This is a genomic window from Polyangium sp. y55x31, from assembly GCF_029946505.1.
Classification (GTDB): domain Bacteria; phylum Myxococcota_A; class Polyangia; order Polyangiales; family Polyangiaceae; genus Polyangium.
In genome coordinates this window covers 458,717-511,058 of sequence record NZ_JARZHG010000005.1, presented here as the reverse complement: position 1 = coordinate 511,058, position 52,342 = coordinate 458,717, and the positions used below count along the sequence as shown (strand labels likewise).

34 protein-coding genes and 1 tRNA gene (1 of these 35 only partly in view) are annotated in these 52,342 nt (G+C 69.4%); 14 read left to right on the top strand and 21 right to left on the bottom strand.

Annotation, left to right across the window (positions count from 1 at the left end):
• Window positions 1–2,715: hypothetical protein (locus QHF84_RS13655; protein ID WP_348652856.1), on the bottom strand; the 2,715-nt coding region annotated here is incomplete at its 3' end.
• Window positions 2,716–3,310: 595 nt separating this feature from the next.
• Here QHF84_RS13655 and QHF84_RS13650 point away from each other — a divergent pair.
• Entirely contained in the window at window positions 3,311–5,587 is a 2,277-nt protein-coding gene (locus tag QHF84_RS13650) for an FG-GAP-like repeat-containing protein (RefSeq protein WP_281313704.1), read from the top strand.
• Between the two features lie 107 nt (window positions 5,588–5,694).
• On the opposite strand, the gene QHF84_RS13645 is transcribed toward QHF84_RS13650, so the two are convergent.
• Together QHF84_RS13645 and QHF84_RS13640 are read right to left on the bottom strand one after the other, a co-directional pair.
• Window positions 5,695–6,201 (bottom strand): hypothetical protein, encoded by a 507-nt coding sequence (locus QHF84_RS13645; protein ID WP_281313703.1) that lies wholly within the window; start codon window positions 6,199–6,201, stop codon window positions 5,695–5,697.
• Between the two features lie 400 nt (window positions 6,202–6,601).
• Complete coding sequence (locus QHF84_RS13640; RefSeq protein ID WP_281313702.1) at window positions 6,602–8,038, bottom strand: MXAN_5187 C-terminal domain-containing protein; 1,437 nt, start codon at window positions 8,036–8,038, stop codon at window positions 6,602–6,604.
• An 85-nt stretch (window positions 8,039–8,123) separates the two neighbouring features.
• On the opposite strand from QHF84_RS13640, the gene QHF84_RS13635 reads away from it, so the two are divergent.
• Both QHF84_RS13635 and QHF84_RS13630 read left to right on the top strand, forming a co-directional pair.
• Window positions 8,124–9,203, top strand: a complete 1,080-nt coding sequence (locus tag QHF84_RS13635; RefSeq protein ID WP_281313701.1) for a histone deacetylase — start codon at window positions 8,124–8,126, stop codon at window positions 9,201–9,203.
• A 77-nt stretch (window positions 9,204–9,280) separates the two neighbouring features.
• A tRNA-His gene (locus tag QHF84_RS13630) sits at window positions 9,281–9,353 on the top strand.
• A gap of 4 nt (window positions 9,354–9,357) precedes the next feature.
• Here the strand turns inward: QHF84_RS13630 and QHF84_RS13625 are convergent.
• From QHF84_RS13625 to QHF84_RS13615, 3 genes are all read right to left on the bottom strand, one after another.
• Entirely contained in the window at window positions 9,358–9,876 is a 519-nt protein-coding gene (locus QHF84_RS13625) for an acyl-CoA thioesterase (RefSeq protein WP_281313700.1), read from the bottom strand.
• 32 nt (window positions 9,877–9,908) lie between these two features.
• A complete protein-coding gene (locus tag QHF84_RS13620; RefSeq protein ID WP_281313699.1) occupies window positions 9,909–12,578 on the bottom strand; it encodes a tetratricopeptide repeat protein in 2,670 nt (889 codons plus the stop codon).
• 111 nt (window positions 12,579–12,689) lie between these two features.
• Window positions 12,690–15,503, bottom strand: coding sequence for an HAD-IC family P-type ATPase (locus QHF84_RS13615; protein ID WP_281313698.1), 2,814 nt, complete (start codon window positions 15,501–15,503; stop codon window positions 12,690–12,692).
• Between the two features lie 214 nt (window positions 15,504–15,717).
• Here QHF84_RS13615 and QHF84_RS13610 point away from each other — a divergent pair, with 214 nt between their 5' ends.
• Window positions 15,718–16,899 (top strand): hypothetical protein, encoded by a 1,182-nt coding sequence (locus QHF84_RS13610; protein ID WP_281313697.1) that lies wholly within the window; start codon window positions 15,718–15,720, stop codon window positions 16,897–16,899.
• A 3-nt stretch (window positions 16,900–16,902) separates the two neighbouring features.
• Here the strand turns inward: QHF84_RS13610 and QHF84_RS13605 are convergent, their stop codons facing one another.
• Complete coding sequence (locus tag QHF84_RS13605) at window positions 16,903–17,298, bottom strand: VOC family protein (RefSeq protein ID WP_281313696.1); 396 nt, start codon at window positions 17,296–17,298, stop codon at window positions 16,903–16,905.
• 71 nt (window positions 17,299–17,369) lie between these two features.
• Complete coding sequence (locus QHF84_RS13600) at window positions 17,370–18,845, bottom strand: hypothetical protein (RefSeq protein WP_281313695.1); 1,476 nt, start codon at window positions 18,843–18,845, stop codon at window positions 17,370–17,372.
• 171 nt (window positions 18,846–19,016) lie between these two features.
• Between QHF84_RS13600 and QHF84_RS13595 the strand changes: the two genes are divergently transcribed.
• The gene (locus QHF84_RS13595; protein WP_281313694.1) at window positions 19,017–19,970 is read left to right on the top strand and encodes a formate/nitrite transporter family protein; all 954 of its coding nucleotides are present in this window, start codon (window positions 19,017–19,019) and stop codon (window positions 19,968–19,970) included.
• On the opposite strand, the gene QHF84_RS13590 is transcribed toward QHF84_RS13595, so the two are convergent.
• Window positions 19,954–20,508 carry a superoxide dismutase family protein gene (locus QHF84_RS13590; protein ID WP_281313693.1) on the bottom strand — a complete coding sequence of 185 codons (555 nt, stop codon included), beginning with the start codon at window positions 20,506–20,508 and terminating at the stop codon, window positions 19,954–19,956. The genes QHF84_RS13595 and QHF84_RS13590 overlap by 17 nt on opposite strands.
• Before the next feature lie 160 nt (window positions 20,509–20,668).
• Here QHF84_RS13590 and QHF84_RS13585 point away from each other — a divergent pair, with 160 nt between their 5' ends.
• Together QHF84_RS13585 and QHF84_RS13580 are read left to right on the top strand one after the other, a co-directional pair.
• A complete protein-coding gene (locus QHF84_RS13585; RefSeq protein WP_281313692.1) occupies window positions 20,669–22,135 on the top strand; it encodes a serine/threonine-protein kinase in 1,467 nt (488 codons plus the stop codon).
• The gene (locus QHF84_RS13580) at window positions 22,132–23,157 is read left to right on the top strand and encodes a hypothetical protein (RefSeq protein WP_281313691.1); all 1,026 of its coding nucleotides are present in this window, start codon (window positions 22,132–22,134) and stop codon (window positions 23,155–23,157) included. Before QHF84_RS13585 ends, QHF84_RS13580 begins: the two co-directional genes overlap by 4 nt.
• 3 nt (window positions 23,158–23,160) lie before the next feature.
• On the opposite strand, the gene QHF84_RS13575 is transcribed toward QHF84_RS13580, so the two are convergent.
• A complete protein-coding gene (locus QHF84_RS13575; RefSeq protein ID WP_281313690.1) occupies window positions 23,161–23,859 on the bottom strand; it encodes a hypothetical protein in 699 nt (232 codons plus the stop codon).
• A gap of 71 nt (window positions 23,860–23,930) precedes the next feature.
• Between QHF84_RS13575 and QHF84_RS13570 the strand changes: the two genes are divergently transcribed.
• Window positions 23,931–25,268, top strand: a complete 1,338-nt coding sequence (locus tag QHF84_RS13570; protein ID WP_281313689.1) for a sigma 54-interacting transcriptional regulator — start codon at window positions 23,931–23,933, stop codon at window positions 25,266–25,268.
• A 63-nt stretch (window positions 25,269–25,331) separates the two neighbouring features.
• Here the strand turns inward: QHF84_RS13570 and QHF84_RS13565 are convergent, their stop codons facing one another.
• The 4 genes from QHF84_RS13565 to mscL form a co-directional block, all read right to left on the bottom strand.
• On the bottom strand, window positions 25,332–26,351 hold the full coding sequence (locus QHF84_RS13565; RefSeq protein WP_281313688.1) for a deoxyhypusine synthase family protein: 1,020 nt from the start codon (window positions 26,349–26,351) through the stop codon (window positions 25,332–25,334).
• A gap of 118 nt (window positions 26,352–26,469) precedes the next feature.
• Entirely contained in the window at window positions 26,470–26,856 is a 387-nt protein-coding gene (locus tag QHF84_RS13560) for an NFACT RNA binding domain-containing protein (protein ID WP_281313687.1), read from the bottom strand.
• Between the two features lie 31 nt (window positions 26,857–26,887).
• On the bottom strand, window positions 26,888–28,339 hold the full coding sequence (locus QHF84_RS13555) for a ferritin-like domain-containing protein (RefSeq protein WP_281313686.1): 1,452 nt from the start codon (window positions 28,337–28,339) through the stop codon (window positions 26,888–26,890).
• A 46-nt stretch (window positions 28,340–28,385) separates the two neighbouring features.
• Entirely contained in the window at window positions 28,386–28,781 is a 396-nt protein-coding gene (gene mscL, locus QHF84_RS13550) for a large conductance mechanosensitive channel protein MscL (protein WP_281313685.1), read from the bottom strand.
• A 134-nt stretch (window positions 28,782–28,915) separates the two neighbouring features.
• On the opposite strand from mscL, the gene QHF84_RS13545 reads away from it, so the two are divergent.
• The gene (locus QHF84_RS13545; RefSeq protein WP_281313684.1) at window positions 28,916–30,154 is read left to right on the top strand and encodes a hypothetical protein; all 1,239 of its coding nucleotides are present in this window, start codon (window positions 28,916–28,918) and stop codon (window positions 30,152–30,154) included.
• An 88-nt stretch (window positions 30,155–30,242) separates the two neighbouring features.
• The gene (locus QHF84_RS13540; protein ID WP_281313683.1) at window positions 30,243–30,797 is read left to right on the top strand and encodes a YtfJ family protein; all 555 of its coding nucleotides are present in this window, start codon (window positions 30,243–30,245) and stop codon (window positions 30,795–30,797) included.
• Window positions 30,798–30,822: 25 nt separating this feature from the next.
• Here QHF84_RS13540 and QHF84_RS13535 read toward each other — a convergent pair whose 3' ends face one another.
• Window positions 30,823–31,710 carry a hypothetical protein gene (locus tag QHF84_RS13535; RefSeq protein ID WP_281313682.1) on the bottom strand — a complete coding sequence of 296 codons (888 nt, stop codon included), beginning with the start codon at window positions 31,708–31,710 and terminating at the stop codon, window positions 30,823–30,825.
• A gap of 100 nt (window positions 31,711–31,810) precedes the next feature.
• Between QHF84_RS13535 and QHF84_RS13530 the strand changes: the two genes are divergently transcribed.
• On the top strand, window positions 31,811–33,457 hold the full coding sequence (locus tag QHF84_RS13530; RefSeq protein WP_281313681.1) for a hypothetical protein: 1,647 nt from the start codon (window positions 31,811–31,813) through the stop codon (window positions 33,455–33,457).
• A 34-nt stretch (window positions 33,458–33,491) separates the two neighbouring features.
• A complete protein-coding gene (locus QHF84_RS13525; RefSeq protein ID WP_281313680.1) occupies window positions 33,492–34,715 on the top strand; it encodes an ATP-grasp domain-containing protein in 1,224 nt (407 codons plus the stop codon).
• Here QHF84_RS13525 and QHF84_RS13520 read toward each other — a convergent pair.
• From QHF84_RS13520 to QHF84_RS13500, 5 genes are all read right to left on the bottom strand, one after another.
• On the bottom strand, window positions 34,674–35,987 hold the full coding sequence (locus tag QHF84_RS13520) for a ferritin-like domain-containing protein (RefSeq protein WP_281313679.1): 1,314 nt from the start codon (window positions 35,985–35,987) through the stop codon (window positions 34,674–34,676). The two genes, QHF84_RS13525 and QHF84_RS13520, sit on opposite strands and share 42 nt — an antisense overlap.
• A gap of 116 nt (window positions 35,988–36,103) precedes the next feature.
• Window positions 36,104–36,592, bottom strand: coding sequence for an MGMT family protein (locus QHF84_RS13515; protein ID WP_281313678.1), 489 nt, complete (start codon window positions 36,590–36,592; stop codon window positions 36,104–36,106).
• Window positions 36,589–39,075: a DUF3536 domain-containing protein gene (locus QHF84_RS13510; protein ID WP_281313677.1), complete on the bottom strand. Its 2,487-nt coding sequence runs from the start codon at window positions 39,073–39,075 to the stop codon at window positions 36,589–36,591. Before QHF84_RS13510 ends, QHF84_RS13515 begins: the two co-directional genes overlap by 4 nt.
• Complete coding sequence (gene glgB, locus QHF84_RS13505; RefSeq protein ID WP_281313676.1) at window positions 39,072–42,827, bottom strand: 1,4-alpha-glucan branching protein GlgB; 3,756 nt, start codon at window positions 42,825–42,827, stop codon at window positions 39,072–39,074. The genes QHF84_RS13510 and glgB overlap by 4 nt, the downstream gene beginning before the upstream one ends.
• 51 nt (window positions 42,828–42,878) lie before the next feature.
• On the bottom strand, window positions 42,879–45,386 hold the full coding sequence (locus QHF84_RS13500) for a DUF4215 domain-containing protein (RefSeq protein WP_281313675.1): 2,508 nt from the start codon (window positions 45,384–45,386) through the stop codon (window positions 42,879–42,881).
• 247 nt (window positions 45,387–45,633) lie between these two features.
• On the opposite strand from QHF84_RS13500, the gene QHF84_RS13495 reads away from it, so the two are divergent.
• Window positions 45,634–47,229, top strand: a complete 1,596-nt coding sequence (locus tag QHF84_RS13495; RefSeq protein WP_281313674.1) for a serine/threonine protein kinase — start codon at window positions 45,634–45,636, stop codon at window positions 47,227–47,229.
• 200 nt (window positions 47,230–47,429) lie between these two features.
• Window positions 47,430–48,287 (top strand): heme NO-binding domain-containing protein, encoded by an 858-nt coding sequence (locus QHF84_RS13490; protein WP_281313673.1) that lies wholly within the window; start codon window positions 47,430–47,432, stop codon window positions 48,285–48,287.
• Window positions 48,288–48,290: 3 nt separating this feature from the next.
• Here the strand turns inward: QHF84_RS13490 and QHF84_RS13485 are convergent, their stop codons facing one another.
• On the bottom strand, window positions 48,291–52,342 hold the 3' portion of the coding sequence (locus QHF84_RS13485; RefSeq protein ID WP_281313672.1) for a cellulose synthase. 1,519 nt of this gene lie beyond the right edge of the window; 4,052 of the gene's 5,571 nt are visible here — the last part of the coding sequence; its start codon lies off the right edge, out of view — the gene reads right to left on this strand; it ends in the stop codon at window positions 48,291–48,293.

The following is a 52,342-nucleotide window of genomic DNA, read 5'->3' as shown; positions in this document are numbered from 1 at the left end:
CGCGCCGCCGCCACCGCCGGCGCCTCCGCTGCCGCCGGCGCCTCCGCTGCCGCCCGCGCCGCCGCTGCCGCCTGCGCCGCCGCTTCCGCCTGCGCCGCCGCTGCCGCCTGCGCCGCCGCTTCCGCAATTCGGATCGGTGGCGCCGGACTTACAAGCGCCGAGCTCGCACGAATCGCCCTCCGTGCACGCATCGCCGTCATCACACGCCGTCCCGTCCGGCACAGCCGCATCGGGAGGACAATTCACCGCCGCACCGTCGCAACTCTCCGCGGCGTCGCACGCCCCCGCAGACGCCCTGCATTCGGTGCCCGCCGCGACTTTCGTGTCCACCGGACAAGCATTCGCCGCACCGTCGCAACTCTCCGCAACGTCGCAAGCACCCGCAGACGCCCTGCATTCCGTGCCCGCCGCGACCTTCACGTCCACCGGACAAGCATTCGACGTCCCGTTGCAACTCTCCGCAACGTCGCAAGCACCCGCAGACGCCCTGCATTCGGTGCCCGCCGCGACCTTCACGTCCACCGGACAAGCATTCGACGTCCCGTTGCAACTCTCCGCAACGTCGCAAGCACCCGCAGACGCCCTGCATTCCGTGCCCGCCGCGACCTTCATGTCCACCGGACAAGCATTCGACGTCCCGTCGCAACTCTCCGCAACGTCGCACGTATCCACCGACCCGCGGCATTCGGTCCCCTGCGCGAGCTTCCCGTCCGCGGGGCACGCCGTCGCGATGCCGTCACAGCTCTCCGCCACGTCGCACGCACCGCCCGACGCGCGGCACGTGGTGCCCATCGCGAGCGGGCTGCACGTCCCGTCCATCGCAGCGCCCGCCGCCGCGCTGCAGGCCTGGCAATCGCTCCCGACGCCGCCGCCGCACGCGCTCTCGCAGCACACCCCGTCGACGCAGAAGCCGCTCGCGCACGCGGCGGCCGAGGCGCAGGGCGAGCCGTTGCCCTGCGCCAGGACGAACACATAGGCCGAGCCGGAGTCGCTCCCCTTGTCGTCGTCGAATTGCGCCCCCAGGAGCGCCGTGTCCCCCGACAACGCGACCGAATAACCAAGGTAGTCGCCCGCCGCCCCGTCACTCGCCAGGGCCTTCGTCTGCTGACTCCAGGCACCGCCGCTGCGCGCGAACACATAAGCAGAGCCCGCGTCGCTCCCCTTGTCGTCGTCCCGGTACGCCCCCACGAGCGCCGTGTCCCCCGACAGCGCGACCGAACGGCCGAACAGATCACTCGCCGCGCCGTCATTGGCCACGAGCTTCGCCTCCTGGGTCCAGGCGCTGCCGCTCCGCACGAACGCATAGGCCGAACCGGAATCGGTCCCCTTGTCGTCGTCCTGATTTGCCCCCACGAGCGCCGTGTCTCCCGACAACGCGACCGAATAGCCGAACCAGTCGTTCGCCGCGCCATCACTCGCCAGGAGTTTCGCCTCCTGGGTCCAGGCGCTGCCGCTGCGCACGAACACATAAGCAGAGCCGGCGTCGGTCCCCTTGTCGTCGTCCCCGTAGGTCCCCAGGAGCGCCGTGTCCCCCGACAACGCGACCGATACACCGAATTGGTCGTTCGCCACGCCATCATTCGCCAGGAGCTTCGCCTGCTGCGTCCAGGTGCTCCCGCTCCGCACGAACACATAGCCGGCGCCGGAGTTGATTCCCTTGTCGTCGTCGTACACGGCCCCCACGAGCGCCGTGTCCCCCGACAGCGCGACCGAAATGGCGAACCAGTCATCCGTCGCGCCATCACTCGCCAGGAGCTTCGCCTGCTGCGTCCAGGTGCTCCCGTTCCGCACGAACACATAAGCGGAACCGGCGTCGGTCCCCTTGTCGTCGTCGAGCCCGGCCCCCACGAGCGCCGTGTCCCCCGACAGCGCGACCGAGGTGCCCAATTGGTCGCCCGCCGCTCCATCGCTCGCCACGAGCTTCGCCTGCTGCGTCCACGCGCCGCCATTGCGAACGAATACATAGGCGGAGCCCGAGCTCAGCCCCTTGTCGTCGTCGAGCGGGGCGCCCACGAGCGCCGTGTTCCCGGACAGCGCGACCGAAAAGCCGAAGCGGTCCAGCGACGCCCCATCACTCGCCAAGAGCTTTGCCTGCTGGACCCCGATCAGCGGATCGATCTCCACTGGATACGCCGCCCCCTCGTCCTCGACGTGCAGCAGGATCCGCCCGGCCTCCACCGACATCCACGCCGGCAGCGTCTTGCCCTCCGCGTCCTTCGCGAAGAGATCCGTATACGAGAGCGCCACCCGGCCCTCGATGTCCAGGAGCCGGATCACCTCCCCGCGCCCGTCGCCGTCCGCGTCCTCGAGCTCCGCGCGCAGCTCGCCGCCGAGCTCCAGCGCCACCACCTTCGTCCCCGCACAACCGGGCGCGCGTTCGAGGACGAACCCTTGTTCGAGCCCGAGGGGGCCATTGAGGTACCACGCCGAGATCTCGGGGTGCTCGTACGCAATACGATTGCCCGTGGCCTTCGGCGAGGCCGCGGAGACCGGCATCGTCGCTCCCTCGCAGCCGAGCGCCGCCGTGCGCATTTCGAGCGACCAAGGCTCCTCCCTCGACGCGAGCACCACCCCCGCGCTGGAGAGTGTCGTCACGAAGCCCGAGGCATCGTTGTCCGCCTCGACGAGTTCCGGCCCGACCCACCTCGCGCCGTAGGCCTCCGGGGCGCCGGACTGCACGGCATGAATGTAGGCCGCGCGGAGATCCTTCGGCATCTCGGTCGACCTTGCATGCGCCGACGACGCCGAAGGCTCGGACGGCGGATCAGGAAAGGAATCGGAGCCACACGATGCGGCCACCGCCAGGAAGGCTCCGGCGGCCATGGGCCGGATCCAAGATTGCGATAACACTGCGAATTGCGACATTCGCGCACGATAGCGGCCGCTCGAAGAGCACGTCAAGCGGAGTCGACGGGAATGTTCGTGCAGGCGACATACGGGCTTTTCCGGCGCAAGCGATTCGACTGCAAGATTGGACCGCGCGTCCGTGCTGTGGTGGTGGCGGATCGACACTCCGTGTTCGTTCTCGACAGAGCAGTCGGGATGGTGATGCTCATTCTCCGCAGTTGAGGCGCTCAGGCAGCAGCAGCGGCAGATGGAGACCGGGTCCGAGGTCCGTCGTCCTCCGCGTCTCGGTCTCCGCGATACCGCGGCCTGCGCGCCGAAACACGGGCAGGGGCCTGCCTCGACATCACCTCCCGAAGCCGTAGTCCACGGTGGCATCGATCTTGAATTGACGCCCTGACGCATCGCCGTCGGCGTCGGCTCGATGCGCGTCACCCCACGCTTCTACAAGAACAGAAAACGAGACATGCGTTTCCTCAAGAGCTCTCTCTCCTATCTGACGATCCCGGCTCTCTCCGCCCTGCTCCTCGCGGGCTGCGCCAGCGCCGACCCCTCCGAGGCCGACAGCCACGAAGGCGACGAAGCCGTGGGCGAGGCCCATGACGCGCTCACCGCCGTGCAATGCAACTACTTCGATATCAACGGTACGGCCCAGCTCTGCCACAAGACCAGCTCGAAGACGCATCCCTACACGATCATCCGTGTCAGCGAGCAGGCGTGCATCAACGCGCACAGCGCCCACAACGGCGACTACGTCACCAGCCTCGACCCGACCTCGCCGCTCTTCGACCCGACATGCAGCGGCCTGGGCTGCCTGCCCGTGAACGCGCCGTGCGACGCCACGGTACCCTGCTGCGACGGCCTCACGTGCCAGAGCGGCACCTGCGTCGACGTCGACGAATGCGCCGCCGGCACCGACAACTGCGACGAAAACGCCACCTGCACCAACACCGCGGGCTCCTTCACCTGCGCCTGCAACGCGGGGTACGAGGGCGACGGCGTGAGCTGTACCAACATCGACGAATGCGCCGCAAGCCCGTGTCAGAACGGCGGCACATGCACTGACGGCGTGGGCAGCTACACCTGCGCGTGCGCTCCCGGCTTCACTGGCACCAACTGCGAGACCAACATCGACGAGTGCGCCGCTAGCCCGTGCCAGAACGGCGGCACATGCACCGACGGCATCAATAGCTACACCTGCGCGTGCGCTCCCGGCTTCACCGGCACCAATTGCGAGACCAACATCGACGAATGCGCCGCTAACCCGTGCCAAAACGGCGGCACATGCACCGACGGCATCAATAGCTACACCTGCGCATGCGCGCCCGGCTTCACCGGCACCAACTGCGAGACCAACATCGACGAATGCGCCGCAAGCCCGTGCCTGAACGACGGCACATGCACTGACGGCGTGGGCAGCTACACCTGCGCGTGCGCTCCCACCTACGAGGGAACCCACTGCGAGGCTTGCTCCGGCACCCTCGCGGATTGCAACGGGAACTCGTCCGACGGCTGCGAGGTGAACATCCAGAGCGACGCCGACAACTGCAACGGATGCAACATCGCCTGCGCGACGGGCGAAATCTGCTCGAATGGTGCCTGCCAGGCCGCGCCCTCCGGCCAGGTCCCCGGCACGCCGATCAGCGTCCCCGCAAACCACAACCCGCTGGCTCCGGCGGTCGCCGATGTGAATGGCGACGGTAAGCTCGACATTCTGGTGGCCAACGCCGAAGCCGGATCGATCGTGACCCCCTCCGGCTCGTTCTCGGCTTTCCTCGGCAACGGCGACACGACCGTCCAGTCGGAGGTCAACTACACGGGCGCCCCGCTCTCCAGCAATGCGGTCGTGGCCGCGGACGTGGACGGTGACGGGTGGCTCGACGCCGTCACTGTCAACGGCCAGACCAACCTGCTCCTCAGCAACGGGAGCATCAGCGTCTACCGAAACCTGGGCCCGAGCGCGCCCGGAAGCTTCGATGCGCCGACGAACTTCACCACCGGCAGCCCGGGCTCCGTCCACCTCTGCGCCGGCGACTTCGATAACGATGGGCGGGTCGACATCGCCACCACCAGCGTGACCCTGAGCCAGGTGAGCGTGCTCTTCGGCACCGGCGCGGGCAGCTTCGGCGCGCCCACGTTCATCACCATCCCGAACACCGGCGGCGTGCAGTCGACCATCGCCTGCCGTGACCTGAACGGCGATGGTTTCTCCGATATCGTGGTGACGAGCCCCGCCAGCGCACGCCTGTCGGTCCTCATCAACCAGGGCAATGGCTCGTTCGCCGCCCCCGTCGCCTACACCAACGCCGTCAATGGCCAGACGGCGGGTATCGCCTTCGGCGACGCCGACGGCGACGGCACGCTCGACATCCTCTCGAACGGCGCGGCCGGCCGGTACCTCTTCTTCTTCAAGGGGAACGGCAACGGCACCTTCGCGAACGGCGTTCAGTCCGCCGCCGCGCCCACCACGGTGGCCAACTCGGCGCTGGGGGTCGTGGCCAGTGACTTCAACGGCGACGGCAAGCTCGACGCCTACATCCTGGTCACCACATCCTCGGGCGGCGTCCGCCCGATGACCGGCAACGGCACCGGAGCCTTCACCTCGGGCGCCGTCGTCTCGACCGGCGCCTCGCCCGGCCTCAACGCCATCGCCACCGCGGACATGGACGCGGATGGGTACGACGATCTCATCCTGACCAACAGGGGATCCGGCACCCTCACCGTGGTCCCGAACGGACTCTGAGTCGAAGCGGTCGGGGACCTCGTGGTCATGGTCCGGGGACTTCGATTACGAGGTCCGGGAGCTTGTGATCACAGTCCGGGGACTTCGATCACGAGGTCCGAGGGGCGTCAGGGCAAGCGCGCCGTCGCCTTGGCTGCCAGGCGCTCGAGTGCGTCGAACGCACACTCCTGCCGCGCATGGAAGGTCACGACCATGGTGACGCGGCCCTTCGCCACCGCCACACGGCACAACGAGCCCTCCACAAAACGTTGTGCCACGTCGCCCAGGCCGGGCAGGAGTTTCTCCTGCGTCGCCTTCTCGTGAGGCCCTCGGACCAGCTCCGCGGCTTCCGTCGCAGTCCGGTGTGATCGAAGGTAAACGATCAAGAACTTCCCATCGTCCGTGTGGAAGTCTCGATTGCAGCTCTCCGGCGAGGGCGGGTCTTCGTCGTCGGACGGCCTCATCGACAGGCCGAGGTCCGCCTGGATATCCTCCGGCGTGAACAATCGATCGCAATCGAGGGGAACGCTCGCGACGCGGTGACTTTCGTCGCAGGCGAGGACGTCGTCGCCCGTCTTCGCGGCGAGGAAGCAGGCGGCACGGCCGGCCCAGCGCTCCTCGTCATCCGCCTGCATTGCCGACTCCTCCTCCAAACACCCTCGCGTGAATTCTTGCTCTTTGCCTTCGTTCATTGGGCGCCCTTTGGTCGAGAGCTCCCGAGAAACGAGGGCGCGCAGGTGCTCACATACCTCCCGTGGGCCTGCCGGTTGGGCTTGGGCTGTGGGAGCGACCGTCGCATTCGTGGCGTCCGTGGAGGGAGGAGGCGCGGAGCCGCCGCACGCGATGCCAGCCGCCGGGAGCGCGAGGGCCCACGCGAGAAGCCGAGGCCTGAAGAGCGTTCGCGGACGGACGGTGCCAATGCATCCGGAGGGGCTGGCCATCATGGGGGCGCGATGGGTAGCACGGCGCACGTGCGGTGCACACCGGTAAGCGTACGATGAAGCACTCGCCCGAGCGCTCGCCCTCCGCATTCCTTCACCCGAGCGGCACCGCGAGCAAAACGACCTCCTTGCCCCGCACCTCGACCTTGTACCGCACGGGTTTTCCGTGCTTCTGCGCCATCTGCTTCTCGCTCGCCACGATCCGCGCGATGAACGCGTCCCGCGTGATGTGATCGACCGGATCCCCGACGCTCTTCTTCGCGCGGATGTAATCGTCGAAAATGCGCGCGTGATACGCGGCCTCGTCCTCGGCGCCGAGCGCCGCCGCCTCGCCGCCGGGCGCCTGGTCTTTCGCGAGCGACTCGTCCACCGCGAGCGCGTCCTCGGCATCCTTGCCCCGAATCGCCATCGCCGGCGGCGGCGCGCCGGTCTCGTCCTCCGACACGCCGAGGAGCTGGCTCAGGAGGCTGTTCAATCGCGACACGAGCCCGCCGAGCTCCGGATGCTCGATCTGGAAGCGCAGGTCCGTCCGCCCATTCATGATCGCGAGCAGCCCCTCCTCGATTTCTTCCACGGGCCGCATGATCGATTGCCCGAGGATGTGACCCGCGATGGCCACGAGCACGATGCCGAGCGCAATCGCCCCGAGGAACGGAAACAACAAAGTCGTCGCCGCCGGCGCATTCGCCCGCGCCACCGCCACGAGCAGCGCCCGCTTGCCGTCGCCATACCCGCCGAGCGGACCCACCTTCACGCCGAAATCGGGCGGGAGCGCCGCCACGTCGACGGCCTGGCCCGTCGAGAGCGCCGACGCCGCGCCCGCTTCGAGCTGCTTCGGGTCGATCGCCGAGGCGAGGTCCGGCGCGCCGCCCTTCGATTGCGCGACGATTCGATATCCGTCCTTGTCCTTGACCTCGAACCACAACGTGGCCCCGCTCGTCTGGTTCGCCACGTCCGTCAAACGGCCGTCGCCGAGCGCCGTCCCGAGCAAGAGCCCGCCGAGCACCTGCCCGTTTTCGCCCCGGATGGGCGCCCAGGACACGAGCAATTGCTCGTTTCGCGCCGGCGTCACCCACACATCCGAGCCCGCCCGCCCCTCGGTGAGCCCCGCCCGGAGCGCTGGGTAAATCCCGCCCAGATCATCCCCGCGCAGGAAGGGCGAGCCGTCCCGGCCGAGCGCCGTCCCCTTCGCGTCGACGATCGCCACGAGCGAGGGCCCGAGCCCAGCGATCGCAGGCGTTTTGCTGGTGGCGCTCTTGATACCGTTCGCCACACTGGTGGCCCCGTCGCTCCTGGCCTGGCCCGTGCCTGCGCTGAACGGTTCACGCACCTTCGGATCCGCGGCCTGGGCCTCGAGCCACCGCTCGACCTCCCCGGCCTGGACCCGAAGGACCGCCTCGGCGGCGACCAGCGCCCGGGCCGCGTCGGCCCGCGGCGACCCCGGGTTCAAGGAGGCCCGGGTCAAGGCAAACGCGAGCACCCCCACCACCAGCACGACCACCGTGAAAACGGCAATGATTTTTGCACGCATGAAAGGCCGCCCTCCTTTGCGGGCAGCGGGGTAAGGACGTTACCATCCGCCCGGGCGAGTCCTCAACCGTCCCTGCCGGAGTGCCATGATCGCAACGAACCCCGCCTCGCAGATCCTCGTCGTCGGTGACGCGCTCTTCGACGACCACCGCTCGCGCGGCTACCACCCCGAGCGCCCCGAGCGCCTGCACGCGGCGCGCGCGGCCCTCGATCGTTGTGCTCACGAAGGCCTCGGCATCGTGCCCGTCGAAGCACGTGACGCAACGGAAGAGGAACTCGCGCGCGTGCACGACGAGGCCTACCTCGCGGACCTCGCGAAGCTCGCCGGCCATCACGCCTCGCTCGATCCGGACACGTACCTCGCGCCCTCGTCCGTCGCCGCAGCGCGGCGCGCGGCAGGCGCCGGCATCACGCTCGTCGACGCGCTGCTCGACCCGTCGAGCCAGAAGCCCGGCGAGGCGCGCGCGCCGGGTCTCGCGCTCTTGCGCCCGCCCGGCCATCACGCGACGCGCAGCCGCGGCATGGGCTTCTGCCTCTTGAACAACGTCGCGGTCGCGGCCGCGAGCGCGCTCGCGAAGGGGCTCGAGCGCGTGGCGATCCTCGACTGGGACGTGCACCACGGCAACGGCACGCAGGACATCTTCTGGACCGATCCGCGCGTGCTCTACATCTCGCTGCACCAGTACCCGTACTACCCGGGCACGGGCGGGGTGCACGAGAAGGGCGGCGGCGACGCGGAGGGCTACACGGTGAACGTGCCGCTCTCGCAGGGCGCGGGCGATCGGGTGTACGCGAACGCGTTCCGGCAGATCGTCGATCCGGTGCTCGAGGCGTTCGAGCCGGAGCTCATCCTCGTGTCGGCGGGCTTCGACGCGCACCAGCGGGATCCGCTGGCGGACATGTGCGTGTCGGATCAGGGCTACGCGACGATGGCGACGCTGATCGCGCGCGCGGCGCTGCGGAGCGCCGAGGGTCGGCTCGCGTTTTTCCTGGAGGGCGGCTACGACCTCTCGGCGCTGTCGAGCTCGCTCGCGGAGACGCTGCTCAGCGCGGCCTCCGCGGCCTCGGCCGAGCCGAGGTCGAGCGGCGCGCCTGCCTCCTTCCGGCACGAGGGCGAGGTCACGCAAGCCCGGAAGACGGCCGCGGAGCGGTGGAAGGGAATCTGAGCCCTCCGAACCCGTTGCACATCGGACCGATCCGTGTATGATGCGCGCCCGGTGTTGCCCGCAAGGGCGAAACCACGGTGGGTATAGCTCAGTTGGTAGAGCACTGGATTGTGGCTCCAGTTGTCGCGGGTTCGAGCCCCGTTACTCACCCTGATCAGCGTTCGTCGTCACGGCGCGCGCGCTTTCGCCGCGCCAGACGTTGATTCCTTCGATCGTTCGCTTCCAAAGCGAGCGCCCGGTCCTCTTCGGTCTCGCAGACGAGCGCGGGGACGGGCGCGGGCTTGAGCGCTCCGTCGACCTCCTGCATCGCCACGAAGGTCACGAACGCGTGCGCGCACCGCCAGCGCTTGCCCGACGGCGCGTCCTCGCCCTCGACGTCCACGAGGATCTCGACGGAGGTCCGAAACGCCGCGGTCACGCGCGCGCGGAGCAACACGACTTGCCCGACCTTGATGGGCGCCTCGAACGAGACGTCGTCGAACTCCGCGGTCACGGCGAGGCGGCCTGCGTGACGTTGCGCGCAGATGGCGGCGCAGAGATCGATCCACGCGAGGATCTGACCGCCGAACACGTTCCCGAGCGCGTTCGCGTGCGTCGGGAGCACGTACTCGGTCATCGTGGTGATCGAGTCGCTGACGTTACGAGGCGGAGGCGAAGCGGCGAGGGTCGACATGAAAGCCGGGTAGCACGGAGGCCCGGCTCCCGTCACCCCACCTCGATCTCCGCCTCCGGCGACGGCGGCAGCTCCGACTTGCTCGCGCTCGTCATTTGCAGCCGCCCGAAGATCGCGTCGGCGCGCCCATCCATCGTGCTCGCCTCCTTCTGCACGTCTTCGTTCCCGGCGAGCTCGGGGTTCTTCCGCAGGAAACGCGCGTAGGTCTTGAACGTCCGCGCGAGCTCCACCTCGTTGCCGCTCTGCTCGAAGATCGCGACGGCGCGGTCGAAGTACTCGCGCGCGCTCGTCGTATGCGCGTGCCCCCAGCCGCCGGCCGCCGTGATCTCGCCGAGCGTCCGCAGCGCGGCCGCGAGGTGCACCTTGCTGCGCACCGAGGCGAAGAGGTCCACCGCGCGGCCGATGCAGTCGCGCGCCTTCCCGAGGTCGCCTTGCATCAGGTACGCCTTGCCGAGCGCGCGCAAAGTCTCCGCGAGCTTCAGCCGATCGCCGAGCTCGTCGCACAGGCCCTCGGCGCGCACGAGCACGCCGATCGCCATCGAAGGCTCGCCGCTCCGGTAGTACGTCGTCCCGATGTTCGTCAGCACGAGCGCGATCTTGTTCCGATCGCCGATCTGCTGCGCAACCTCGAGCGCCTCCTCGAACATCACGAGCGCCTTCTGGAAGTTCCTGCGCTCCTCGGCGATCGTCCCGAGGTTGTTCAGCGTCGTCACCACGCCGACGAGGTCGCCGACCTCCCGGCGTATCGCGAGCGACTGCTCGAACGCTTCCAGCGCCTCCTTGAACTGCCCCGAGTCCTGCAGCGCGAGGCCCACGTTGTTGAGCGACAGCGCGATCGATCGCCGGTCGCCGAGCTTCTGCCGCCGCGTGAGGCCGTCGCGGAAGCTCGTGAGCGCCGACTCGTACTCGCCTTTCAGCCAGGCGATCTTGCCAAGATCGTCGATCGTCGAGGCCACGCCGCGCTCGTCACCCGAGGCTTCGAAGAGCGACATCGCCGTCGAGAGGTGCCGCTCGCCCTCGTCGAGCGAGCCCATGTCGCGGAAGAGCCGGCCGATGCGGTTGTGCGCGGCGCCGCCCTTCTTCTTCATGTCGAGCCGGTACGCGAGCGTCAGCATCCCGCGGAACGCGGCCATCGCGTCGTCGATGTAACCCATCGACTGGAGCACGTCGCCGTACGCGTGCAGCGCGTCGATCCGCGCGCCGTCGTGCGAGTCGCCGAGCAGCTCCAGGCCCCGCTGGTAGTACTCGCACGACTTGCCGTTCGCGTACCTTCGCCGCGCCACGGCCGCCGCCTCCAGGTACGCGATGCCCGCCTGGATCGACTCGCCCGCTTGCTCACGATGCCGCGCGAGCGACGCGATCCGCTCCTCGCTCGTGCGCACGCCCGGCTGATGCTCCATCCAGTCGGCGATGACGCGGTTGTAGAGGTCCTTCGCCTCGACGCTCGTCCGCGCCGCGATCGCCTCGCGCTCCTCGCTCCGCGCCCAGGCGTACTCCACCGAGCCCGGAAAAATCGTCCCGGCGCGGCGCACGATCCAACCGTTCTTGCGAAGCCCGTCGAGCATCCGCCCGATCCGCGCGACGTCGCCCGTCTCCTCCTCCACCCAGAGGTCCGGCGCTTCGAGCCCCGTGCGCGCGAGCGCCACGAACGCCCCGCTCCAGAACACGGCGCCCATCGCCGCCGCCTGTTCGAGCACCGTGCGCTCGTCCTCGTCGAGCGAGGCCACGCGCGCCTGCACCGCGTCCTCGACCGTCGCCGGCAGCCGCGCGGACGAAAGGCGCTCCGGGTAGAGCACGCGCCGCGTCTCGCCCTCCTCCGTCGTGGCCTCGCCGATCACGCCCTCGGCCGCGTAAATCTCCACCATCTGCGCGAGGAGCCCCGGGTTCCCTCGCGCGAACGCACACGCCGTCTCGACGAGCGGCGCGGGCACCTCGCCTCCGGACGCGAACACCGCGAGCATCGCGCTCGACACGCGCGCGCTGTCCGCTTCTCCGAGCGGCCCGAGCTCGAGGAGCGTGTGCCGACGCTCGCCGACGCGCGCCCAGTCCTCCTGCCGGTAGACGAGATCATCACGGCCCGTGCAGATCACGAGGATCGGGCCCGTCAGGTATTCGAGCAGGTAGCGGAGCAGCGAAAGCGCGTCCTCGTGCGCCTCGTGCAGGTCTTCGAGCACCAGGATGAGCGGACCCTTCTGCGCGTCCGCTTCGAGGAACGCCTTCACCACGGCGCGCCGCACGAGCTCGGCTTCATGCGGGTCGTCGCTCACGGCGCGCGTCAGCGGGCTCTCTTCTTCGGTCAGGCCGAGGAGCTGCCCGAGGAACGTCACGGCGTCGCTCACGCGCCGCGACTCGAGCACGCCTTCGAGCTGCCGCCGGATCGTCGCGCGCGCCTCGTCCGGATCCATGCCGCGCACGAGGCCGAAGCGCGAGCGGATGAGCCGCGCGAAGGGCGAGAACGACACCGATCCGTCGCGCGCGCTGCCTTCGAACGCGCGGACCTCGTCCTTGCGCGAGGCGACGAACTCCGCGACGAGCCGCGTCTTGCCGATGCCTGCGGGTCCGACGATCGTCACGATGCGCGTGTCGCGTCGCTCCTCGACGGCGGCGAGATTTGCAGCGAGGAGGGAAAGCTCTTCGTCCCGGCCCACGAGCGGACACGCGGGCGCGCGTGGCGCACTGACGTTTGGTCTCTCGGTCTCCATCGAGCTCCGCGGAGGTCTGGCGAGGGAGGTTTTTCTCCGACGCGGCGAGGGTATAGCCTTGCCCGCTCCGAGGAAAGCGGCGCCGGCGGCATTTTCGCGTGTTGGCCGCTGTCAGGAGGGATGGGGGCGGAGCCGCGGGCGGAAGACCCGGAAGCTCGGCCCTCCCGGGGTGCGGCCGGTCCGGCGCGCGGCCCTCCTCCGTTGCCACCACTTCTCCAGGCCGATGACGGGCAGGACCACGAGGGCGACGGCCGCGGCTTTCGCCCACTCGCGGGCGCCGAGCGGGGCCGAATCGAAGAGCGTGTTCATGAACGGCAGGTAGACGAACCCGAGCTGGAGCAAGAGGAGCGCCCCGATCCCCACGTACACGAGCGGGTTCGAGAACAGCCCGATCGCGAGCGACGAGCCGTGGAGCGAGCGGCAGTTCAGGAGGTAGAACACCTGGAACAGGACCATCGTGGTCACGGCCATCGTCTGCGCCTCGCGCAGCGCGAACTCCGCGGACAGGCCGGCGTCGAGCTTGTCTCGGTACTCCGTCAAGAAAAGCCCCACCGCGCCGGCCGTCATGAGCAGCGCCACGACCGCCGTCCGCGCGAGCACGAACCGCCCCAGGATGGGCTCGTCGGTGCGGCGCGGCGGCCGCTCCATCAGGTTCGGCTCCTTGGCCTCGAACGCGAGCGGCAGGGACAGAGTCACCGTGGCGACGAGGTTGATCCAGAGGATCTGCACGGGCGCCATCGGCAAAAGAGGCCGCCCGTCTTCGAGCGGGAAAAACAGCACCGCGATGAGCAGCACGAGCGCCTCGCCGATGTTCGTCGGCAAGACGAACGCGAGCGCCTTGATCAGGTTGTCGTAGACCCGCCGCCCCTCTTCCACGGCCGCGCGGATGCTCGCGAAGTTGTCGTCCGTGAGCACGATGTCGGCCGCCTGCTTCGCCACGGCCGTCCCCGTGATCCCCATGGCGACGCCGATGTTCGCCTGCTTCAGCGCCGGCGCGTCGTTCACGCCGTCGCCCGTCATGGCCACGACCTGCCGCGCGGCTTGCAGCGCCTCCACCAGCCTGAGCTTGTGCTCCGGCGCCACGCGCGCGAACACGTTCCGCGTCTGCGCCGCCTTCGCGAGCTCCGCGCGCGGCATCGTCGAGAGCTCGCGCCCCGTCACGACCTCGTCCGAAGACCCGATCAGCCCGAGCTCGATCGCGATCGCCTTCGCCGTCACCGGGTGATCCCCCGTGATCATCTTGACCGTGATCCCCGCGCGTTGACACGCCCTCACCGCCTCGATCGCCTCCGGCCGCGGCGGATCGATCATCCCCACGAGCCCGAGCAGCTCGAAGTCGCACGCGACCTCCGCCTCGCCGAGCCCCGCGATCGGCGGCTCCGGCTTGCGTGATGCCACCGCGAGCACGCGCATCCCGCGCGCCGCCATCACCTCCACGTGTTCGAGCACGACATGTCGCTCGAGCGGCGCTCCTCCGGCGAGCCGAGTCGCGCGGCCGAGCACCACCTCCGGCGCGCCCTTCATCAGGATCTCCTGCGCGCCCGACGAAGGCGCGTGCAGCGTCGCCATGTACTTGTGCTCCGACTCGAACGGGATCGCGTCGCGCCGCGGCGCCTCCTCGCGCAGCGCGTCGCCCGTCATCCCGAGCTTCTGCGCGGCCACGACGAGCGCCCCTTCCGTCGGATCCCCCGTGATCCCGAAGCCTCCGCCTTCCCGCGGGGCGAGCCGCGCGTCGTTGCACAGCGCCGCGGCGCGGAGGAGCGCGCGCACGTCGTCCGGCGTCGTCCCGACGGCCTTGCCTCCGCGCCTGAGCTCGCCTTCCGGCGTGTATCCCACGCCCGACAGCTCGTACGCATCCGACGGCGTCCAGATCGCCGCCACCGTCATCTCGCTCCGCGTCAGCGTGCCCGTCTTGTCCGTGCACACGACGCCGGCTTGCCCGAGCGTCTCCACGGCCGGCAGCTTCCGCACCACCGCGCGCCGCGCCGCCATGCGTTGCACGCCGATGGCGAGCGCGATCGTGATGATCGCCGGCAAGCCCTCCGGGATCGCCGCCACCGCCAGCGTGATCCCCGCGAGCACCGCTTCGAGCAGCGGATACCCTCGCACGAGCGCGACGACCACCATGAGCGCCGCCACGATCGCGATCGCGACCGTCAGCACCTTTGCCACGCGCGCGAGCGAGCGCGTGAGCGGCGTCTCGAGCTCCACGGCCTCGTGCAACATCGACGAGATCTTCCCGATCTCCGTCGCCGCGCCCGTCGCCACCACCACGGCGTGCCCCGTGCCCGTCGTGATCAACGTTCCGCCGTGCACCATGCTCTTCCGATCGGCGACGGCCGCGTCCTTCGGCACCGGCTCCACGTGCTTGCGCACCGGCACCGACTCGCCCGTCAGCGGCGCCTCGTCGGCCGCGAGGTTTTTCACGTGGAAGAGCCGCATGTCAGCCGGCGCCTTGTCGCCGGCCGCGAGCAGCACGACGTCGCCGGGCACGAGCTCCTCGGCGGGCACGGAGATCGTCCTGCCGTCGCGCATCACCGTCGCGACGTCCGGCACGAGGCTCGACAACGCCTCGATCGCCTGCCCCGCGCGGTACTCCTGGACGAACCCGATCAACGTGTTCAGCACGACCACGCCGAGCACCACGGCGCCGTCCGTGATCTTCCCGAGCGCGAACGCGAGCGCCGCGGACGCGATGAGCACGTAGATGAGCGGGCTCTCGATCTGCCGGAGCAAGAGCCGCAGCGCGCTTTCTCGGGTGGCCTTCGGCAGCACGTTCGGCCCGTGCGTGGCGAGCCTCTCGGCGGCGTCCGTGGAGAGCAGCCCGCGCTCGGAGCTCCCGAGGGCTTCGAGCACGGCCTCGGCGTGCTCCGCGTAGTACGCTTTCTGCTCGATCCGGGCGGGCTCGGGCGCGTTCGGCTTCATGTCCTTCCCCGTCGCCTTCACGGCGCGTGCCGAGTCCCTTCAACACTCGACTCGGGGCTACACTCGGACAAGCCGAGCTGCGCCCCGAACGCCTTCAACACTCGGGGCTACACTCGGACAAGCCGAGCTGCGCCCCGAACCCCGCGTTTCGTTTCCAACGGGCGGCGGAGCGCTTCCGGTGCCCATGGCCCGCGGGCCGAGGTAAGCTCCCGGCGTGAGCGACCAAGGGGAACGGCCGAGCTACGACCCGGCCGAGGTGCGCCGAAGCATCACGCTTTGTTTCAGCGCCAAGGATCTACGCGAGCTCGCCGAGGGCCTCGGCGCGACCGGCCTGCCCGGCGAGGGTCGCGGCATCCAGGACGTCGCGCGTGAGGTCGTCCGGCACTTCGAACGACAAGGCTCGCTCGATCGTCTCGTCGAAGCGCTGAAGCAAGCGCGGCCGCTGATGGAGTGGCCCGCGCCGGTCCACCGCGCCGGCGCCGCGCCTGCCTTCCCGCCACCGCCTCCGCTCGCGCCGCTCACACCCGAAGCCGCTCCCGCGCCCGCAGCCGAGCCCGCTCCCGCAGCCGCTTCCGCTTCCGCTCCCGACGCCGCTTCCGCACCCGCAGCCGCGCCCGCGCCTCCTCCCGCGCCCGCTCCCACCGTGATCGAACCTCCGCGCGGCCCCGAGGCCCCGCTCCTCCGGGATCCGTACGCGCCCGTCTGGCCCGGCACGGCCTCCCCGCGCGAGCCTGCGCGCCCCGTCGACGGCCGCCGCTTCACCGTGCTCTTCGCCATCGCCGGCGTCGTCATCGTCGTCGCCTCCGTCGGCGCCTTCCTCGTCGGCCGCGCCGGCGCAAGCTCTTCCGGCCCGGCGCCGCTCCTCGCCGGCACCGACGCGATGGCCAAGGGCGACCGACCTCTCCGCGAGAGCGGCCCTTCGCGCCTCGCGGCCGACGCCGTGCGCCGCAGCCTCGGCAACCTCGCGCGTGGTTGCGACTTGCCCCTCGGCCCGAACGAGGAGCCGAGCACCGCCCTCTTCAAGAGTGCCTACGAGCAATGCGGCATGCGCCCCATGATCGGCCGTCCGCCCTCGATCGGCCGCCCCTCGCGCCCCGCGGACGCGGCCGGCGGCGAGCCTCCGACCTCCGACGACGCCGCTCCCTCCGACACCCCCGCGCCGGCAACGACCCGCGCCGCGCCCGCGACCCAGCCTCGCAAAGCGCCCGCCACCACGGACAAACCCGCGCTCCCGGACAATGGCACGGCCTGCGTCGACCGCTGCTCCGCCACGCAGAAACAATGCAATCGCGGCTGCGGCGCCGAGCCGACGTTGAGCAGCGAGTACGGCCGCTGGCAATCTTGCCAGGCGCAGTGCCTCTCCGCTGCATCGCGCTGCCGGCTCGCGTGCCAGTGAGCGTTACGCTTCCACGCGTTCGCTCGGCGCCACGAATGCGATCTTGTACCCTTCCGGGTCCGTCACCACGAGCTCACGCGTGAACCACGGCTGGTTGCGCGGCCCGTCCACCGCGGCGCCGCTCGCCTCGGCCCGCGCGCGCAGATCGTCGAGCGACACCTCTTCGCTCGCGTAAAAACACAGGATCACCCCGAGCCCGCGTTGCCCCGGCAGCTCGACGCCGCTCGGCATGCCGACCAGGAACACGTCCGCGTACCGGGCCCAGCGCAGGTGCACGAACACGCTGTCGCGGTTCACGCAGTGGAAACCGAGCGACTCATAAAATGCCGTCGCGCGCGCCGTGTCGGAGACGAGCAGCCTCACGTGGGAGGGCATGAGGTAGGGTTCGTCGGGGGTCATGCGCTCTCCCTAGCACGACCGGGCGCGCGTCGGGATGGCCCGGCGCGCGCCCTCGTCCACGCGATGCGCCTCTAGCGGGAGGGCTGAGCCTTCGCCACCGGCGACGGCTGGAGGACGACGCTCATGACCGCTTGACGCGGGACGAACTCCTCCACGAGCACGTACTCCTTGCCGTAGTTCTTCGCGAGCCACACGCTGCACGATCGCGAATACTCGTCGAAATATTGATACTTCGACGAGTATTTCACGCAAACCTCGAACGATTTCTTCGCCTGCAGCTTCTGGAGCTCGCTCGCCTCGTCGAGCTTTTCGTAATAAGCTCTTCGAAGCTCCTCGTACGTGATCGTCGTCCCGGGGATCACCCCGTTCCCCCGCCACTCCTTGGGGATCGGGGCGGCGCGGAATTCCGCGACGAACTTCGCCCACAGCTGCCCCACGCGCGACGCCGAGGCCACCACCCACCGCGGCGGCGCCACGGGCTCAAGCGCCGTCACCTGGCTGTAGGCCTTCTCCACCTCCTCGATCGCCGGCCGCTTCTTCTTCACCCACTCCACGACCTTCGTGTTGATGTGCTTCATCACCTCGTCACGGCTCGCGGCCCCCTTGTATTCGGGATATCGGATGGCATCGACCTCGGCCCGCCTTTGCTCGGCGAAGAAAAACAACGCCTCGCCCACGTCCGTCAACGACCGCCCGAGCCGCCGCATTTGCTCCTGATCGCTGCCGCCCATCGCCGCGAGCTGCTTCACGCTGGCCTCGGGCTCCTTCCACGCCGCGCGCACGATCTCGTATTCCTTCGCGGCGCCCTTCTTGTCGTCGAGCTTCTGCAGCGAGCGCCCGAGCAGCGTGTGCGCGTGAATCCGCTCCTGCAGACTCCCCGCCTTGTCCACCGCCGCCATCCACTTCTGCAGCCACCCGCGCGCGTCCGCCCATTTCTCCTCGCCGACGAGGAAATCCGCGAACCCGACCGCGAGCCGCGCCGACTCCTCCGGCTGCTTCGCCCCGTAATTCTTCGTGAAAAGCTCCACGTCCTCGGCGGCCGCCTTCTGATCTTTCAGCCCGATCCGCAACGTCACCGCCTCGGCCAGCGCCGCCGGCGCTTGCGCCATCTGCGGGAACTTGCGCGCGGCCGACTCGTGGTAACTCGCGGCCTCGACGAATTCGCCGATCGACTGCAGGTTCGTGGCGACCGTGAATGCCGCCTCCTTGCCGTAATCCGTGTAATCAAGCCGGTTCTTCGGGTCGAGGATCATCTTCCGCACGGCGATCGCCTTGTCTCGCTTGTGCGCCGCCTCGAACGCCGCTGCCGCCTTCACCAGCGCCTGCCCGGCCGCTGCGCAACCCGGCTCGTTCTTCTCGCAAAGGGGCTTGCCGCTCTCGTTCCACGTCTTCAGGAACGCCTCCGCGTCGGCTGCGGGATCGGCGGCCGCCGCACCTTCCGCCTTCGGCTCCGGCGCCGGCGCCGGCGCGTCCTCGGCCCCCGCGGCCCCTGTCACGAGTAACGAAACCCCCAGAATGACGCGCGAACTCCACCGCTTCGGGTTCATGTGCACCTCGATGGCTGGTTTGTTGTATCACACCCGCGCACCCGGACGGAGCGCCAGGTTCGCGGACCGCAGATAGACGGAGCGACACGCGCTTTCTTGGTGTGGTTCCTGTGATCCTCCGGCGAGGGGGCTTCCCAAGGGCGGCGCGCGCGGGTGATGATGGCGCCGTTCATGGACTACGTCGCTCCGTCGAAGGTCGTCTCCACCATGCTCGACGCGGGCGCTGCCAAGGCCGCGGCGTCGCTCCGGGACCTCGTGATCCGCGGCTTCCTCGCGGGCGCGCTCCTCGGCTTCGCCACGAGCCTGGCCGTCACCACGACCGTCCAGACCACGATCCCGGTCGCCGGCGCGCTCCTCTTTCCCGTCGGCTTCGTGATGATCGTCCTGCTCGGACTCGAGCTCGTCACGGGCAACTTCGCGCTCCTGCCCATGGCGATGCTCGACAAGCGCGCGACCCTCTTCCAGCTCCTGCGCAACTTCGGCGTCGTATTCTCGGCGAACCTCGCGGGCAGCCTCTTTTATGCGTGGCTGCTCTCGATCTCGCTCACGATGGCCGGGAGCGTCCCGCCCGACGCCGTCGCGAACAAGATCGTCGCCATCGCCCAGGCCAAGACCCAGTTTCCTCAGTATGGCCTCGCCGGCCTCCTCGGCGTGTTCGTCCGCAGCATCCTCTGCAACTGGATGGTTTGTCTGGGCGTCGTCATGGCCATGACGTCCACGTCGACCGTCGGCAAGATCGCCGCCGCCTGGCTACCGATTCTCGTGTTTTTCGCGCACGGCTACGAGCATTCGGTCGTGAACATGTTCGTCATTCCGGCCGGCATGATGCTCGGCGCGAAGGTGACCTTCGCGGACTGGTGGCTCAAGAACCAGCTCCCGGTCACGGCCGGCAATTTCGTGGGCGGCTTCCTCTTCACGGGAATGGCGCTTTATTTCACGCACAAACCCAAGCCCGATGCAGCCGGGGCCCAGGCAAGCCCCGCGCCCCCGGATCTCGCCGCGCCCGCGCCTCCGCCGGCTCCTGCGCTCGTCCTCGTCCCCGAGCCTCCCGTGCTGGAGCTCCTCACGAGCGAGCCCGAGCCCACGTCCGAGCGCGAGCCTTCGGCCGCTACGGATTCAGCTTGATCACGCCGCAGCCGATCCGCGCGCCCGCATTGCCGGCCGGCTGCGAGGTGAAATCGTCCGGATCCGCGTGCACCATGAATGCGTGATTGACGACGTCCGTCGTGGACTCGTCCCCGAGCGTCCAGAGATCCGTTCGAAGCGTGAGCGACGCCTTTCCCATTGCGTCCGCGGTCACGTTGCCGATATCGCCCCGATGAAACGGCGGCCTCCCCCACTTCCCGTGCGCCTCGTTCGTCGGGTTCCAGTGACCCATTGCATTGTTTCCGTCCATGCCGCAGTCGGGCATCTCGTGGATGTGCACGGCGTGTGCGCCGGGGACGAGGCCATTCAACCGGAGCGTGAGCCGCACGAACCCATTCTCCTCGGTGAACACCGCCGTCCCCGTGACGCTCTGGCCTGTCGAGGGCGTGATTTCGGCTGTCGCCCGGACGGCCGCCTTCACGCCCTCCGGCTTTTCGGCGACGTTGTCGCTGCACCCGCAGAGCACCGCCAGGACACACGTGCCCAAGACCGCGAAAGGATGGCCTTTCTTCGTCACGTACCCCTCCCCTGCCGTTGGTCCTCCAAGCACTCCCTGCCTGGAAAGTTCGCGCATCATGGCGCGTTCCCGGCCCTCGGCAAGCGTGGCTTCGTGGGCCGGATCGCCTCCTCGAAGGTGTAGCCAAGGAACACCTGGAAACGGTAAGATCCGGCCTCGTATGCGAATGTGTCCGGAGTGCCGCGAGGGCTACGAGGACGACGTGCCCGTATGCCCGGCGCATGACGCGGCGCTCGTATCGCCCGATTTCTTTCCGACGGACGACACGCTCGCGCCCGGCACGATGGTCGGCGAGTACCGCATCGACCGCAAGATCGGCGGCGGGACGTTCGGCGACGTCTATGCCGGCGAACATCCGCTCATCGGCAAGAAGGTCGCCGTCAAGGTCCTGAACCGGCGCTTCGCCTCGGATCCGGAGACCGTCTCCCGCTTCATTGCCGAGGCGCGCGCGGTGAACAAGATCCGCCACCGCAACATCATCGACATCTTTTCTTTCAACACGCTCCCCGGCGGACGGCATTACTTCGTGATGGAGTACGTCGAGGGCCAGACGCTCGCCGCGCTCCTCCAGCAGAAGCGCCGCCTGCCGATCCCGACGGCCCTCCAGATCGCCCAGGGCGTCGCCTCCGCGCTCGACGCCGCGCACGAGGCGGGCATCACGCACCGCGACCTCAAGCCGGAGAACGTCTTCCTCGCCGCCGAGCGCGACGGCTCCCATTTCCCCAAATTGCTCGATTTCGGCATCGCGAAGCTCGTGGACGACGACGTCGCCCACAAGACCGGCTCGGGCGTTCTGCTCGGCACGCCGCTCTACATGTCCCCCGAGCAGGCGCGCGGCAAAAAGGTCGACCCCCGGTCCGACATCTATTCGCTCGGCGTGATGATCCACGAAATGCTCACGGGCTCGGTGCCCTTCGCCGGCGACTCCGCGATGGACGTCGTCCTCAAGCACGACACCGAGCCGCCGCCGGCCATGGCGAGCGTTTGTCCGGACCTCCCCGCGGCGCTCGACGCGCCCGTCCTCGCCATGCTCGAAAAGCGCCCGCGCAATCGCCCCGCGTCGGCGGGCGAGGCCGTCGCCGCCCTCGCCCTGCAGGCGGTGGAGGTCGGACTTTTGCCCCGTCCCCCCTTGCCGTCCGGCGTCGAGAGTGCCCGCGCCCCGCTCGGAAACGGAGAACTCCGCGCCACGGCGCAGGCCGGTCGCTCGGCCCCCGCGGAGACGCCGCACGCGCGCACCGAGCCTTCGTCCACCGAGCGCATGTCCGCGCTCGATTCGTCGAGCGTGAACCGAAAGAATGGCCCGTCCGCCCGGTGGCTCTTCGCCGTGCTCGGCATTGCGGCGATCGGCGGCACGGCCTCGCTCATGGCGCGCAGCCGCGCCCCGAGCGACGAGCCTTTTGGGCCCGGCGCGAGCTCCGGCATGCGCGACGAATCCCCCGAGCCCGAGCGGATCCCGACCGCCGCGCCCTCCCCCGCGCCGCCCGAAATCAGCCCCGCGCCCGCGCCCACGCCGGCGACCTCGGCCTCGGCCTCGGCGGCTCCGCAATCGCGCCCCGCCAAACCCGTGAAGACCAGGACGCCGCCGAAGACGCCGAACCTCGATCCGATCCTCGGGGAGCGGGAATGAGGCGCTCGGCGATTGCCGTTTTGCTCTCGCTCGCCGTCACCTCCTCCGGCGCCCGCGTGCGCGCGCAATCACCCGAGGGCCCGTCCATCGCCCTCGCCGAGGCGCTCTTCCAGCAGGGCCGCAAGCTCCTCGACGAGCAGCGTTATGCCGAGGCTTGCACGAAGCTCGCCGAGAGCCAGCGCCTCGACCCGAAGCTCGGCACGCTCTTGAACCTCGCCGTCTGCCACGAAAAAGAAGGAAAAATTGCGACGGCTTGGGCCGAATACACGTCGGCCGCCTCGCTCGCGCGTGGAAAGGGGCAAAAGGACCGCGAGCAATTCGCGCGCGACCACGTCGCCGAGCTCAGGAAGCAGCTCGCCTACGTGGTCCTGCGCATGGAGGCGCCACCCGCCGGCCTCGGAATGAAGCTCGACGACAAACCCATCGACGTCGCCGCGCTGAACGTCCCCTTGCCGATCGACCCGGGCAAACACACCGTCACCGTGGTTGCTCCGGGCAAACGGGCCTGGACCGGCGAGGTCACCGTCCCCTCGCAACCGGGCGAGATTCCCGTCGTGATCCCCGCCCTCGAAGACGCGCCGCCGCCGCCCGCGCAGGTCGCGCCACCGCCGCCCGAGCCTTTGCCGCCGCCGATTTCGCCGACAAAGCCGCCGCCCGCGGAGCCTCCCCTGCCCGCGCCGACCGGCCCGAGCGCCTCCGCCGTCCTCATGGTCACGGGGTTCGGCGGCGGCGGCGCGGCGCTCCTCGTGGGAGCGGTGACGGGGATCGTCACGCTGGCCAAAGCGAGCGAGATCCTGCCGAATTGTAATGGCTCGTCATGCCCCGGACAAGCCAACGCGCTCGCCACCGCGACCACCCTGGCGAACGTGTCGAACATCGGGTTTGGCGTGGCCGTCCTCGGCCTCGGCGTGGGCATCGCGGGTATCGCGCTCGCGCCCAAACGTGAACACGCGCCCCCGCCCGCGGTCTCCGTCACGCCCCTCCTCGGGCCCGGCGTGCTCGGGCTCCGCGGCACGTTCTGACGTTCAGAGACACGTCTCCGACTTGCAATCACACGAGCCGCCGCAGACGAGATCGATCTCCACGGCGGCATCACACGTGGCCGTGCAGCGATTGTCGCCGCAGATCACGGTCGCGCCCGCGCAGCTCTGGCCCTTGCAGACGAGGCTACAGGCGCCGTCGGGGCCGCATTTCACGGTCAGGTTCTGACAGCCTCCCTCCTCGCAGACGACCTCGCAGGGAGAACCACCCATGCAATTCACGAGGACGTCGTTGCATTGATCCTTGCATTCGAGCCGAGCGGGCGCCTGCCTCGTATCGAGTTGCAGGGTGAAGGTTCCGGCATCCATGTCGGCCTGCATGCACTCGTCTGGCTGGTCGCAGACCCTCGTGCACACGTTCCCGGCGCAGGAATCACATTCGGCGCTCGGACAGACCCCGGACATGGCTTGCCATCCGCATTCGTTGCAGGTCCCGTTCTGATTCATCGGCGCGGCACAGACGGCGTCCTCCTTGCAACCCCCCGTCATCCGGGTGCAGCTCGTGTTGCACGCCGTCCCCTCCGCATTGCAGGCATAAGGGCCACACGCCGCCTCGTCGCACGTCTCGCCGGTCTCGTCCGTCGCCTCGAGCCCCGCGATCCCCGCGACGAACTGGCAGCCGAAGGCCACGAGGCCAAAGGCCCCCACGATCAGGGCGATCCGCGCCGCCTTGCCTGTTTGCATGATTGCACCCTCGGTCCCAGGATACCACGGGACGCGCACGCGCGGCCTTCGCCGTGGTAGGCTGCGCGCCCATGTCGGTGAAAAGCACGTTGCCCCTTCATTCCCGGCCCAAGGAGCTGCGCCTCGACGGATTCTCGCTCACCGTGGTCGAAGGCCCCGGCGCCGGCACCTCGCTGCGCGCCGAGATGAGCGAGGTCTCCGTCGGCACGGCCCAGGGAAACGACCTCGTGCTCCCCGATCCGACCGTCTCCCGCCACCATTTCAGCCTCTCGGCGACGCCCGAGGGGTATCTCTTGAAGGACCTCGGCTCCTCGAACGGCACCTGGGTCGCCGGCATGCGCGTCCTCTCGGGTTACGTCGAGCCCGGCGCGCGCGTGCGCGTCGGCCGCACGACGCTGCTCGTCGATCAGGTGAACGAGGACATCTGCGAGGCGCTGAGCCCCGAGGACGGCTTCGGTCCGCTCCTCGGGCAAAGCGCCGCCATGCGCCGCATTTTCGCGGCCTTGCCGCGCGTCGCGCAATCGGAGAGCACCGTCCTCCTCGAAGGCGAAACCGGCACGGGAAAGGGCGTCCTCGCGGCGGCCATTCACGAGGCGAGCCCGCGCGCGGCGGGCCCGTTCGTCGTGCTCGATTGCGCGGCCATTGCGCCCACGCTCATCGAGAGCGAGCTCTTCGGGCACGTCAAAGGCTCGTTCACAGGCGCGCAAGCCGACCGCGCGGGCGCGTTCGAGCAGGCGAAGGGCGGCACCATTTTCATCGACGAGATCGGCGAGCTGCCGCTCGACATGCAGCCGAAGCTCCTCCGCGCCCTGGAGGAGCGCAGCGTCAAGCGCGTCGGCAGTAACCAGCGCGTCAAGCTCGACGTCCGCGTGATCGCCGCGACGAACCGCGACCTGCGCACCGAGGTCAACCGCAACACGTTCCGCGCCGACCTCTTCTACCGGCTCAACGTGGTCCGTATCCACGTCCCGCCGCTGCGCGAGCGCACGGGCGACATCGAGCGCCTCGCGCGCCATTTCCACGCCGAGCTCGTCCCCGACAAACCCATCCCGGACGACCTCCTCGAGTCCTTCCGCCGGCAATCGTGGCCCGGCAACGTGCGCGAGCTGCGCGCCGCGATCGAGCGCGCCGTGCTCTTCAACGATCCCGCGGTCCTCGCGCTTTCGGCCGAGATCGAGTCCGGCGCCGGGGCCAAGGAGCGGGACGACGACATCGACCTCGAAGTGCCTTTCCGCGTGTGCAAACAAAAAGCCTCGGATCAATGGGAGCGGCGCTATGTGCGGGCGCTCCTCCGGGCGACGAACGACAACATCTCCGAGGCGTCGCGCCGGGTGAAGATGGACCGGAGCCACCTCCGGACGCTCTTGCGGAAATACGGGTTTCGTGGGGCGGACGAGAGCGGAAGCTGAGAACCACGCGGGGCGGCCGCGCCCTCGACACGATCGGGGCCGTGCGTGAAGGCCCTCCCCTGATTACGAGAGCTTCGACAAGAGCGCGTTCGCTGCTTCCGGGTGCTGCTTGTATTCGAGCAACGCGCTGAGGAGCAGGGGCGCCACGATGGTCGCGTCCGACTCGATCACGAACATGGGCGTATCCTTCGTGAGCTTGTCCCAGGTGATCTTCTCGTTCGGCGTCGCCCCCGAGTACGAGCCGTACGACGTCGTCGAATCCGAGATCTGGCAGAAATACGCCCAGGGTTTCACGGGCTCTTCGAGGTCGTACTTGATCGACGGCACGACGCAGATGGGGAAGTCCCCGGCGATGCCGCCGCCGATCTGGAAGAAGCCAACGCCCGATCCTGTCGAGAGCTCGCGGTACTGGTCATAAAACGCGGCCATGTACTCGATGCCGGATTTGGCGATGATCGCGCTGCACTCGCCGAGCTTGACGTGGGAGGCGAAGATGTTGCCGAACGTCGAATCCTCGTAGCCGGGGACCACGATCGGGAGATTCTTGCGCGCGGCGGCGAGCAGCCAGCACGCGTCCGGGTCGCCTTCGTGGAGCGCCGGGTCGAGGCGCTGGATGAGGTCGTAGAAGTATTCGTGCCAGAAGCGCCGCTCGCCGGCCGCGCTCGCGTTTTTCCACATGGGCACGAGGTACTTCTCCACGGCGCGGAACGCCTCGTCCTCGGGGATGCTCGTGTCGGTGACGCGTCGCATGCGGTCCTCGAGGATCTTCGTGTCGTCCTCCTTCGTGAAGTAGCGGTAGTCCGGGAAATCCTTGTAGCTCGCGTGCGCGACGAGCCGGAAGAGCGATTCTTCGAGGTTCGCCCCCGTCACGGACAAACCATGGATGAGCCCCGCGCGGATGGCGGGCGCGAGCGTGATGCCGAGCTGCGCCGACGACATGGCCCCCGCGAGGGCCCAGAACATCTTCCCGCCGCTCTCGATGTGTCGAATGTAGGCAATCAATGCGTCACGCGTCGCGCGCGCATTGAAGTTCTTGTAGTTCTTCAGGATGAACTCGAGAATCGGAAGCGTGGGGGGCGTCATGAGAAGTCTTTCCATTCCGTCGGTCGATCGCGCGAGAGCGCGTGCCGAACCATCGAGGTCGGCTGTGTGACGGCCGAGGCGTAGCACGTGCTCGACCACGCGTCGAATGGGCCGCCCGTCAATCCGTCGCGCCCGCCGGTGCCACGGGTTTGACCTTCACGCTCTTGTATTTCGAGATCTCCACGAGCCCCGCGGGGGCGCCGCGGGGCTTCGAGACCTCGGATGCGCGGCAGAAATGCACCTCGACCTTCGGGGCGCCCCGCGCTTTCGAATACCAGGCGGCCGCCGAGGCGGCGATCTCGATGACCGAGCGGGGGACCTCCACACGGTCGGGGTTACGCACGACGACGTGGCTCCCCGGCGTCCCCCCCGCGACGTGCAGCCATACGTCGTGCGGCGCCGCGACGTCGAACGTCAGGTAGTCGTTGTCCTCGGCGCCGCGACCGATGAGGACCTCGAAGCCCTCCACGGTCACCGTGCGATACGGTCTTCCTTTGCTTGCCACGGGCGGAGTCTGCCTTGCGAAGCCCCGAAGCTCAAGACCAGGTGACGAGCCCGAGCTCTCGGGCGCACGGCACGACGACCTCGCGCAGCGCCTCTCGCCGGAGCGTGCCCAGCGTCCGCGCCGCGAGCACGCCGAATTCCTCGTTTTCCACCGGCATCTTCGGCGGATCCTTTTCGTGCATCGCCCGGGCCCGCTCGAACGCCCGTGTCGCGGCCTCGCGCGCCTCGTCCCCGAACGCGTCGAGCGCCCATTGCAGGGTTTTCCACGCGAGCGCCGCGTGCCGCGCCTCGTCCTCCGCGATCTGCGCGAGCGCGGCCCCGAGGCCCTCGTCCTTCACCGCGCGCGCGACCTCCTGCCCCTCGGCCGCGCCGAGCGTCTCGCCCACGCAACCCTCGACGACCAGCGACTCCACGAACGAAACGACGTCCGTCGCGAGCCGCGCCGTCGCCTCCGGCAGTTTGTCCGGCCCGAGGATTCGCCCGCCGATCCGGGAGGCGATGGCGTATTCGACCCGCGCGTGCTCCACCTCGTCACGCGCGGCGTTTTGCGCCTCCGCGAGCAGCTCCGCGGGCGCGCCGAGCGCAAGGAGCTGGAGGGAGAAGCGCGCGAAGCTCGCGATCGAGGCATGCTCCATGGCGGCGATGGCTGCATGATGCGCCGCGATCGCCTCGCGCGCCTCCGCAGAGAGGTTCTCCACGTCGAAGACGAGCGGCGCGCGCCAGTCCGCGCGGGCGCGCGGCTGGGCAGCACGAACCTCGCCTTCGACGACGAGGGGACGGCCGATCACGCAGGACATCCCCGCGCATTGCCAGGTCGGCTTCGCGCCCTTCGGGCCGATCGCCACGCAGGCCGGGCCGAGCCGCGGCGTCTCCCCGCAATCGGCGTCGCTCTTGCAGGTGTCCTCCTTGGTCCGGCAAGCGAGCGTGACCTGCTCGTAACAACCATTGAAATACGCCGACAAACCGCAGGAGCTCGCCCCGCAATCGGCATCCGTGCCGCAGGAGGCGTCCCCGCAGACGGAGTGGCGCGCGCGCAGGGCGCCCGTGCCCTTGCAGACGCAGGCTTTTCCGGAGCCGCAGTCGTCGTCGGTCTCGCACGAATAGGTGCAGCCGCAATACGTCCCGACCTGCCCGATCCCGCTCGTGCACTTGCCGTGCGGATGCTCCGTGCAATCGGCGTCCGTCTTGCAGGACTGGTGCTTCTCCGTGCCCGCGCAGGCGGGAATGTCGATCGTCGCGTCACACGTCACGCGGCTCGCGCGGTGGACGTTTCCGTTTTTCTCGGTCACCCAGCCGACGCGCTTCGGCGCCTCCGGCTCGGGCGCGCCGTCGGGCGCGGGCTCGGCCGTCGCGCTCGCGGGCGACGTGGGGATGGCGACGACGGTGCCCTCGCCGGCGCCGGACGAGGCGGGAGGAGAGGCCGAGCATGCGGCTCCGCCGATCGCGACGAGGAGGGAGAGGCGTAAACTTCGGTAACGATCCACGTCGCGACCCTACCACAGCTCCGCGCGGCGATGTCGCGCGTCGTGGCTACGAGATGCGCGAGGGCGTCTTCGTGACCAGCGCGTCGCGGATCTGCGCGAGCAGATCGTGATCCGACTCCTGGGGCGGCGGGGGCGCCGCGGGCCGCGGTCGCCGCATCGCATTGATCCCCTTGACGAACAGGAACAATGCGAAGCCCACGATCACGAAATTGACCACGGCGGTCAGAAACTTCCCGTACTCGATCACGCCATGGCCGAGCCTGAACGTGAGCGCGTCGAAGTTCGGTTTCCCGAAGATCGCCGCGATCAGGTTCATCAGGATGCCGTTCGTGAACGCCGTGACCACGGCATTGAACGACGCGCCGAGCACGACGGCGACCGCGAGATCGACCACGTTGCCGCGTGAGATGAAGTCCTTGAATTCCCTGGCGATGGCGTTCATGCGCTGGCCTCCCTCCCGCGCAAGTCGTGCACGTGGCATGCCACGAAATATCGGCCCGCCGAGCCGTGGAACGCGTCGTGCACCGGCCCCGCCGGACCAAGACAGGTCGCCCCCGACCCCAAAAGGAGGGCTCGATGATGCGGACGCAGTGGATCCTTGGTACGATTTCAGTATTTTCGCTCGTCGCGTGCGGTGGCAAGGAGGGAGACGCGAGCGCCCCGCTCCGGGTACCCACGTATCACGAGGACGTGGCGCCCATCCTCGCCGAGCATTGCCAGAGTTGTCATGAAAAGGGTGGCATCGCCCCGTTTTCCCTCGTCGATTACGAGGACGCGCGCCGCACCGCCGAGGCGATTCGCATCTCCACGTCGTCGCGCAGCATGCCCCCGTTCGTCCTCGACAACAGCGGCGAATGCAACACGTACGTCGAGGGCCGCTGGCTCTCGGACGCGCAGATCGAGACGATCGCGGCCTGGGCCCGCGCCGGCGCGCCCGAGGGCGAGCCGCCGAAAGGAGGGCCTCCCGCGCCGAAGGCCCTGGCGCAGCTCGATCGTGTCGACCTGACCATCGACATGAAGGACACGTATACCCCGGACGCCGCGAAATTCGACGATTACCGGTGCTTCGTGCTCGACCCCGAGCTCACGGAGGACGTGTTCATCACCGGCTTCCACGTTCGTCCGGGCGTCGCATCCATGTTGCACCACCTCACGATGTACTCCATCGACACCAAGGCATCCGAGGCCGCGGCCGAGGCGCGCGACGCGAGCGAGCCCGGGTTCGGATATTCGTGCATCGACGACATCCACGTGAAGGACGCGCGCTGGCTCGTCGGCGCGGGCCCGGGCAGCGGCGCGCTCCGCTTCCCGGAGGGCACGGGCCTGCGCATGCGCGCGGGGCGGAAGACGATCTTGCAGATCCATTACAACCAAGAAAATGGCCGCCACGCCGATCGCACGCAGATCGACCTCATGCTCGAAAAGAGCGTCCCGAAGGAGGCCACGGTGAAGCGGATCGCGGCCACGAACCTGCTCCTGCCGCCGAAGCAGCCGAGCGTCGAACAGAGCGCGAGCATGCCCCTGTTCATGAACGTCACGTTGTGGGGGCTCTGGCCTCACATGCACAAGCTCGGGCGCGGGATGCATGTCTCGGCGCTGCACGGCGGAGAGGAGAAATGCCTGGCCCGCGTGAACGACTGGGATTTCCACTGGCAGGGGTTTGCCCATTACACGAAGCCGATCGATCTCTCGCTGGGCGATCAGATGCACATCACGTGCACGTACGACACGCTCGGGCGCGACACCACGACGACCTGGGGCCAGGGCACGAACGACGAGATGTGCATCGCGTTTTTCTACCTGACGGAAAATTGATGTCCGGGGCGGCCGGCGCGCTCTCCGGATCTCGGCCGATCGTGGAGCGCTTGACAGGCTGCGAAAAAAGCGGTTTGTTTGATGGGCAATGAAGTTTGCCCGCCGAACTCTGCTCGCCTTCGGAATCACCCTGCTCGCGGCGACGACGCTGCCGACCGCGACCGCCCTGGCCGTGCTTTCGGAGCAGACCGTCGCCCCGAACGCGCGTGTCGAGGACGCCGACGGCAAGGCGGTCGAGATCAAATCGCTGAAGGGAAAGCCGATCGTCATCGTCTACGACGACCGGACGTCGGCGCCGAAGAGCGAGGCGTTCCGGCGCGAACTCGTCAAGCTCCTGAAATCGGGGCCGTACGCGTCGAAGGTGTCGCTCCTGCTCGTCGCGGACGTGAGCCCGTACGATTTCTGGCCGGCGCGCGGCACCGTGAAGGACGCCGTGCGCGAAGAGACGAAGAAACAAGGCACGACGGTCTATTGCGATTGGACCGGCGGGATGCGCTCGGCCTACAAGCTGAAGAACGAGATCACGGGCGTGGTGATGGTGGGCAAGGACGGCAAGGTGATGTTCGCCAAGGAGGGCGTGCCCGCCGGCGCGGACCAGAAGCGGCTCGTCGACGCGCTGAAGGCCGAGGTCGAGGGCGGCTGACAGCCTGTGGAATCATCGTCGCGCGTCAGAGCTTTTTCATGATCGCCTCGACCTCGGCCGCCGGCATGGGGACGTCACCGCATTCGGGGTAGGTCTCCTCGTTCATGATGTGGCCGTCGCCGTTCCAGTCGCGGATGAAGGGGTTGTCCTCGAGGCGCTTCACGATGTGGCCCTCGCGGTCGACGAGGCGGTTCGATTCGTAGACCCCCTGCCCCACCTTGAAGTCCATGTGCGAGACGTAAAACCGCCCCTTGTGGCGCCCCGCCGTGATCGGCAGGGCGCAGCGGGTGCGGTGGCCGAGCAGGTGAAGCTTGCGCGTGGGGATATCGACGAGACAAACCGATAGGTTGTGAATGGTCGGCACCTCGTAGCCGTGCGCCGCGACGATCACGGTCTTCGCGTCGACGAGCTGCGGCGGGCCCAGGCTCAGGCACCCCTCGCGCTCGTCGTTGCGACCGATCTCCGTGAGGTCGCCGGTTTCGAGGTCGAGCAGCATCACGCGGTCGTCGGAGATATCGACGAAATCGTTCGGGCCGCTGCCGAGACGCACCCTCTGTGTGCCGGCGTCGCGGAGGAATACGACGTGTTTTCCGTCGGCCGCGAGCGAGGGCGCCCAGTCCTTGCCGCCGGTCGTGAGCTTGCGGGGCGCGGCGTTCGGCGCGCACGAAAACAGCTCGCGCTCGTGCTCGACCACCGTGGTCTTGCCGGCGCTCGCGGCGCACGGGGAGGCGACAGCGGCGGCGTCGGGAACGCCCGCGTCGTCGGTGATCACGCTTTGCGGCTCGGCGCGTTTGCCGCCGCTGCCGGGCGCCGCGGCCTCGGGCTCGGTGACGGCGACCGGGACCGGCTCGGCGCGGCATCCGGAGGCGAGCATCGCAGCGAGGAGGAGGCCCGAGATCTGCGTGGACTTCATGGAACGGCCGAAACGCTGGCCCCCAAAGTAGCATTCCTCATGCGCCGCGGGACGTTCGTCCTTGTCTCGAAAGGGTCCTTTGGCGGTAGAATGCGCCGCGATGTCCACCGCCGTCGCGGCGCCCCGGCCCTGGCTCCTCGGCCCATGGCCTGATCTCCTGCTCGGATGCGGGCTCGGGTATGGGCTCGTCGTCGTCGCGCTCGCCGCGATCGGCGCGCCGATGGGCTCGCTCGAAGGGTGGCTGCCGCTCGTCGTGCTCGTGACCGGGATCCCGCATTACGGGGCGACGCTGCTCCGGGTCTACGGGACGGAATCGGCGCGGCGACGGTATTTCCTTTATGCGTTTCCCCTCGGTTTCCTGGTCTGGGGGGCGTTCGCGGGGGCGCTCGCCGCGCCGCGGCTCGGGACGTGGCTCATCACGCTTTATCTCACGTGGAGCCCCTGGCATTACACGGCCCAGAACTTCGGACTCGTGATGATGTTCCTGCGCCGCGCCGGGATCACGCCGACGCCGGCGCTCCGGCGGCTCGTCTGGATCTCGTTCGTCCTCTCGTTCGTGCTCGTCTTCGTGAACATCCACGGCGCCGCGTCGGCCGGCGGGGCCGATCCTCTGCAAGCGGCGAGCGCCTCCTATCGATTCGCGCCGCTCGGGATTCCCGCGCGGTTTGCCCTGGGCGCGCTGGCCGTCGCGGGGGCTTCGTATGTGGTGGTGACCGGGCTCGTGATCCGGAAGCTCGTGGCGCTCGCCGGGATTACGCGGCTCGCGCCGGCGCTCACGCTCGTCCTGAGCCAGGCGGCGTGGTTCGTTTTGCCCGTGTTGCTCGGGCTCGCGCGGCCGGCGCTGTATGGTCCGGGCGGGGCGACGGCGCTCGCGTTCATCTGGGTCGCGATCGCGCACAGCGTGCAATATCTGTGGATCTCGTTCCATTACGCGCGTGCCTCCGGGAGCGTGGACAAGGCGGCGCCAGCGGGCCTTCTGTATCTCGGAAAAACCGTGCTGGCGGGCTCCACGATCTGGGTGTTCCCCGCGCTCGTCTGCGCGCCGGGCGCGCTCGGGATCCTGCCGTTCGAGTCGGGGCTCGGGCTCCTCGTGGCCGCCGTGGTGAATTTGCACCACTTCATCCTCGACGGGGCGATCTGGAAGCTCCGGGATGGCACGGTCGGGAATGTGCTTGTGGGCCAAACCAGCGCGGCGCCACAGGTGGTCCCGGCGGCGCGGGGCCTCGGGGCGTGGGTGCTACGGGCGGCGTTCATCGCGGCGGGGCTCGTGGCGGCGGGCGTCTGGGCAGCGGCGGCCTGGGAAAAGGAAATGGGGATCCGGCGCGCAGCGGCGGCCGGGGATCTCGCGCGGGTCGAGGTCGCGGCGCGCAGGCTCGCGCGGCTCGGGCGGGACGCGCCGCGGATTCACGTGGCGATCGGGCGGCTGCGCGAGGCGCGCGGGGAGAAGGACGCGGCGCACGCGGCGTACGAGGCCGCGCTCGCGCTCGATCCCGAGGACGCGACGGCGCTCGATCGGATCGCGGAGTCGTGGATCTCGCGCGGGGATTTCCAGCGGGCGCTCGACGCGCGGTATCGAGCCGCACGAAACGCGCCGGATCGCCCGGCCCTCCGGCGTCGTTACGAGGAGCTGCTCGCGCGATTGCAGGCGCCCCCGGAAGCGGAGGACACGGAAGTTATCGTGGTCGGAGGGGCCGCCCCGGCGAACGAGGCGGACGCTGCCACGCAGTCGTCACGCACGACGCCTTGAAGAGCGGGACGAACGGAGTATGGTGGCGCCCGCCATGCGATTCGCCGTCTTCGTCACGCCTTTCTTCAACGAGAGCGCCATCCGATTCATCGCCGCCCTGCTCGACGTGCCGGACCTCCGGCTCGCCGTCGTGAGCCAGGACGTCGAGGAAAACCTGCCGGAGGTGCTCCTCGGCCGGCTCGTGAAGCATTTTCGGGTGAGCAACGTGCAGGACACGGCGGAGCTCGTGGCGGCGACGCGCTGGATCCACGCGAACGTCGCGCCCGTCGATCGGCTGCTCGGCGTGAGCGAGTTCGTGCAGGTCGCGGTCGCCGAGGCGCGCGACGCGCTCGGGCTACCAGGGCCGGGCGCGGAGGTGATCCGGAACTTCCGCGACAAACCGCGCATGAAAGACGTGTTCCGCGCGGCGGGATTGCCCTGCGCGCGTCACCACCTCGCCCCGAACGAGGACGAGGCGCGGCGCTTCGCGGCCGAGGTGGGTTTTCCGCTGGTCGCGAAGCCGCCGGCCGGCGTGGGCTCGGCGAGCACGTTCGTCGTGAAGGACGCGGCCGAGCTCGACCGTGTGCTCGCGCTGAGCTCGCCGACCCCGGCGTCGCCCGTGATGCTCGAGGAGTTCGTGCGCGGCGCCGAGCACACCTTCGACGCGGTGGTGATCGGCGGCAAACCGGTCTGGTACTCGATCTCGCGGTATCTGCCGAATCCGATCGAGGTCGTGGAGAACCCGTGGATTCAGTGGTGCGTGCTCCTGCCGCGCGACATCAGCGGGCCGGAATTCGATCCGATCCGGGAGCTCGGGTTCCGGGCGCTTTCGGTGCTCGGGCTCGAAACGGGCATTTGCCACATGGAGTGGTTCCGGCAAAAGGACGGGCGGATCGTGCTCTCCGAGGTCGCGGCGCGGCCGGGAGGCGCGCAGCTCATGAATCTGAACGCGCGCGCCCATGATTTCGACATGTACGGGCAGGTCGCGCGGCTCATCGCATTCGATACGTTCGAGGCGCCGCGCGAGCGCAAGTACGCGACGGGCGCGGCGTTCCTGCGCGGGCAGGCGCCGGGCGTGGTGCGCGAGGTGTGGGGGATCGAGGAGGCGGAGCGCAAGCTCGGCAAGCTCATCACGGACGTGAAATGGCCCAAGGTCGGCGAGCCGCGATCGGCGAGTTACGAGGGCGAAGGGTACGTGCTGGTGCGGCACCCGGAGACGGAGGGCGTCGCGGAGGCGTTACGCGAGATTGTCCAGCTCGTGCGCGTCATCTCGCACTGATCGGCGGGCGTGCGGCGCGCGGAGGAGCGTGCGCGCGGCGGGCAGGACGACGTCGGCCATCGCGCGGCGCATGACGTCGCGTTTTTCCGCGGCCGACAGGCAGCCGTGGGCGGCGAGTTTGTCCGCGTCCGCGCCGGGAGCTGCGACGTCCTCGGGCTCGGGGCAAACGGCCGTGGAAAATGCTTTTTCGAGGGCGCGGGCGACCTCGGGCCCGCCCGCTTCGAGCGCCCACGCGAGCGTGCGCCACGCAAGTTCCGCGTGCGTGGCCTCGTCCTCGGCGATCCACATGAGCGTGGCTTTCACCGCGGGATCGGTCGCGCGCAAGGCCTCTTCTCCTGCGACGAGCGCGGAGAGCGTCTCGTTGACGGCGCCTTCGAGGGCCGTGGCGAGCGCGATCTCGGCGAGGGTTTTCCGCAGCGCGACCTCGGGCAGGGGCAACGTGCCCGGACCAACCGGCGCGCCCGCGTAGGCGCTGGCAAGGCTGAAACATAGTTTGGCGTGCCGCACCTCGTCGGCAAGGGCCTCCTGCGCAGCGGAGACGAGCGAGGCCGGGGCGCCGGCGCCGAGCAGCTCCAGGACGACGCGCGCGAAGGACGCGACGGAGGCGTGCTCGTAGAGGCCCGAGCGCGTGAAATGGTCGGCGAGGGCGCGGCGCGTGGCGGGGTCGAGGTTCGATAGATTGGGAGATTCCGACAAACCTTGCCCGGCTTGCAGGAGCCAATCGGCGCGAGGCGCGGGGTCGGCGGTGCGCGCTTCGCCGTCGACGACGAAGGGGCGGCCTTCGCAAATCTCGAAGGTGATGGCCACGTTATAGCAACACTGGGCGCTGATCGACAGCTCCAGGCAGCCGTAACCGGGGTGATCGTAGCAGCAGGTCCCGGAGCCCGCGCATTCGTCGGTGCCGTGGACCTGCTTCATCAGCTCGGCCTGGACGTCCCCGAGCGGAGGGCAATTGCCGCCCACGGAGCCCGGGAGGCAAAGAAGGCGATATTCGGCATTCGGAGGGGGCGGGTTCTCGCAGGGGAGCGCGCCGCCCGCCCCGCCGACGCCAACGGCGGTGCTGACGGCGGGGCCCAAGACGCCACCGGTGCCGCCCGCGCCACCCGTGCCGCCCGTGCCGCCCGCGCCGCCCGTGTTCGCATCGATGACCACATTGCCGCCACACGCGGCCGCCGCGACGGCGAGAGTCGCGCCCGCGGTGAGCCCCGCGGCCCGCAGGATTCGCGTGAACAGCGCAACGGAGAGAGGTGAAGGATTTTTCGCGTGGGCCATTTTGTGCCTACCTCGCTGCATCGAAGATCGCGGTGGCCCAGAGGCCACGCGGAATGGGACGCAAACGCTGCATCCGGGCAACGAGGGTGGCAAAATTCGGGCCGGCAGCGCGGGGCTCAGGCGCGCGCGCGTTTGCGAGGCGCGGCGGCGGGCTTTTTCGCGCCGAGGCCGGACCAGCCGAAACGATCGAGTGAGACATTTCCGCGCGGATCGAAGGTGACGCCCTCGGATTCGAGGAGCGCTCGCTGGAGGGCGCCGCCGACCGGGTCCTTGATGGTGACGGCGGCGCGATTGCGAGGGCGGCTGCCGAGGACACGTTGCCACGGGACGGTGCTGCCGCCGGTGTCCTTCAGCGCGGCGAGGGCGAATCCAACGTGACGCGCCGAGCGAGGGTACCCGGCGAGGGCGGCGACGACGCCATACGTGGTGACGCGGCCGCGGGGAATGCGGCGGACGACACGATAGAAGGCTTGCCACCAGGAGATCGGCTCGACGGCATCGACGGGCTCGGCGCGCGTGATCCGGGCCCGCGTCTTCAGGGGTGCTTTCGTGGCCTTCTTCGCGGGCTTCTTCTTCGATTTCGACGTCGCGCCGCGGGCGCTCACGGGATCTCCTCGATTTCTTCCCCGCGCAGGGAGCGGAGCCGCGGGAGCGCGGCGCCCTCGGGGAGGCGGACGCGGAGCCGCTCGGCGAGGCTCTGGAACGCGAGGCACATCGAATGCGCCGCGGCGTCGCCCTCGTCGGCCCGGGTGCGCATCTCGGGGTAGATGGTATGTGCGAGCCGGTAAAACACGTTCTGGGTTTTCCAGAGGTCGACAGAAAAGCCGGCGCGATGCGCGAATTCGACGGCCATGTCGAGATCCGCGAGGAGGAGAGGATCGGTGGGGCGTTCGCGCAAGCGCTCGGCGAGGGCGGAGAGGCTCTGGCCGAGGGTAAACGTCACGGCGGCTCGATCGACGTGGAGGTCCTGCTCCTTGGCCTGCGCGAGGAGGCGCCGCATGGAGAGGACGTCGGGCGGGACGCGCTCGGCGGCGCGCAAAAGGTCGGCGCCGAGGACGAGCTCGCCCGCGACGAGCAAGGAGCGCGGCGTGGGGCTGCGCAAAGGCGCGAGGCGGCGGAGGAGCGGCGCATATCGCTCGAAAAGGGCGCGCTGGGCGGCCTCGACCTCGGCGAGCGTGGGGGAAAGGAGGCGCTCGACGATGCGGCGCTGATCGTCGCGAAAAACGGAGTCGAGCGAGTCGATCGTGCGGTCGCAACGGCGATAGAAGAGGCGCATCGTGCCCTCCATGTCGCCCGATTCGAAGGTGCGGACGAGCTCGGCGCGGCGCTCGACGTGTTCGTCGCCCTCGGGGTCGCGCAAGACGCCGCCGGCGACGCGGTGATCGCCGAGGTGGAGGACGCTGAAGTCGTGGCACTCGGAGGCGAGCGTGAGGCGGCTCGTGACGCGCGTGCGGCCGAGGAGGAGCTTGGCGCCGTTGCGCTCGTGGGTCTCGAGGCCCTCGACGTGCACGTCGTAACAATAGGTGCTCGGGGGGCCGTCCTGGACGAGGCTCGTCGCGAAATGGGCGGTGACGGCCGGGAGATCGACGCGCGCCCGCGTGACGAAACGATCCCAGACGCGGCGGCCGTCGCCCATCTCGGGGAGGTTCGAGCGGGCCTTTTCGAGTTTTTCCAGGAACGGGCCTTCGAGGCTCTTGCCGAAGAGGGCCTCGCCGAGCTCGACGACGCGGCCGGCATACTGGAGGCATTGCACGGTCTCGATGCCGGAGAGGTCGTCGAAGAACCAGCCGCAGCTCGTGTACATGAGCATCGCATTGCGCTGGAGCTCGAGGAGCGCGAGGGCCTCGCTTTGCTCCTCGGCCGAGAGCGCGTGCGTCGCATGCGCAGAGAAGAAACGCGCGAGGGTGCTCGGCGAGCGATCGAGGACGACCTCGATGTAAGCGTCGCGGGCGGCCCAGGGGTCGTGGAAGAGGCGCTCGGCCGCGCGCTCGAACGGGCCCGCGACCTCGTCGCGGAGGGCGTCGAGGGCAATGCGGAGGGGCTTGCGCCAGGACTGGTTCCACCCATGCGGGGAGCCGGCGCGGCAGCCGCAATCGGCGCGCCAGCGCTCGACGCCGTGGGCGCAGCTCCAGGAGGTGCCCTCCAGGATCTCGGCCTCGTGTGTCGGCGGGTGGCGTTCGAGGAACTCGCCGTAATTGGTCAATTTGGCCAAACCATGCGCCTCGATGTGGCCGAGGGCCCAGGCGAGGGCCATTTCGCCGTAGCGATGGTGGTGGCCGTAGGTCTCGCCGTCGGTGGCGATGTGGACCATCTGCGGGAAGGTGCGCTTGCTGTCGAACGCGGAGGCGAGGCGGCCGGCGAAATGCTCGCCGTTCGCGAGGAGGCGTTCGAAGGCGACGGCCTGGGAGACGGGGCCGTCGTAAAAGAAGACGGCAATCGAGCGGCCGGAAGGGAGCTCGACGCGGTAGGCCATCGAGGGGTCGACGCGGCTGCCGCGGACGTCGATCCATTCCTTGCCGCCGATGCGACGCACACGCGCGGCCTGCCGAGGGGCGAGGAGGGTGAAGGTGATGCCTTCGGCCGCGAGGACCTCCAATGTCTCGGTGTCGACGGCCGTCTCGGGGAGCCACATGCCCTCGGGTTTGCGGCGGAACCGCGCGACGAAATCGGCGATGCCCCAGCGGACCTGCGTGACTTTGTCGCGCTGATTCGCGAGCGGCATGATGAGGTGGTTGTACGCCTGGGCCATCGCCGAGCCGTGCCCGCCGAAGCGGCGCGCGCTCGCCTCGTCCGCCGCGAGGATTGCCCGGTAGGTCTCCTTCGCGTGGTGCTCCATCCAGCCGAGGAGCGTCGGGCCGAAATTGAAGCTGATGCGCGAGTAGTTGTTGACGATGCGCGTGATGCGGTCCTCGCCGTCGAGGACACGCGCCGCGGCGTTTGGCGCGTAACACTCGGCCGTGATGCGCGCGTTCCAGTCGTGCCAGGGCGCGGCCGAGTCCTGCTGCTCGATCGCTTCGAGCCAGGGGTTTTCCCGCGGGGGCTGATAAAAATGGCCGTGGACGCAGACGTACCGCTCGGGTGCCTTCATCGAGCCCTCACGTAAAGCGCAGCCTCGGACGGGCCGAGGGTGACGCGGACGAGGCCGGTCGAGGTGATTTCCTCGGGAGCCGAGGCGTCGCCCTTGCCGCCGAAGCGGGCCTCGGACGAGGCGAGCGAGCGGCGGAAGGTGCCCGAAGGCACGGGCAAGGTGACGGTGACGGGGTGGTCGCCGAAATGGTAGATCACGAATACCTCGGAGTCACGGTTCCAGCGCCGCACGTAAAGGAGGCGCTCGTCCTCGAAGGCGACGGCCTGCCGCCCGCCCTCCGCGGCGAAGGCGCCCACGTCGCGCCGCGCCCGGAGGAGCTCTTTGTACCACGCGAGGAGCCTCGCGTGATCCCCCGTGGTGCGGAGCTTGAAATCGAGCTTGGCGCGGCGGAACGTGGACTCGTCCTGCGGATCGAGCGGTTTTTCCGAATATCCGAGCTTGGCCATTTCCTCGGCGCGGCCTTCGCGGACATTCTCGACGAGCGTGGGATCGCCGTGGCTCGTGAAGTACGGGAACGGCGCGATCTCGCCGTATTCCTCGCCCATGAAGAGCAGGGGCAAGAAGGGCGAGAGCAGGACGACGGCGGCCGCGAGCTTCTGCTTTTCGAAGGAGACCCGCGCGGAGAGGCGTTCGCCGCGCGGGCGATTGCCGACCTGGTCGTGGTTCTGGACGAACGTGACGAGGCGCCGCGGGTCGATGCTCGCGGCCGGGCGGCCGCGGCGGCGCTGGCGGTACCTGGAATGTTCGCCGGTATAGGCGAAGTTCTCGCGGAAGGTCTTGGCGAGCTGCTCGACGAGGCCGAAGTCCTGGAGATAACCGACGCGCTCGTTCGTGAGGAGGGCGAGGAGCGCGTAATGGACGTCGTCGTTCCAGAGGCCGTCGAGGCCGTGGCCGCCCTGGGACGAGGGCGTGACGAGGCGCGGGTCGTTGTCGTCGCTCTCGGCAATGAGGTGGACGAGGCGGCCGAGCTCGGAGGCGCGGCGATGGACGGCCTCGCCGAGCTCCTCGAAGAACGAGAGGGGCGAGTTGTCGACGATCGCATTGACGGCGTCGAGGCGGAGGGCGTCGACGCCCATCTGCGTGACGAAATGGAGCGCGCTCTCGATGAAGAACTTGCGGACCTCGTCCGAATGCGGGCCGTCGAAATTGAGGGCGTCGCCCCAGCGCGTGCGATAATACGAGGCGAAGTAGGGGCCGAAATCGGCGACGTAGGTGCCCTCGGGGCCGAGGTGGTTGTAGACGACGTCGAGGATGACGGCGATGCCCTCCGAATGGCAAGCGTCGACGAAGCGGCGCAGGCCCTCGGGGCCGCCATAGGAGGCCTGGACGGCGAAGGGATACGCGCCGTCGTAGCCCCAGTTGCGCTCGCCGGGGAACGCGGCGACGGGCATGACCTCGACGGCGGTGACGCCGAGCTCGCGGAGGTGCGAGAGGCGCGAGATCGCAGCGTCGAACGTGCCCTCGGGGGTGAAGGTGCCGACGTGGAGCTCGTAAATGACGTATTCGTCGAGCGGGCGGCCGGTCCAGCCAGGGGTGTGGTCGGAAAAACTCCGCACGACCTCGCTCGGGCCGTGGACGCCCTCGGGCTGGAGGCGTGAAGCGGGGTCGGGGCGGAGCTTGCCGCCGCCGAGGTCGTAATGGTAACGCGCGCCGGGGGCGACGCCGTCGACGAGGGCCTGGTAATAACCGTTCGCCTCGGGTTCGAGCGGGATCCGGCGTTCGAGTTTGCCCTGGAGGACGAGCTCGACCTTTTCGACGTTCGGCGCCCAGACGCGGAAGCGGGCGCGGTCCTCGCCGAGGTGGACGGCGCCGAGCGGGCGCTCGGAGACGGCGAGGCCCTCGTGCACGAAGAAGACGGCGCCGAGGGGCGGGAGCGTGATCTCGACGGAGTTTTTCCGGCTATGCCATTCGATGTTCTCCGCGACGACGTCGCCGCCGGCGCCCATGCCGCTGCCGCCGAACTCCAGGGCGTCGCTGGAGACGAGCTCCTTCCAGCGGCCGCCGCGAGGCAGGCCGACCCGATAACGCTGGCGCGGGATGGGCGTGAAGTTGATGGCGACGAGGACGAGGGCGTCGGTGGAGCGGGCGCGGCGGTAGAAGACGATGACGCTGTGGTCGGCGTCGTTGCAATCGATCCACTGGAAGCCCTCGGGGCTCGTGTCGAGCTCGTGCAGGGCGGGATATTCGCGGTAAAGGCGATTCATCGCCTGGACGAACCGCTTCATGCCGGCGTGGTAGGGGCCCTCGTCGAGCAGGTGCCAGTCGAGGCTCGATTCGTGGTTCCATTCGCGCCGCTGGGCGATCTCGCCGCCCATGAAGAGCAATTTTTTCCCCGGCTGGGCCCACATGTACGCGAAGAGCAGGCGCAGGTTCGCGAATTTCTGCCACTCGTCGCCGGGCATCTTGCCGAGCAGCGAGCCCTTGCCGTGGACGACCTCGTCGTGCGAGAGCGGAAGGACGAAGCTCTCGCTGAACGCATACATCATGCGGAACGTGAGCTGGTTGTGGACGAACTTGCGATAGACGGGGTCGCTCTGCATGTATTTGAGCGTGTCGTTCATCCACCCCATGTCCCATTTGTAGCCGAACCCGAGGCCGCCGACGTACGCGGGGCGGGAGACCATGGGCCAGGAGGTGGACTCCTCGGCGATGGTCTGGACCTCCGGGAAGGCGCGGGAGATCGATTCGTTGAGGCGGCGAAGGAAATCGATGGCTTCGAGGTTCTCGCGGCCGCCGTAGCGGTTCGGCACCCACTCGCCGTGCTTGCGGGAGTAATCGAGGTAGAGCATGGAGGCGACGGCGTCGACGCGCAGGCTGTCGGCGCGGTACCGATCGAGCCAGAAATGGGCGTTCGAGAGGAGGAAGCTCATCACCTCGTGGCGGCCATAATTGAAGATGAGGCTCTTCCAGTCGGGGTGATACCCCTTGCGCGGGTCGGCGTGCTCGAAGAGGTAGGTGCCGTCGAAATAGCCGAGGCCATGCTCGTCCGAGGGGAAATGCGAGGGGACCCAGTCGAGGATGACGCCGAGGCCGGCGTCGTGGAGCGCGTGGACCAGGTGAAGGAAATCGTCGGGGCCGCCGAAGCGCGAGGTGGGCGCGTAATACCCGGTGATCTGGTAGCCCCACGAGCCGCCGAACGGATGCTCCATGACGGGCAGGAGCTCGACGTGGGTGAAGCCCATGCGCGCGGCATACTCGGGCAGCTCCGCGGCGAGCTCGCGGTAGGTGAGCGGGCGGTTTCCATCCCCGACGACGCGGCGGAAGGAGCCGAGGTGGACCTCGTAGATCGAAACGGGTTTGTCGGGGCTCGTGCGCTTCTGGCGGGGCTTTTTCGGCTGCTCGTCGAGCGAGGCGAGGTCCCAGACGATCGACGCGGTCTTCGGCGGGATCTCGTGCAAAAAGCCGAACGGATCAGCCTTCTCGACGACGTATCCGTGGAAGCGGGAGGCGATGAAGTACTTGTAGACCGCGCCCTTGCCGACGCCCGGGACGAACCCTTCCCAGATGCCGGAGCCGCCGCGGCGCGCGAGGGGGTGGGCCTCGCGATCCCAGCCATTGAAATCGCCGACGACGGAGACACGCTCGGCGTCCGGGGCCCAGACGCCGAAACAGGTGCCCGCGACGCCGTCGACGATCATCGGATGAGCGCCGAGCTTCTCGTAGAGGCGGGTGTGCGTGCCCTCGGCGAAGAGGTAAAAATCCTCCTCCGTGAGGCGAGTGACGTCATGACGAACCGCGGTCCCGAGCTCCATGGATAGGAGCGGTTAGTCGAAATCGCGGGAGGCGGGAAGAGGGGAATTGCCTTACTTCGCGATCACGCGGCCCGTGGCGAGCTTGAAGAAGGAGGAGTAGGCCGCGGCGTTGAGGCAGGTATTGAGGTCGACGACCGCGTTGTTCTTGTCGCGGCAGCCGTTGACCTCCTTGGTCATCGTGTCCCGCGTGAGCGTGTACGGGGCGCCCGCGCCCGCGACCGGCGCGCCGGGATCGACCTGATCCGGCTGGCGGATGAGTATGACCTGGAAGATGGACACGCTGCATCCGCCGATGAGGACGTCGAGCAGGGAGTTCGCGGCGGTGTACGCCTGGCTGCACGGGGTGGCGCCGCCAACGACGAGCTGCGCGGGGATGGGGACTTGATCAAGCGAGGCCGCGCTGATGTTGCCGCAGAGCTTGCCCGCGCCATTGGGGTTCGGTTGCCCGGTGCTCGCATACACCTGGAGCGCCGGATCGAGGTGCTCCGAGGCGAGGTGGCCGGGCGGGCCGCCCGTGGAAGCGAGAGGCGTGCTCACAGCGCCGATCGTGGTGGTGAGCCGGGCGTTGCTCATCTTGAGGAGCGACGGCGGGCCGCCGAGGGCGAGGGTGAGGCTGAGATAACCCGGCCCCGCCGTGAGCGTCTTCGCGTTGATGCTGCCCGAGAGCATCTGTAGCGGTTTGCCATTCGCGTCGACGGACGCCGGGTTCGTCGCGTACCACCAATCGAGATCCGCGGCGCCATTGTACATGGCGCCCATCGGGACGATGGGGCTGCCGTTGAGGGCGCCGAGCTCGATGGCCGGATCGGAGGTGCCCGTCATGTCGTCGAGGCCGAACGTCTTGAACATGATGTTCATGGAGCCGTTGGCGATGCCATTCGCGAGCGAGGTCTGGATCGGGGTCGCGGCCGTGGAGGAGATGGCGCTGCCGAGCTGGTTCACGGCGCAGAACGAGGCGTCCGTCGCGAGCTCCAATTGGAGCCAGTTCGCGCGCTGGACCTGCTCGAACTGGCACGACGCGTCGCAGCCGTCGAGGTTCTTCGTGTTGCCGTCGTCGCATTGCTCGCCGGCCTCGCGGATGCCATTGCCGCACGCCGGGGGGAACTTGCACGTCGCATCGCAGCTCGCGCCCGGGGGATCACATTGCTCGCCGGCGGCCGTGTCGACGCAGCCGTCGCCGCACGCCGTGGGCTTGCAAGAGCCGCCCGTGCAGAGACCTCCGGCGCAGGGGGCGCAGTTCGCCTCGGGCATGCCCGGCGAGCAAGCCTTGCCCGCGCTCCCGCCCACCACGACGTCGACGCAGGTCTCGCTGCCGTTGCAAGTCTCGGCGTCGACGCAATCGGCGTTCGTGTCGCAGGAGAACTGGCAGGTGACCTCGCAGCCGGCGCCGGGGCCGTTCTGTGCGCCGAAATCGCACTCCTCGCCATTCTCGACCATCCCATTGCCGCAGACCGCCTCGGGCGGGAGGCATGCGCCGCTCTGGCAGACGAGGTTTGGCGCGGCACACATCTGGCCGTTCTGCGCGGCGTCCGGGAGGGTGACGCAGACGTTACTCGCGTTGCAAGCGGCGACCTGGCAGGGCGGCGCCGCGGGGCAATCGGTGGCCGGGTTTTCGCAGGAGAGGGTGCAATCGGCGTCGCAGCCGTCGCCGGAGGTCGTGTTCCCGTCGTCGCAGACCTCGCCCGGATCGACGGAGCCGTCGCCGCACACGGTGGGGGTGCAGGCGCCATTCACGCAGATCGCGCCCATCCCGCAGACCTGGCCGCTGCCGAGGGGGCTTCCGCAGGTATGCGTGGCGTCGTCGCAGGTGGTGCCGACGCACGGATCGAGGCTCGAACAGTCGCGCGTCGGGTCGTTCGAGACGCAACCGAATTTGCAGGCGTCGCAGCCGTCGCCGTTCACGATGTTGCCGTCGTCGCACTCCTCGTTCGGGCTGACGAAGCTGTCGCCGCAGGTATCGTCGGCGCAGACGCCCGCCTTGCAGATCTTGCCCATGCCACACGAGACGCCGTCGGCCGCGTTCATCCCGGGCGCGCAGGTGTGAGCGTTGGTGCAGATTTCGGCGCCGTTGCAGGGGTCGGCGTCGTCGCATTTGGCGTCGCCGGTGTTGGGGTTCGCGTTGTCGCAGGTGTAGAAGCAGTCGACCTGGCAGCCGTCGCCATTGACCATATTGCCGTCGTCGCACGCCTCGGTGCCCTCTTTGACACCGTTGCCGCACACGGCCTCGCCCCCGCCGCCCGCGCCGCCCATCCCGCCCGCGCCGCCCATCCCGCCTGCGCCGCCCATCCCGCCTGCGCCGCCCATCCCGCCTGCGCCGCCCATCCCGCCTGCGCCGCCAATGCCACCCGTGCCACCGATGCCGCCCGTGCCGCCAATGCCACCCGTGCCGCCGTCGCCGCCGGCGCCGCCCGTTCCGCCCATTCCGCCCGTGCCGCCCGGCCCGCCCGGGCCCGTGGATGTGATGGAGACCTCGTCGTCCCCGCACCCGGCCAACAGGGTCGTCCCGGCGAGCCCAGCGATCGCCATCAGGGCCGCGAGCCCACGCGAATTCGAATGCATCCGCACGTCACACCTCCAAGATCAAGGCCCGCGAAAAGCAAGCCGGCTTTGCCATCCTAGACCGGTCCCGTCCACGAATGGTTGGATTCTCGCGACATCCACCGTAAGATCGTAGTTTTTTCGGTTGCGGCTGAAGCTTCGCGGGCCCCCGAGGCGCTCGGCGCGTGCGGGAAGCACGGAGACCACCCCCACACGAAGGCCCCGCTTGACCAGGCCGCCGGGAAACGGTCATATCGGAGGCGCTGGCATGGAGGATCGAGAGCTCTGGGAGCGGCGCATCGGGACCACGCTGCGCGACACGTGGCGGCTCGAGAGCCTCATCGGCGTCGGCGGGATGGCCGCGGTGTACGTCGGCGTGCAGTCGATCGGCCGGCGCGACGCGGTGAAGATCCTCCACCCGGAGGTGGCGCGGCAGAAGGACCTCCGGGCGCGCTTCGAGCAGGAAGCGCGGGTCCTTTCGAGCTTCCGTCACCCGGGCGCCGTCGAGGTCCTGTTCATGGGCACGACCGAGGACGGGCTGCCCTTCATCGTGATGGAGCTGCTCGAAGGCGAGTCGCTCGCCGCGCGCTTCAAGCGGCTCGGCTCGATTCCCGTCGACGAGACGCTCCGGTACGTCGACGAGGTGCTCTCGGTGCTCGGCGCCGCGCACGCGCAGAACATCGTCCACCGCGACATCAAGCTCGACAACGTGTTCGTGCTGAACAGCGGGCACGTGAAGGTGCTCGACTTCGGCATCGCGCGGCTCCGAAACTCGCAACACGCGGTGCAGACGAAGATCGGCTCGATGCTCGGGACCTTGCCGTACATGCCGCCCGAGCAGATCCGCGGCGTGGAGATCGACGGGCGCGCAGACATCTTCGCGCTCGGCTCGACGATGTTCCGGCTGCTCGCGAAGCGGCGCATCCACGAGGGAAACAGCGAGGCCGAGATCCTCGTGAAGATGTCGACGGAGCCGGCGCCGCCGCTCGCGACGCTCGTGAAGGACGTGTCGCCGCAGGTGTGCATGGTCGTCGATCGCGCGCTCGCGTTCCGGACCGATCGGCGATACCCGGACGCCGCGACGATGCAGCGTGACGTGCGCGCGCTGCTGCGCGGAGAGCCGCCGCCGTACGCGCTGGAGAAGCTCGCCGCGGGAGAGCTGCCGACGGCGCTGATCACGACGCCCGCAGCCGCGCCGACGAACGTCGATCTCGCCGAAGCGCCGACGGTGCCGCCGCCGCCGATGGGCGCAGGGGATGCGCCGACGGCGGCCGGGATCGGCGTCGTGATGCCCTCCGTGATCTCGGCGCCGACCGCAGTCTCGGCCGTGACGACGGCGTCGCCGCCGAGCAGCCCGACCGGGACGGGTCCACGATCGGCGACGACCGCGCAGGCCAACGCGTCGATCATGTACGGGCCGACGGTGATGGCGAGCGTGGCGAGCCTGGGTTTGTCGGAGCCGACGCCGCCGCCGGTGACGAACCCGTCACGCGCGTCGCTGCCCTCGGCCCCCGCGCAAGCAGCGCCGCCGCACGCCCCGGAGCCGACGCCCGCGCCCGCATCGGCCGCGCACACGCCGCCGCCGATGGCGAAGAGCTTGATCGGGACGGCCGTCGCGGCGCTCGCGGAGCCACGAAAAATCCCGCTCATCCCGGCGCTCATCGGGGCGCTCGTGTGTTTGATCCTCCTGTTCGTCGGCATCGCGGTGTTCCGCGGGCACGACGAGGCGCCGACGTCGCCCGAATCCGCAGCCAGCGCGAGCACGACGAAGGCAAACGCAGCCTCGGGCGCGTCGACGACGGGCACCGAGTCGACGAAAAAGAGCAAAAAACGCAACTGGGACAAGGTCAACTGGGACAAGTAACGCGCCCGTGCATTGCAAAGTCGCAATCCATCCGTTGCAGAAATGGGCGTGTTGACGTGGGCGTACGTCCCACGGGCGGCTGTTGGAGAAGCCGGGATCCGGAAGAAGGCCACAAGGAGCGTTCGATCGGTTCCGGCGCTGATCTTGCATACTTGACCTATTCAGGCCTCGCTCGACCGTAACGCGCGAGGCAGGGGGCCGTGGTGCTGGGCGTCATTCTCCTCGGGTTCCAAAACTACGTACGCGAACGGCTCGGCGAGGAGCTCTGGCGAACGATCCGGAACGAAGCCGGCGTCGCAGAACGCGTGTACCTGCCCTCCCAGACGTACCCGGGCGAAGAACTGCACGCGCTCGCGACGAGCATGTCGCGGCTGACGGGGATGTCGCCCGCCCTCGTGCTCGAGAGCTTCGGCGACAAACTCGCGGCGGAGCTGCTCAAGGTCTACGGCAACCTCGTCGATCCACGCTGGCGGGTGCTCGACGTGCTCGTGCACAGCGAGGAGCTCATCGAGCGAATGGCGCAACGAAGCGGCGACCTCGCGCCGCATTCGCCGGTGAGCGCGCGCTGGGGTCGCGACGGCGAGGTGGTCCTGGTCTACCAGTCGCACCTGAAGGGCTGCGCGCTGATCAAAGGCATCGTGCGCGGGCTCGGCGCAAACCTGGAGCAGCCGGTGCTGCTCGACGAGAACCGATGCATGCTCGCCGGCGCGTCGACGTGCGAGATGGCCGTGCGGCTCGAACGAACGACGCAGCTCACGGAGCGCGCGCAAGGGCTCGCACGAAGGCTGACGCCGCCCGCGATGAGTCGATCCGCGCTCAAGAGCGCGCTGTTCGGCGATCGGTCGGACATGTCGTCGGTGCCGCCGCCGCCCGCGTCGTCGTCGAAGCAAGAAACGCTGTCGGCGTGGAGGACCGAGACGAAGACGAACCCGCCCGCGAGCGGCGTGACGCCCGCGCGGATCTCCACGCTGCCATCCGCGCCGAGCACGCCGAGCACGCCGAGCACGCCGCCGCCGAGCCCCGATGCCGACGCGTCGGAGCTCTGGCGTCGGCGCTGATCGTTACGCGTTCGTCCAGACGGTGCCCACGCGGCGGCGCTCCGCATACGAGGGCGCGCTGAGCGCGTAACGAAGGAGGTCGCCCGTGACCGGATGCAGCACGACGAGGCGAGGATCCTCGGCCGCACGCGCGACGTCCCGATCGATGCGGCAGAGGTGATCGATCGCGGCGACGAGGTCGCCGGAGAGCAAGTAGCCGAGGCGGTTTTCGCTGCGACGAACGCCCGCCGCGAGGAGGCGGATGTCGTAGCCGGGCGCGGCGGAGGGCAAGATCTCTTCGAGGAGCTTGCGTTGCCTGCGGCCGATGGCGCGCTGCACGTGAACGCCGAACGCCTGGGCAGCCTGCTCGCGGACGGGGCCGAGGTCACGCGCGCCGAAGGCGGGGTCGACGGTGCGCATCGCCGCGATGAGGAGAGCGTCGCACGATTCGAGGGCGAGCTCGTCGAGCCAGGTGGGGCCGAGCGCGATACGCACGAAGAGGCGGCCAAGGGCGAAGGCTTGCTCGGGCTCGGGGAGCTCGGCAAACGCGACAGGGCCGACGATGGCCGGAGGATCGCCGGGATACACGCGCGGCATGCCCTGCCAGGACGGCGAGAGGTAGAGCTCGAAGCCCTCGACGCCGAGGCTCTTGGCGATGCGATCGGCGAGGCGATACGTGAAGCTGTTGTCACGCGAGCCGATGCGGTCGCGCGAGGAGATGCCGAGGCTCGAGAGCTCGAAGCGCAGGGCCTTGTGCGCGATGGGCGCGATGGCCGCAGCCGCGAGGAGCATGGGGCTTTGCGCCTCGACGGCGAGGAGGCGGTGGAGCTCGGGGCCCGCGAAGACGCCGGGGTGCAGCGCATCCGGGGGCATGCGGCGCGCACGCAGGCGCGTGATGCGTTCGGGTTTGACGTCGCCGAGGCAAGCGCGCGCCTCCTCGACGGTGAGGCGCTCCTCGGCGCGGCCATCCTTGGCGAGCGCAGATTCGAGCGCGGCGAGGGCCGCCGAGAGCTCGCCGGTCTTCACGAGGGCGTCGATGTCAGTCGCGAGGACGTCGCGCAAAACCTGGACGGCCTCGGCGTTGCGGTTGGCCGCGTCGAGGCCACGACCGAGCGCAGCACGAGCCTCGGGGCCGGCGCTGGGGAGCCCGACGGCCTGCTGGAGGTGCGCGACGCCGTCGCGCGGGCGCACGAGGACGGTGACCTCGAGGAGGCCGATCGTGGTGAGCCATCGAGGATCGATGGGCAGGCGGCGCGCCGAGGCGATCTCGAGGACCTGGCCGATCGCCGCGACGTACTGGGCCGCGCCGTCGGGCGTCTCGACGCGATAGAGGCGCGCGAGGGCGCCCCAGGGGCGCATGTCGGTCGGGCCGTGCGCGATGGCGTCGCAGAGCGCGCGGACGATGCCGGCACGATCACCGGCCTCGCGCTGCGCTTCGGCGAGGCGGAGGCAAACGTCGACACGGGTGCGCGCGTCGGGCGAGGCATCGGCGAGGCGCGTGAGCGCATGCACGGCGAGCGCGTGATCCCCGCGCTTGGCGGCGATCTGGTAGAGGCGGTCGAGCGCGAAGGCGTGCGAGGGCTCCATCGCGAGGACGGCCTGCACGCACTGCTCGGCGCGCGGGAGATCGGCGAGCGGGCCTTCGTAGAGGCTCGCGAGCTCGAAGTACGCCGCCGTGCGCGCCTCGGGGACGGCCGCGATCGAGACGATGCGTTGCCAGGCGTCGCGAGCCTCGGCCGGGAGGCGCTGCGCGGTGTAGAGGCGCGCGGTGAGCATGAGCGCGGGGACGTCGTCGGGCGTCTCGACGAGGACGCGGCGCATGGCCGCGATGCCGATGCTCGGATCGGGCGAGGCGCCGCCAGCCTCGTGGTGACGAAGGACGGCGCGGCCGATCTCCGTGCCGAGGAGGACGATCTGCGCGGAGGAAGCAGCACGTTCGAGCGCTGTGCCGAGGCGATCGGCGAGGCGCGCAGGGTCGAGCGCGAGGCCACGGGCGAGCGCGCGGGCAGCCGCTTCGCAGTCGGGGTCCTCGCGGAGCGCGTTCTCGTAGAGCTCGAGGGCCTCGCCCATGAGGCCAGGCTCCTCGGCGGTGAGCTGCGCGGCGCGGACGAGGTGTCCGGCGCGGCGAGAAGCGCCCTCGACGATGCGGGCGAGCGCGCGGTTCGCCGTGATGAGCGCCGAGCGATCGCCGAGCTCGCCGGCGAGCCGATCGAGGCCACGCGCAGCGAGCAAGCTGTCGGGGAAGAGCGCGAGCGTGTCGCGGTAGCCGGCGAGCGATGCGCGGGCGAGCGAGGCGTCACCACCGCGGGCCTTGCCCTCGATGAGGATCGCCTCTTCGAGCTGGAAGAAGCCGCGGGCGACGGGCTCACGCGCGAGGGATTTGCGCGCGGTGATCGACGCGAGGAGGAGCGCGCCCGCGGGGCCCGTGGAGGCGGGCGAGACGGCGCCTTCGACGAGGCGACCGGCGATGCGGATGATCGCGTCGTGCACGCTGCTGTCGGCCGGGCGCTCGGCGACGACGCGGCCGAGCGCGTCGAGGAGCGTGTCGCTCGGGATGCGCTCCTCCAGCGCGACGAGATGCGCGAGCGCGCCCGTGCGCGCGACGACCGATCGCGCGGCGGCGGCCTGTCCGCGGAGGACATCCGCGAGCGCGACGGCCTGCGCGCTCCGGTGCAGATGTTCGAGCATGCGTAGCGCCGGGACGTGATCGGGCACGACGGCGGTGAGCCCTTCGAGCAGCGAGACGGCCTCGCGCCGATCCTTGCGGCAGAGCACGTCGGCGAAGGCGATGCGGATCGCGTGATCGACGGAGGCCGGCGGGTGGCGCGCGAGCCAGCCCGCGTAGAGCGAGGCGAGCTCGTCGGTCGCGCGGCGCCGCACGAGGATGCGCTCCATCGCCTCGACGACGGCCGGATCGAAGACGCCCTCCGCGGCGGTCGAGAGCGCATCGGCGGCGGCGAGGGTCGCGAGCGCGGCTTGATCTTCGCCGAGCAGGAGCTCCTCGACCTCGGCGGCCTGGAACAAGAAGCTCGCGCGTGCGATGGGCCCGGAGGCGCCGTCGGCGAGCTTCTTCAGCGAGGTGACGAGCCGGCGATGGTCCCCCGTGGCGCGGAGCAAGCGCGTGATTTCGAGCCCCGGCATCGGGTGATCCGGGCGCAGACGCGCGGCCTCCTCGTACGCCTTCACCGCGTCCTGCGGGCGCTTGAGGCGCAGCTCGTCGAAACGCGCGACCTCGATCCAGAGCCCGAACGACCCCGCGGGATCGTTGCGAATGAGCCCGAGCAGCGCTTGTTTCGCCTCCTCGTTCCGGCCTGCGCGGGTGAGCAAGCGGAAGCGCGCGCGCAGCGCGTCCGGATCCGTCGCCTTCACGGCGAGCGCCCGATCCACGAGCTCGAGCGCGCGATCCCGATCGCCCACACGCTCGCCGACCACGTCCGCGGCGCGGAGCAGGAGCCTGCGCTTGAGCGCCGGATCCTCGGTCAGCTCGGACTCGGCCACGAGCGCCTGCCCGAGCCTGCGGTAGTCACTTCCGCGCTGCGCGTTCCGTTGCATCGCGAGGAACGCGGTGCGCCGCACGGGATCGAGCGCGAGGATCTGATCGAGCACCTCCATCGCGCGCTCGGGCTGCCCGAGCTCGTCCTCCCAGATGCTCACGAGCTTTTCGAGCAGCGCGATCTTGCGCGGCGCTTCGGCCTGGGCCTGCGCGGCCTGCGTGTAGAGATCGATGCGCGCGCGCACGCCCGCGTCGGGCTCGCGCGCGGGCTTCTCGAGGAGCGCGGTGAGCGCGTCGAAGACCGCGGCGTCGCCGGGGTTCACGGTCCACGCGGCCTTCAGGTAGGCGATGGCGTCCTCGCGCTTGCGCAGGTGCCGCTCGCAGATGTCGGCCGCGCGCATGAGCGAGGCGACACGTTGATGTGCGGGCCGCTCGGCGTTGCCCTCGGCGGCCCAGACCTCGACGCGGCGCTCGTGCCGACCGAGGCGTTGCAGCGCGCGGTCGAGCCGTTCGCGCGTCGACTCGTCCACAGGATCGTGCAGGAGCGCCTGTTCGGCGTGAACGGCCGCGTTCTCGGCCTGCC

What these genes read in the sequence shown, in the direction of transcription:
- QHF84_RS13650 (WP_281313704.1), top strand. Translation starts at nt 3,311, where the DNA reads ATGCGTTTCCTCAAGAGCTCTCTCTCCTATCTGACGATCCCGGCTCTC.
- QHF84_RS13645 (WP_281313703.1), bottom strand. Translation starts at nt 6,201, where the DNA reads ATGCAGGCGGATGACGAGGAGCGCTGGGCCGGCCGTGCCGCCTGCTTC.
- QHF84_RS13640 (WP_281313702.1), bottom strand. Translation starts at nt 8,038, where the DNA reads ATGCGTGCAAAAATCATTGCCGTTTTCACGGTGGTCGTGCTGGTGGTG.
- QHF84_RS13635 (WP_281313701.1), top strand. Translation starts at nt 8,124, where the DNA reads ATGATCGCAACGAACCCCGCCTCGCAGATCCTCGTCGTCGGTGACGCG.
- QHF84_RS13625 (WP_281313700.1), bottom strand. Translation starts at nt 9,876, where the DNA reads ATGTCGACCCTCGCCGCTTCGCCTCCGCCTCGTAACGTCAGCGACTCG.
- QHF84_RS13620 (WP_281313699.1), bottom strand. Translation starts at nt 12,578, where the DNA reads ATGGAGACCGAGAGACCAAACGTCAGTGCGCCACGCGCGCCCGCGTGT.
- QHF84_RS13615 (WP_281313698.1), bottom strand. Translation starts at nt 15,503, where the DNA reads ATGAAGCCGAACGCGCCCGAGCCCGCCCGGATCGAGCAGAAAGCGTAC.
- QHF84_RS13605 (WP_281313696.1), bottom strand. Translation starts at nt 17,298, where the DNA reads ATGACCCCCGACGAACCCTACCTCATGCCCTCCCACGTGAGGCTGCTC.
- QHF84_RS13600 (WP_281313695.1), bottom strand. Translation starts at nt 18,845, where the DNA reads ATGAACCCGAAGCGGTGGAGTTCGCGCGTCATTCTGGGGGTTTCGTTA.
- QHF84_RS13595 (WP_281313694.1), top strand. Translation starts at nt 19,017, where the DNA reads ATGGACTACGTCGCTCCGTCGAAGGTCGTCTCCACCATGCTCGACGCG.
- QHF84_RS13585 (WP_281313692.1), top strand. Translation starts at nt 20,669, where the DNA reads ATGCGAATGTGTCCGGAGTGCCGCGAGGGCTACGAGGACGACGTGCCC.
- QHF84_RS13580 (WP_281313691.1), top strand. Translation starts at nt 22,132, where the DNA reads ATGAGGCGCTCGGCGATTGCCGTTTTGCTCTCGCTCGCCGTCACCTCC.
- QHF84_RS13575 (WP_281313690.1), bottom strand. Translation starts at nt 23,859, where the DNA reads ATGCAAACAGGCAAGGCGGCGCGGATCGCCCTGATCGTGGGGGCCTTT.
- QHF84_RS13570 (WP_281313689.1), top strand. Translation starts at nt 23,931, where the DNA reads ATGTCGGTGAAAAGCACGTTGCCCCTTCATTCCCGGCCCAAGGAGCTG.
- QHF84_RS13565 (WP_281313688.1), bottom strand. Translation starts at nt 26,351, where the DNA reads ATGACGCCCCCCACGCTTCCGATTCTCGAGTTCATCCTGAAGAACTAC.
- mscL (WP_281313685.1), bottom strand. Translation starts at nt 28,781, where the DNA reads ATGAACGCCATCGCCAGGGAATTCAAGGACTTCATCTCACGCGGCAAC.
- QHF84_RS13545 (WP_281313684.1), top strand. Translation starts at nt 28,916, where the DNA reads ATGATGCGGACGCAGTGGATCCTTGGTACGATTTCAGTATTTTCGCTC.
- QHF84_RS13540 (WP_281313683.1), top strand. Translation starts at nt 30,243, where the DNA reads ATGAAGTTTGCCCGCCGAACTCTGCTCGCCTTCGGAATCACCCTGCTC.
- QHF84_RS13535 (WP_281313682.1), bottom strand. Translation starts at nt 31,710, where the DNA reads ATGAAGTCCACGCAGATCTCGGGCCTCCTCCTCGCTGCGATGCTCGCC.
- QHF84_RS13530 (WP_281313681.1), top strand. Translation starts at nt 31,811, where the DNA reads ATGTCCACCGCCGTCGCGGCGCCCCGGCCCTGGCTCCTCGGCCCATGG.
- QHF84_RS13525 (WP_281313680.1), top strand. Translation starts at nt 33,492, where the DNA reads ATGCGATTCGCCGTCTTCGTCACGCCTTTCTTCAACGAGAGCGCCATC.
- QHF84_RS13520 (WP_281313679.1), bottom strand. Translation starts at nt 35,987, where the DNA reads ATGGCCCACGCGAAAAATCCTTCACCTCTCTCCGTTGCGCTGTTCACG.
- QHF84_RS13510 (WP_281313677.1), bottom strand. Translation starts at nt 39,075, where the DNA reads ATGAAGGCACCCGAGCGGTACGTCTGCGTCCACGGCCATTTTTATCAG.
- glgB (WP_281313676.1), bottom strand. Translation starts at nt 42,827, where the DNA reads ATGGAGCTCGGGACCGCGGTTCGTCATGACGTCACTCGCCTCACGGAG.
- QHF84_RS13500 (WP_281313675.1), bottom strand. Translation starts at nt 45,386, where the DNA reads ATGCATTCGAATTCGCGTGGGCTCGCGGCCCTGATGGCGATCGCTGGG.
- QHF84_RS13495 (WP_281313674.1), top strand. Translation starts at nt 45,634, where the DNA reads ATGGAGGATCGAGAGCTCTGGGAGCGGCGCATCGGGACCACGCTGCGC.